The sequence below is a fragment of the Pandoraea vervacti genome, from assembly GCF_000934605.2.
Classification (GTDB): domain Bacteria; phylum Pseudomonadota; class Gammaproteobacteria; order Burkholderiales; family Burkholderiaceae; genus Pandoraea; species Pandoraea vervacti.
The window spans coordinates 403,700-461,370 of record NZ_CP010897.2 but is presented as its reverse complement, the minus strand read 5'-3'; the positions used below and the strand labels follow the sequence as shown (position 1 = coordinate 461,370).

At 65.1% G+C, this 57,671-nt stretch carries 53 protein-coding genes, 1 tRNA gene and 1 pseudogene (1 of these 55 cut by a window edge); 42 read left to right on the top strand and 13 right to left on the bottom strand.

Annotation, left to right across the window (positions count from 1 at the left end):
- Positions 1-791: 791 nt before the first annotated feature.
- The 4 genes from UC34_RS02045 (at position 792) to UC34_RS02030 (ending at position 4,671) form a co-directional block, all read left to right on the top strand.
- Positions 792-1,037, top strand: a complete 246-nt coding sequence (locus UC34_RS02045) for a hypothetical protein (protein WP_044453567.1) — start codon at positions 792-794, stop codon at positions 1,035-1,037.
- A gap of 527 nt (positions 1,038-1,564) precedes the next feature.
- Positions 1,565-2,488, top strand: a complete 924-nt coding sequence (locus tag UC34_RS02040; protein WP_044457639.1) for a DMT family transporter — start codon at positions 1,565-1,567, stop codon at positions 2,486-2,488.
- Positions 2,489-2,662: 174 nt separating this feature from the next.
- The gene (locus UC34_RS26095) at positions 2,663-3,520 is read left to right on the top strand and encodes a helix-turn-helix domain-containing protein (RefSeq protein ID WP_335645755.1); all 858 of its coding nucleotides are present in this window, start codon (positions 2,663-2,665) and stop codon (positions 3,518-3,520) included.
- Positions 3,521-4,293: 773 nt separating this feature from the next.
- Positions 4,294-4,671 carry a helix-turn-helix domain-containing protein gene (locus UC34_RS02030; RefSeq protein ID WP_044453566.1) on the top strand — a complete coding sequence of 126 codons (378 nt, stop codon included), beginning with the start codon at positions 4,294-4,296 and terminating at the stop codon, positions 4,669-4,671.
- A gap of 149 nt (positions 4,672-4,820) precedes the next feature.
- Here UC34_RS02030 and UC34_RS02025 read toward each other — a convergent pair whose 3' ends face one another.
- A complete protein-coding gene (locus UC34_RS02025; RefSeq protein ID WP_044453565.1) occupies positions 4,821-5,657 on the bottom strand; it encodes an alpha/beta fold hydrolase in 837 nt (278 codons plus the stop codon).
- Positions 5,658-5,790: 133 nt separating this feature from the next.
- Between UC34_RS02025 and UC34_RS02020 the strand changes: the two genes are divergently transcribed.
- From UC34_RS02020 to UC34_RS01975, 10 genes are all read left to right on the top strand, one after another.
- Complete coding sequence (locus tag UC34_RS02020; protein ID WP_044453564.1) at positions 5,791-6,342, top strand: YaeQ family protein; 552 nt, start codon at positions 5,791-5,793, stop codon at positions 6,340-6,342.
- A gap of 151 nt (positions 6,343-6,493) precedes the next feature.
- The gene (locus UC34_RS02015; protein WP_044453563.1) at positions 6,494-7,438 is read left to right on the top strand and encodes a 2-hydroxyacid dehydrogenase; all 945 of its coding nucleotides are present in this window, start codon (positions 6,494-6,496) and stop codon (positions 7,436-7,438) included.
- 96 nt (positions 7,439-7,534) lie between these two features.
- Positions 7,535-8,467: a hydroxymethylglutaryl-CoA lyase gene (locus tag UC34_RS02010; protein WP_044453562.1), complete on the top strand. Its 933-nt coding sequence runs from the start codon at positions 7,535-7,537 to the stop codon at positions 8,465-8,467.
- 139 nt (positions 8,468-8,606) lie between these two features.
- Positions 8,607-9,125: a YbaK/EbsC family protein gene (locus UC34_RS02005; RefSeq protein WP_044453561.1), complete on the top strand. Its 519-nt coding sequence runs from the start codon at positions 8,607-8,609 to the stop codon at positions 9,123-9,125.
- 106 nt (positions 9,126-9,231) lie between these two features.
- Positions 9,232-9,507 (top strand): DUF1289 domain-containing protein, encoded by a 276-nt coding sequence (locus UC34_RS02000; RefSeq protein WP_044453560.1) that lies wholly within the window; start codon positions 9,232-9,234, stop codon positions 9,505-9,507.
- Positions 9,508-9,560: 53 nt separating this feature from the next.
- Positions 9,561-9,992: a MaoC family dehydratase gene (locus UC34_RS01995; RefSeq protein ID WP_044453559.1), complete on the top strand. Its 432-nt coding sequence runs from the start codon at positions 9,561-9,563 to the stop codon at positions 9,990-9,992.
- A gap of 106 nt (positions 9,993-10,098) precedes the next feature.
- Positions 10,099-11,022, top strand: a complete 924-nt coding sequence (locus UC34_RS01990) for an MBL fold metallo-hydrolase (protein ID WP_044453558.1) — start codon at positions 10,099-10,101, stop codon at positions 11,020-11,022.
- Positions 11,023-11,473: 451 nt separating this feature from the next.
- Positions 11,474-12,421 (top strand): NAD(P)H-dependent flavin oxidoreductase, encoded by a 948-nt coding sequence (locus UC34_RS01985; RefSeq protein WP_044453557.1) that lies wholly within the window; start codon positions 11,474-11,476, stop codon positions 12,419-12,421.
- A 255-nt stretch (positions 12,422-12,676) separates the two neighbouring features.
- Positions 12,677-14,884, top strand: a complete 2,208-nt coding sequence (locus UC34_RS01980) for a hypothetical protein (protein WP_157122974.1) — start codon at positions 12,677-12,679, stop codon at positions 14,882-14,884.
- 375 nt (positions 14,885-15,259) lie between these two features.
- A complete protein-coding gene (locus tag UC34_RS01975) occupies positions 15,260-17,116 on the top strand; it encodes a hypothetical protein (protein WP_157122972.1) in 1,857 nt (618 codons plus the stop codon).
- Between the two features lie 92 nt (positions 17,117-17,208).
- Here UC34_RS01975 and UC34_RS01970 read toward each other — a convergent pair whose 3' ends face one another.
- From UC34_RS01970 to UC34_RS01955, 4 genes are all read right to left on the bottom strand, one after another.
- Positions 17,209-18,057, bottom strand: a complete 849-nt coding sequence (locus UC34_RS01970; RefSeq protein ID WP_044453552.1) for a 3-hydroxybutyryl-CoA dehydrogenase — start codon at positions 18,055-18,057, stop codon at positions 17,209-17,211.
- 286 nt (positions 18,058-18,343) lie between these two features.
- Positions 18,344-19,384, bottom strand: a complete 1,041-nt coding sequence (locus UC34_RS01965; protein ID WP_052810861.1) for a porin — start codon at positions 19,382-19,384, stop codon at positions 18,344-18,346.
- Positions 19,385-19,900: 516 nt separating this feature from the next.
- Positions 19,901-20,080: a hypothetical protein gene (locus UC34_RS01960; RefSeq protein WP_044453550.1), complete on the bottom strand. Its 180-nt coding sequence runs from the start codon at positions 20,078-20,080 to the stop codon at positions 19,901-19,903.
- 370 nt (positions 20,081-20,450) lie between these two features.
- Positions 20,451-20,966, bottom strand: coding sequence for a hypothetical protein (locus UC34_RS01955; RefSeq protein WP_150624505.1), 516 nt, complete (start codon positions 20,964-20,966; stop codon positions 20,451-20,453).
- Positions 20,967-21,560: 594 nt separating this feature from the next.
- Here UC34_RS01955 and UC34_RS01950 point away from each other — a divergent pair.
- The 7 genes from UC34_RS01950 (at position 21,561) to UC34_RS01920 (ending at position 27,564) form a co-directional block, all read left to right on the top strand.
- Positions 21,561-21,989 (top strand): hypothetical protein, encoded by a 429-nt coding sequence (locus UC34_RS01950; protein ID WP_044453546.1) that lies wholly within the window; start codon positions 21,561-21,563, stop codon positions 21,987-21,989.
- Positions 21,990-22,173: 184 nt separating this feature from the next.
- Complete coding sequence (locus UC34_RS01945) at positions 22,174-22,578, top strand: hypothetical protein (protein WP_044453544.1); 405 nt, start codon at positions 22,174-22,176, stop codon at positions 22,576-22,578.
- Between the two features lie 109 nt (positions 22,579-22,687).
- Positions 22,688-23,185: a hypothetical protein gene (locus UC34_RS01940; protein WP_044453542.1), complete on the top strand. Its 498-nt coding sequence runs from the start codon at positions 22,688-22,690 to the stop codon at positions 23,183-23,185.
- A gap of 254 nt (positions 23,186-23,439) precedes the next feature.
- Positions 23,440-24,015, top strand: coding sequence for a hypothetical protein (locus UC34_RS01935; RefSeq protein ID WP_044453539.1), 576 nt, complete (start codon positions 23,440-23,442; stop codon positions 24,013-24,015).
- 89 nt (positions 24,016-24,104) lie between these two features.
- On the top strand, positions 24,105-25,589 hold the full coding sequence (locus tag UC34_RS01930; protein WP_044453537.1) for a TolC family protein: 1,485 nt from the start codon (positions 24,105-24,107) through the stop codon (positions 25,587-25,589).
- Complete coding sequence (locus UC34_RS01925) at positions 25,586-26,932, top strand: multicopper oxidase family protein (protein ID WP_044453535.1); 1,347 nt, start codon at positions 25,586-25,588, stop codon at positions 26,930-26,932. The genes UC34_RS01930 and UC34_RS01925 overlap by 4 nt, the downstream gene beginning before the upstream one ends.
- Positions 26,929-27,564: a cupredoxin domain-containing protein gene (locus UC34_RS01920; protein ID WP_237165213.1), complete on the top strand. Its 636-nt coding sequence runs from the start codon at positions 26,929-26,931 to the stop codon at positions 27,562-27,564. The genes UC34_RS01925 and UC34_RS01920 overlap by 4 nt, the downstream gene beginning before the upstream one ends.
- 98 nt (positions 27,565-27,662) lie before the next feature.
- On the opposite strand, the gene UC34_RS01915 is transcribed toward UC34_RS01920, so the two are convergent.
- Together UC34_RS01915 and UC34_RS01910 are read right to left on the bottom strand one after the other, a co-directional pair.
- Positions 27,663-28,247 carry an IMPACT family protein gene (locus tag UC34_RS01915; protein ID WP_044453533.1) on the bottom strand — a complete coding sequence of 195 codons (585 nt, stop codon included), beginning with the start codon at positions 28,245-28,247 and terminating at the stop codon, positions 27,663-27,665.
- Positions 28,248-28,279: 32 nt separating this feature from the next.
- Positions 28,280-29,149, bottom strand: a complete 870-nt coding sequence (locus UC34_RS01910; protein WP_044453531.1) for a PhzF family phenazine biosynthesis protein — start codon at positions 29,147-29,149, stop codon at positions 28,280-28,282.
- Between the two features lie 381 nt (positions 29,150-29,530).
- Here UC34_RS01910 and UC34_RS01905 point away from each other — a divergent pair, with 381 nt between their 5' ends.
- Positions 29,531-30,250, top strand: coding sequence for a pirin family protein (locus tag UC34_RS01905; RefSeq protein WP_044457635.1), 720 nt, complete (start codon positions 29,531-29,533; stop codon positions 30,248-30,250).
- A 248-nt stretch (positions 30,251-30,498) separates the two neighbouring features.
- Here the strand turns inward: UC34_RS01905 and UC34_RS01900 are convergent, their stop codons facing one another.
- Complete coding sequence (locus UC34_RS01900; RefSeq protein ID WP_335645754.1) at positions 30,499-30,996, bottom strand: 6-pyruvoyl trahydropterin synthase family protein; 498 nt, start codon at positions 30,994-30,996, stop codon at positions 30,499-30,501.
- Positions 30,993-32,270 carry a GTP-binding protein gene (locus tag UC34_RS01895; RefSeq protein ID WP_044453530.1) on the bottom strand — a complete coding sequence of 426 codons (1,278 nt, stop codon included), beginning with the start codon at positions 32,268-32,270 and terminating at the stop codon, positions 30,993-30,995. Before UC34_RS01895 ends, UC34_RS01900 begins: the two co-directional genes overlap by 4 nt.
- Positions 32,271-32,971: 701 nt before the next feature.
- Between UC34_RS01895 and UC34_RS01890 the strand changes: the two genes are divergently transcribed.
- The 5 genes from UC34_RS01890 to alkB all read left to right on the top strand — a co-directional run bounded on the left by UC34_RS01890 (position 32,972) and on the right by alkB (position 37,273).
- Positions 32,972-33,391, top strand: a complete 420-nt coding sequence (locus UC34_RS01890) for a copper resistance protein CopC (protein ID WP_084070302.1) — start codon at positions 32,972-32,974, stop codon at positions 33,389-33,391.
- Positions 33,391-34,380, top strand: coding sequence for a copper resistance D family protein (locus UC34_RS01885; RefSeq protein ID WP_044453528.1), 990 nt, complete (start codon positions 33,391-33,393; stop codon positions 34,378-34,380). The genes UC34_RS01890 and UC34_RS01885 overlap by 1 nt, the downstream gene beginning before the upstream one ends.
- Positions 34,381-34,506: 126 nt before the next feature.
- Positions 34,507-35,769 carry a bifunctional DNA-binding transcriptional regulator/O6-methylguanine-DNA methyltransferase Ada gene (ada, locus tag UC34_RS01880; protein ID WP_237165212.1) on the top strand — a complete coding sequence of 421 codons (1,263 nt, stop codon included), beginning with the start codon at positions 34,507-34,509 and terminating at the stop codon, positions 35,767-35,769.
- 8 nt (positions 35,770-35,777) lie between these two features.
- Positions 35,778-36,581: a 2OG-Fe(II) oxygenase gene (locus tag UC34_RS01875; RefSeq protein WP_044457631.1), complete on the top strand. Its 804-nt coding sequence runs from the start codon at positions 35,778-35,780 to the stop codon at positions 36,579-36,581.
- Between the two features lie 35 nt (positions 36,582-36,616).
- The gene (alkB, locus tag UC34_RS01870; RefSeq protein ID WP_044453526.1) at positions 36,617-37,273 is read left to right on the top strand and encodes a DNA oxidative demethylase AlkB; all 657 of its coding nucleotides are present in this window, start codon (positions 36,617-36,619) and stop codon (positions 37,271-37,273) included.
- A 57-nt stretch (positions 37,274-37,330) separates the two neighbouring features.
- Here the strand turns inward: alkB and UC34_RS01865 are convergent, their stop codons facing one another.
- Both UC34_RS01865 and UC34_RS01860 read right to left on the bottom strand, forming a co-directional pair.
- Positions 37,331-37,951 (bottom strand): NAD(P)-dependent oxidoreductase, encoded by a 621-nt coding sequence (locus UC34_RS01865; RefSeq protein WP_044453523.1) that lies wholly within the window; start codon positions 37,949-37,951, stop codon positions 37,331-37,333.
- A gap of 96 nt (positions 37,952-38,047) precedes the next feature.
- The gene (locus tag UC34_RS01860) at positions 38,048-38,758 is read right to left on the bottom strand and encodes a DsbA family protein (protein ID WP_044453522.1); all 711 of its coding nucleotides are present in this window, start codon (positions 38,756-38,758) and stop codon (positions 38,048-38,050) included.
- Positions 38,759-38,890: 132 nt separating this feature from the next.
- Between UC34_RS01860 and UC34_RS01855 the strand changes: the two genes are divergently transcribed.
- Positions 38,891-39,820, top strand: coding sequence for a LysR family transcriptional regulator (locus UC34_RS01855; RefSeq protein ID WP_044453520.1), 930 nt, complete (start codon positions 38,891-38,893; stop codon positions 39,818-39,820).
- A gap of 246 nt (positions 39,821-40,066) precedes the next feature.
- On the top strand, positions 40,067-41,779 hold the full coding sequence (locus tag UC34_RS01850) for an acid phosphatase (RefSeq protein WP_044453518.1): 1,713 nt from the start codon (positions 40,067-40,069) through the stop codon (positions 41,777-41,779).
- Between the two features lie 55 nt (positions 41,780-41,834).
- Here the strand turns inward: UC34_RS01850 and UC34_RS01845 are convergent, their stop codons facing one another.
- Positions 41,835-42,290, bottom strand: a complete 456-nt coding sequence (locus UC34_RS01845; protein WP_044453516.1) for a MarR family winged helix-turn-helix transcriptional regulator — start codon at positions 42,288-42,290, stop codon at positions 41,835-41,837.
- 194 nt (positions 42,291-42,484) lie between these two features.
- Here UC34_RS01845 and UC34_RS01840 point away from each other — a divergent pair, with 194 nt between their 5' ends.
- From UC34_RS01840 to UC34_RS01815, 6 genes and pseudogenes are all read left to right on the top strand, one after another.
- Positions 42,485-44,182, top strand: a complete 1,698-nt coding sequence (locus tag UC34_RS01840; RefSeq protein ID WP_044453514.1) for an FAD-dependent monooxygenase — start codon at positions 42,485-42,487, stop codon at positions 44,180-44,182.
- Between the two features lie 32 nt (positions 44,183-44,214).
- Complete coding sequence (locus UC34_RS01835) at positions 44,215-44,403, top strand: DUF2783 domain-containing protein (RefSeq protein WP_044453512.1); 189 nt, start codon at positions 44,215-44,217, stop codon at positions 44,401-44,403.
- 214 nt (positions 44,404-44,617) lie between these two features.
- Positions 44,618-46,009, top strand: a complete 1,392-nt coding sequence (locus tag UC34_RS01830) for an MFS transporter (protein WP_084070299.1) — start codon at positions 44,618-44,620, stop codon at positions 46,007-46,009.
- Positions 46,010-46,150: 141 nt separating this feature from the next.
- Positions 46,151-46,922 (top strand): annotated as a pseudogene (locus UC34_RS01825) (NYN domain-containing protein); the annotation flags it as partial.
- Positions 46,923-47,135: 213 nt separating this feature from the next.
- A tRNA-Val gene (locus UC34_RS01820) sits at positions 47,136-47,212 on the top strand.
- A gap of 400 nt (positions 47,213-47,612) precedes the next feature.
- Positions 47,613-47,915 carry a hypothetical protein gene (locus UC34_RS01815; protein WP_044457628.1) on the top strand — a complete coding sequence of 101 codons (303 nt, stop codon included), beginning with the start codon at positions 47,613-47,615 and terminating at the stop codon, positions 47,913-47,915.
- A gap of 169 nt (positions 47,916-48,084) precedes the next feature.
- On the opposite strand, the gene UC34_RS01810 is transcribed toward UC34_RS01815, so the two are convergent.
- Positions 48,085-48,978: a LysR family transcriptional regulator gene (locus UC34_RS01810; protein WP_044457627.1), complete on the bottom strand. Its 894-nt coding sequence runs from the start codon at positions 48,976-48,978 to the stop codon at positions 48,085-48,087.
- Positions 48,979-49,164: 186 nt separating this feature from the next.
- On the opposite strand from UC34_RS01810, the gene UC34_RS01805 reads away from it, so the two are divergent.
- The 7 genes from UC34_RS01805 to UC34_RS01775 all read left to right on the top strand — a co-directional run.
- A complete protein-coding gene (locus tag UC34_RS01805; RefSeq protein WP_044453510.1) occupies positions 49,165-49,860 on the top strand; it encodes a glutathione S-transferase family protein in 696 nt (231 codons plus the stop codon).
- Between the two features lie 98 nt (positions 49,861-49,958).
- Positions 49,959-50,939 (top strand): pyridoxamine 5'-phosphate oxidase family protein, encoded by a 981-nt coding sequence (locus tag UC34_RS01800; protein WP_237165211.1) that lies wholly within the window; start codon positions 49,959-49,961, stop codon positions 50,937-50,939.
- Between the two features lie 492 nt (positions 50,940-51,431).
- Positions 51,432-52,280 (top strand): DMT family transporter, encoded by an 849-nt coding sequence (locus tag UC34_RS01795; protein ID WP_044453508.1) that lies wholly within the window; start codon positions 51,432-51,434, stop codon positions 52,278-52,280.
- Between the two features lie 146 nt (positions 52,281-52,426).
- Positions 52,427-53,323, top strand: coding sequence for a LysR family transcriptional regulator (locus UC34_RS01790; protein ID WP_044453506.1), 897 nt, complete (start codon positions 52,427-52,429; stop codon positions 53,321-53,323).
- 208 nt (positions 53,324-53,531) lie between these two features.
- Positions 53,532-54,866: an argininosuccinate synthase gene (argG, locus tag UC34_RS01785; RefSeq protein ID WP_044453504.1), complete on the top strand. Its 1,335-nt coding sequence runs from the start codon at positions 53,532-53,534 to the stop codon at positions 54,864-54,866.
- Between the two features lie 260 nt (positions 54,867-55,126).
- Positions 55,127-56,527, top strand: a complete 1,401-nt coding sequence (locus UC34_RS01780; RefSeq protein WP_044453502.1) for an HdeD family acid-resistance protein — start codon at positions 55,127-55,129, stop codon at positions 56,525-56,527.
- A gap of 194 nt (positions 56,528-56,721) precedes the next feature.
- On the top strand, positions 56,722-57,671 hold the 5' portion of the coding sequence (locus UC34_RS01775; protein WP_052810860.1) for an alpha/beta fold hydrolase. 223 nt of this gene lie beyond the right edge of the window; only the first 950 of its 1,173 coding nucleotides appear in the window; the start codon lies at positions 56,722-56,724; its stop codon lies beyond the right edge, outside the window.

Genomic DNA, 57,671 nt, shown 5'->3' with positions numbered 1-57,671 from the left:
ACGCGTGCTGCGATATCGCCGGCGTCATCGCGTGACGCCATGTGCTCGCATCCAGTTCAAGGATGCCGCCTAGCGCAGCGATGTCCGCACGGGCGTATTGGACGGAGTAGCAGTAGCAGTAGCAGTAGCAGTAGCAGTAGCAGTAGCAGTAGCAGTAGCAGTAGCAGTAGCAGTTCGGAAGTTTATGGTTGGTGTAGTTCCGTAATTCTGTTTGATCCGCAGTGGCAGTTCAGCAAGTCGCAGCCTCGGAATGTCGATGTCTGCATCGCTGTACACGCATCACCCGCAGTCCTGAAGTTGGAAGGTCTCGCATCACGGCAGTACCCGTAGCTTGCAGCACCCGTCATCGACGTTCGGTGACAATCGTTGTAGTGATCTCTCGCAATACCCGCAGTCGTAGTTTGCAGTACTCATGCTGTATTCCGGCGCCATTATCGTGGCCGGATGGAGAGTCATCCCTCCCTGTTTTTTACGAGGCATCGCTCTCACGCGTTAGTGCCGTACCGCCGCCAATGCTGGACCGAGGCGGCGGATTGCGCGCCCACAGCCTCGTATTGCCCACGCGTTGCAAAAGACAACCCGACGCCACGATCACACATTGCGTGCTTCGTCGGAATCGATATCGCCGTGTCAACGCCGCGATGTCGTTCCTTCGTGGTATCCGCGATGTTCGCCCTTTCGGCCGATCCAGCGTAGTCGGATCCGGCTCGCCCTCGTTCCTGCGGGGGCGTCTGGCATGCGCCTGTCTGCGCGTCATGCCCGAAGTTTTGAAAACGAGAAAATCGAAAGACATGAATACCGACCCAGAGCGCATCACCCTCACCATCTCGCTGCATCCGAGCGATCTCAAACAACTCGATCACGCCTGCAAGCGTGTAGGTATGCGCCGTGAAGATTTCTGCGTATTGGCCACGCATCTGGAAGGCGCCCGCGTGCTCAATGGCGAGGGATTGGCGACACTCGCGCGTCCCTTCAACTTCGCTGCCGCCTTGCCTGCCGCGTTGCGCGGTGCGCTCACACGTCTTTGCGTGCGCTGACCTTCCCGGCCAGCGTAATGGGTTGTCGGCCGATGCCAGGCCGCCTGCCCCATCCACTTCCCGAGATGTCGGCCGACCTGTGTCATGCGTAATCGCGCGTGGCATCTCCTGACGAACCTGCGTGCCCGTCGATGCCGAGGCGCTTGCGTCGAGCACGACCATCCCGTCACGCCCTTCCCGCCTGGCGCGGCATAGCTTGGCACGGCATAACCGCCCGGTCGGCCTGCCGAAGTCGTGCCTGCCGCGTATCCAGTGCGTCCGGGGACGGGGCGAGACAGATACCCACCGTACACGCTGCAAGCGAGACCTGCGGTGCATTGTCATATTGCGCACGTCAAACGCCCTCCCGAGGCATTTCAACGACTCGCGCCCGGCCGCCTCATGCCGTCGTCGCGTCTGAAATTCCGCATCTTTTGTCTGAAATTCGTTATGCAAGAGGTGCTGTTCGGACGGACAATTGGCTCCAGCATTTGCTCTGGTTCGCCTCTCAGCCGGCCGGTCGTCCGACCGGCACACTGCTCCCCATCATGGCCAATTTCATTCTGCCGCTGACCGCTGTGCTCATCTGGTCGGCCAACGTGATCGTCAACAAGCTTGCTGTCGGTCACATCTTTCCTGCCGAAATCGCCTTCCTGCGCTGGTTCGCGGCGGGGCTGATCCTCACGCCACTGGCGCTGCCGCGACTGTGGCGCGAGCGCCAGGCATTTGCACCGCATATGGCGCAATACGCCACGCTCGGCGTGCTCGGCATGGCGCTGTATCAAGGCATCGCGTACTCGGCGGCGCACTACACCAGCGCGACGAACATGGGCATCATTCTGGCGCTGCTGCCGCTCACCACGCTGGGGCTGGCCGTCATGCTTCTCGGCGATGCCCTGAGTGCCGGCGCGCTCGTCGGCGGCCTGCTGTCCATCGGTGGCGTGTTGCTCGTGGTGGGCCACGGTTCGCTGCTGCATCTCGCAGATCAGGGCATCGGGGTGGGCGACGCGATGATGGTCATCGCCATGCTCGCCTACGCCATCTACTGCGTGCTGCTGCGCAAGTGGCGCTTGCCGCTCGCGCCGCTGCCATCGCTTTACGCACAGGTCATGTTCGCGGTCATCGCGCTGCTGCCGTTCTACCTGTTTTCGGAAAAGGCCGGCGTCTCGATGGACAACCTGCCGGCACTCGCCTTTGCCGCCATTCCGGTGTCCGTGATTGCGCCGTTTATCTGGATGGTCGGCGTAGCGCGCATCGGCCCGCGACGCGCGACTGTCGTCATCAATCTTGTGCCGATCTTCACGGCGCTGATCGCCGCCTTCGGCCTGGGTGAACATCTCGCGTTCTACCACCTCGTGGGCGGCGCGTTGATTCTGGCAGGCGTGGCGCTCGGCGAAAACTGGCATCTGCCGATTCGCAAAGCGCGTGAAACGATGTCGCCTACCGTCGATGAGTTGGGAAGCGTCCGATAAATTTTGCGCTATAAAGGTCGACGACTCTTTATAGAGGCCCGCCTGTAACGCATGGGAAGGAGAGCGATATAACGTCGCAGGACGCGGGGGGATTGATTACGCTGTGTGACTCGTCAACGGAGTCTCGCCATGCAAACGAATCCACTCGCGCTGTTCGGAGACCACCTCGCCCGCTTGCGCAAAGCACGCGGCTGGTCGCAGGAGAAGCTTGCGCTCGAGAGCGGTCTGGCACGCTCGTATGTCAGCGGCATCGAGCGTGGCCGACGCAACGTCGCGCTCGTCAACATCTGTGTGCTGGCCGATACGTTGGGTGTGCCAACGTCCGAGATGCTGCGATTTGCGCAGAGCGCGTCGAGCGCCACCGACGCCACCGATGCCGCCATACCCGACGAGCGCACGCCGCTGCCGCAAATCAGTCGCTCCCTGTGCAAGCTCGAAAACCGAGATCAGCTCTGGCTTGCAGAGATCATCCGCAGCCTCAGTTCCCGGTTGAGTCATGCCGCGCCACCGGCCGCAACCGCCGCCTATGCCCAAACCCGCGCCGATGTGCTCGACGACGATGTCGTCGTCGATCAAATTCAAGTTGAGGGGCAATACGAGCAGCGAGATGAGGGAAGCGACGGGGGAAGAGACGAAGCAAAAGACGAAGGCCGCGACGGCATCGAAGACCACGAAGGGAAGGCAGCGAGTGTGACCGGCGACGGCGAGGACTCAAGTGGTGAATTCATCGCGCTGCGTGCGGATGCCGCAGACGGTGCCGACAATGCCGCCCGGACGGGTGAGCACCACGCCCGCTTCGGCGAAACCCCGCCTCGTCTTCCGGTTGACACCGGCGTCGGGCCCGCCTATGCGGCAGGTCACCGACTCGCCGCATCGCGTTCCGGAGATACCGATGCCGACGCAGCGGCGCACAACGCGCCCACCGGCGCATCGCCGATGGTGCGCCCGATCGGCGAACCGGATCGCGAGTCCGTAACCTCGGGCGGTGCGGCCCACGAACCGTCGAGACGCCTGATCGACAGCGACGACTAAGTTGGCGGCCCCATACCGCCCCATGCCGCCCCATACCGACGCATATCGCTGCATTTCGCTGCATTTCGCTGCATTTCGCCGCTAATCGACGGCCAATGGGCCGCTAATGGGCCTCTAATCGGCCACTCATCGACTGCCAATGGCCGCTGATTTCAGCCGACATCGGCAACGGGCCTGCTTAGGACATCGCGCAAAGTCCCCCGGTTCTACCGGGGGCCTCGCACCATGATTCGTCTCGTTGAAGTCACTGTTTAACCTCTTAAAAATAATCCCCCTTACGCCCGTCGCGCGTTTGCGCGATGAATCCACCTCGGCGTCAGGCGGACGCTCACAACGTCAATAACGACAGGAATGCCAGCGGTTCGACGCCTACGCCAATTCCCTACCGCTCGACACAACATCACGCTCTGCTCGTCAACATCGAGTGACATCCCAACGCGGAACCTTTCAGAATCCCCGCTCTATTCCGTCCGGTCAGACCAGTGTCACACTGCGCGGCTCTGGTTGGCGCGAGTGCGGCAAAGGGAAGCGAGCACGCCGGACGCATCGCAGCGCGTGAATTCAACACGTGCCCTATGCGTGTCCCGTACGCGAAATAGCGTCACCAGTGACGTCGGGATGACCGCGCTCGTTGTGCCTTCTCCGAAAGTCCGCGAAAAATCTGCGAGGCGCCCCCGACAGTTCGTGCCTCACAAACGAGGGACACCCGAGGCACCGCCCCCGATGCCGGATTTTTGTTCCAATCTTCTCGTCCCTAACAAGGAAACTTTTTTATGGACACCAATTTATTCCGATTCGGCAGACACCTCGCCGGTTTGCGCAAGAAATACAACTGGGCGCAGGACAAGCTTGCCCTGGAGAGTGGTCTTGCGCGTTCCTATCTGAGTGGTGTCGAGCGTGGCAAACGCAATATCTCGCTGCGCAACATCTGCATTCTGGCTGACACGTTGGGGCTACCGCCGCACGAACTGCTCGCGTTCGATTCGTCTGGCAGCATGGCGGCCGATACCGGTGTCGCGGCACCTTGCGATCCGTATCCGTCACTCAATCGCGCAATGCAAAAACTGTCGGATCGGGATCAGGCGTGGATGGCCGATCTCGTGCGTACGCTGAGCTTGCGTCTGGGCCACGGCGTGTTACGCGACGAATGACGGCGAGGCGAGTGTCCCGCGCGGCACGCTCACGCCCGGTTCGGCAGGACCGTCCGGCGTGTCCAACGCTTGGGACGCATGGGGCGCACGGGTCACATGTGATGCACGTGACGCACGTGATGCATGCGACGCGCGAAACGTGTGGGACGTCAGTCGTTTCCGAGGAAGGCATCCACCGCGCGGTGGAACGCGATCGGATTGGCCAGGTTCATGCCGTGCGATGCGTCCTGAATCAGCATGCGACGCGCCTCCGGCATGGCGTATGCCAGGGCGTTGAGCACATCCGGATAGGGGGCGGGGCTTTGTGCGCCGCCCATGAGCAGCACCGGAGCGTGCAGCGCACCCAACGCGTCGATGGGCAATGGGGTGCGCGGCTCGGCGACCTGTCCGATCAGGGTACGGGCGTTGTCGCGCACCATTTGCTTGAACCACGGCACCATGCGTCGCCATGTGTCCGGACCGCTGACCGTATCGATGAAAATCGCCAGACCGCCATCGACGTCTCCGGCCTCGATGGCGTTCAGCGCCTTCTCACGGAAGTTGCCGCGCTCGCTGTCGAGCGGGATCTGCACCGGCCCGCCGCTGATTTCCACACCGGGGTCGGCCAGAATGAGCGAGCGTACGGTATCGGGCGCGAGCAGTGCGGTGCGCAAGGCGACGTAGCCGCCGCGCGAATGGCCAAGCACGTGGACAGGTCCGACCCCCAGCGCCGTGATGAACGCCGCGAGATCCTCGGCGTGCTGCTCGCCGGAGAACACGCCGTCGTGACCGTTCCACGCTTCGGGGAAATAGTGACGCAGACTGACCGAGATCACGCGCCGGCGTTGCCCGAGCGGGGCCATGTTCGGCTTGAAGTAACGGTAGTCGCAGAGCGAGCCATGAACCAGCACTAGCGGGGCGCCGACAGCGTCGGCAGGTGCGGGAGTTTCGACGTACGCCATCGGATAGCCATTGACGTCGATCGTTTGCGGTGCAGGAACCGGCATGGGGATGCTTCAGGTCAGACGAAGGCGCCAGTATACCGAGCTTGCCAGCGGCTCGCTGCGACACGGCCCCCTGCGCACGCTGGTGTATCCTTGCGACTTTCTTCATTCCTGCGGTTGCCCGCGATTCCCCGGTATGGCACTCAAAGCCACCATTTACAAGGCCGAGGTGCAAATCACCGACCTCGATCGCCACTACTACGCGACCCACAACCTCACGATCGCCCGCCATCCCTCGGAAACCGACGAGCGCATGATGGTGCGCGTGCTGGCCTTCATGCTGTACGCCGGCGAGCGCCTCTCGTTCGGCAAGGGCATCTCCACCGCCGACGAGCCGGACCTCTGGGAGCATGACTTCGGCGGCGACATCGTGCGCTGGATCGACGTCGGCCAGCCGGACGCCCGCCGCCTCGTCAAAGCCGCGGGCCGCGCACAGCATGTCGACGTCATCGCATACGGCGGCAAGCCGGCGGCCGTCTGGTGGCAGACGACGCTCAAGGACGTGAACCGCTTGTCGAACCTCACCGTGCGAATGCTGGACGACGAATCGGCCGAGGCGCTCACCGCGCTCGCGTCGCGCACGATGCGTCTGCAATGCACCCTTCAGGACGGCGAAGTCTGGGTGGCGGACGACAACCATAACTTCGCGGTCAAGCTCGACACGCTGCGAGACGCCGCGCGCGACTGATCCGGCGAGGTGGGAGCGCGGGTTGGGTTGGGGGCAAGGTTTTCACTTTGGCTCAGGCCTCGCCCCAATACGCGACGCCCGGCAAGCTGCGTTACACTTGACGTTAACGTAAATCGAGTGAACGCGACCGCGCCGACGGCACGCGCAATTCATGGACATCCTCATCTATTCCCCCGACGGCAAGACGGCCGCTTACGAGAGCGGTCTCGCCGAGCATTTGCCGCAGGCCAACATTCGCGGCTGGCAGCCGGGCGACACCGCCCCGGCAGACTATCTGGTGTTGTGGAAGCCAAACGCCGAAGTGCTGCAACCCCGTGAGCGTCTGAAGGCGATCTTCAACCTCGGCGCGGGGGTGGACAGCGTGCTCGGCACCGGTGGCGAAGGTGCGCAACGCCTGCCCGCCGGCGTGCCGCTCGTGCGTCTGGAAGACGCCGGCATGGCCGATCAGATGGCGCAGTACGTCAGCGCCGCCGCGCTGCGTTACTTCCGCCGGCTCGACGATTTCGACGCCCAGCAGGCGCAAGCCCAATGGAAATTCCAGAAACCGAACCGTCTGTCGGACTTTCCGATTGCCGTGCTGGGTTACGGCACGCTCGGTGCGCACGTCGCCAAAGCCCTGAAGACGTTCGGCTTTCCGGTGCGCGCATGGAGCCGCAGCGAGCGTCAGGACGACAGCGGCGTCGCGCTGTTTCACGGCGACGCGGGTTTCGACGCCTGTGTCGGCGGCGCGCGCATTCTCGTCAACCTGCTGCCGCTCACGCCACAAACGGTGGACGTGCTCAATGCGAACCTGTTCGCCAAACTGGCGCAGGGCGCGTTCCTGATCAATGTCGCGCGCGGCGCGCATCTGGTCGAAGCGGACCTGCTCGCCGCGCTCGAAAGCGGTCAGATCGCGGGCGCCACGCTCGATGTGTTCCGCACCGAACCGCTGCCGGCCGATCATCCGTTCTGGCATGCGCCACGGATTACCGTCACGCCGCATATCTCGGCACTGACGCTGCGCGACGAGACGGTTGCCCAGATCGCAGGCAAGATCGCGGCCATGGCGCGTGGCGAAGCGATCACCGGCATCGTCGATCTCGCGCGCGGGTACTGAGCCGCCGCCCTGCGTCACGACTGCCATCCCGGACAAACCCAACAGACGCCCCAGACGCCCCAGACGCGTTAGACGAACTCCAGGAGACCGATTCCCATGTCCGCATCTCATCTGCCGCAACGTGTGAAAGTGGTCGAAGTCGGCCCGCGCGACGGTCTGCAAAACGAAAAGCAGCCCGTGCCCACCGACATCAAGATCGCGCTGGTCGACCGGCTTTCGGCCGCCGGCTTTGCCAATATCGAAGCGACCTCCTTCGTGTCGCCGAAGTGGGTGCCGCAGATGGCCGACGGCGCCGAAGTCATGGCCGGTATCACGCGTCGTCCGGGCACAATCTACTCGGTGCTCACGCCCAATATGCGCGGCTTCGAAGGCGCCGTTGCCGCGAAGGCGGACGAAGTGGTCATCTTCGCCGCGGCGAGCGAAGCCTTCTCGCAACGCAATATCAACTGCTCCATCGAAGAGAGCATCACGCGCTTCGAGCCGGTCGCGCGCGCCGCGAAGGACGCCGGTCTGCGTTTGCGCGGCAGCATTTCTTGCGCACTCGGCTGTCCCTACCAGGGCGAAGTGCCCGTCGCGAACGTGGTCGACGTCGTGAAGCGCCTCGCCGCGCTCGGGTGCGACGAAATCGATATTGCCGACACCATCGGCGTCGGCACGCCCTCGCGCACGCGTGAAGTCATGGAAGCTTGCGCAAAGGTGTTCCCCATCGAACGCCTCTCGGGCCATTTTCACGACACCTATGGTCAGGCGACCGCGAACATTTACGCCGCGCTCCTCTCGGGCATCTCGATTTTCCACTCGTCTGTCGCCGGGCTCGGCGGCTGCCCGTACGCCAAGGGGGCGACCGGCAACGTGGCGACGGAAGACGTGCTGTATCTGCTGCAAGGACTGGGCATCGAGACCGGCATCGATCTCGACGCGGTGGTTCACACCGGGGACTTCATCTCGCAGGCCATTGGTCGCCCGAATGCGTCGCGCGTGGGCCGGGCGATGCTTGCCAAGATGAAGGACGCTGCGACGAGCGCCTGACGGGCGCGATGCGTCCTGGGCAGCGGATGCAAGAGACGCGCCGCACGCTACGCGCCTCTGACGCCCCGAACCTCAAGGACACCCGCGTCGCGCGAATCCCTGTCGCACGACGCATTGCCACAAATTCGACGGACCCATCATGAGCGAAACGCCCCAGATCCCTGAATCCGCCAACGAGCACGAGCTTCCCGAAGGCGCGCGGCATGTCGCGCGACTGCTCGCCGGCATGGGCCACGATCAGCCTATCGTGCTGCTGCCCGCCACCGGCAAGACGTCGGCCGAAGCCGCCGCAGGGCTCGGTTGCGAAGTCGCCCAGATTGCCAAATCGATCATCTTTCGCCGCGCGGCGGACGACACGCCGGTGCTGGTCATTGCCAGCGGCGTCAACCGTGTGGACGAGAAGAAGGTCGCCGCGCAGGTCGGTGAACTCGCACGCGCCGACGCGCGCTTCGTCAAGGAAAAGACCGGGTATTCGATTGGCGGCGTGAGCCCGATCGGGCACGTGGTCTCACCGGTGACGCTGATCGACGAAGACCTGCTCAAACTCGCCAGCTTGTGGGCCGCCGCCGGGCATCCGCACGCCGTGTTCAACCTCACACCGCAGCAGTTGGTGGCCATGACGGGCGCGCCGGTCGTCGACGTCGCGCTTCGCAGCTAGACCAGCGGCAATCGTCGCCACGATGGCCGCCCCGGCGAACGAACAAGTCCCTCAAGGAAACCTGCCATGCCAAGCCCCGAACTTGTGCCGGGTCTGACCAGCGCCCATGATGTCGCCCGAGTCGTCGCCTGTGTCGTCGCCTGAGTCGCCGGTGCCGTCGCCCTGCACCAACATCTGCCGCATGAACCCGGCCACGGGCTGGTGCTCGGGCTGCTGGCGCACGCTCGACGAGATCGCGTCGTGGTCGACGATGGAGGAAGACGCCAAACGCCTCGTCTGGTCGCTGCTGCCTGCACGACGCGCCGAACACGAAGCGCCGCCCGTGATGCATCGCCGCGTGGTCGCACGAAGTCGAAACCCGTCCGACGAGGACGACACCTGAGATCGAAGGCGCGCTCGCGCGCGAGCACCACCCCCAACGCTCTGTCATCGCATATGGGAAAAATCGTTGCCGTCGGCGAGACATTCTCCGCCACCCACCATTTCTCGCCGGATTCGATTCGCGAGTTCTCCACCCTCGCTCACGACTTCAACCCCCTGCATCTCGACGCCGAGTACGCCGCTGCCGATCCGCGTTTTGGCGGACTGATCGCGTCGGGCACGCAGCAGATGTCCTACCTCGCCGCGCTGCTCGCCACGCACTACGCCAAAACGGCGCAACCGCTCGGACTAGAGTTCGACATGAAGCTGCGCCGCGCCGTGCACGCGGGCGACGACATCACGGTGCGCTGGACCGTCACCGACAGCCTGTGGAAGGAGAAGCTCGTAGGCGACATCGTTTCGCTCGATGGCGAGGCCGTCAACCAGCGCGGCGAGACCGTGATCGCAGCCACCGCCAAGATTCTCGTGTGCCCCAAACCCTCGTGAGCCGACGCGTTCCTCGTGCGATAGCGCAAACGCTTCCCCCTTTGCCGACCTTGCCTGCCTTGCTCACTTTGCGACCGCAGACCTGACCTGAAATGAGATACGCCCAATGACCTCGCTTTCCCTGCCTGCCGGGTTGCGCGTGTTCGAGCGCGGCTGGCTCTCATCGAACAACGTGCTGTTCCTTGGCGATACGCCGACGCTCATCGACAGCGGCTACGTCAGTCATTCCGCGCAGACGCTGGCGCTCGTCGCGCACGCGTTGCCAGAAGGCCGCCCGCTCGCGCGCCTGATCAACACGCATCTGCACTCGGACCATTGCGGCGGCAACGCCGCCTTGCAGGCCCGATACGGCTGCCGCACGTGGGTACCTGCGGCCGAGGCCGACGCCGTACGTCATTGGGACGAGAAGCGACTGTCGTTCGACGCCACGGGCCAGCAGTGTGCGCGCTTCACGTTCGACGACACGCTCTCGCCCGGCGATACCGTTGCGCTCGGCGACCATGAATGGCTGGTGCTGGGCGCGCCGGGACACGATCCCCACGCGCTCATGCTCTACAACGCCGCCGAAGGCATCCTGATTTCCGGCGACGCCCTGTGGGAGCGCGGCTTCGGCGTGATCTTCCCGGAACTCGACGGCGAGTCCGGGTTCGCCGAGCAGGCCGCCGTACTCGACCTCATCGAGCAGATCGACGTCTCGCTGGTCATTCCCGGCCACGGTAAGCCGTTCGACGACGTCGACGCAGCGCTCGGCGCCGCGCGCTCGCGGCTCGACTATCTGCAAAGCGACCCGGCCCGCAACGCGCGCAATGCGCTCAAGGTGCTAATTGTTTTCCGCCTCATGGCCGAAGTGACGATGACCGGCGCCTCGCTCAAGGCCACGCTCGACACCGCGCGCGCGTGGCGCAATGCGGCCGCGATGCTCGCGCCGCCATCGGAATGGCCTGCGCTTCTCGACCAGCTCGTCGCGGAACTCGCGAAAGCCGGCGCGATTCGGTACGACAGCGAGACGGACGCACTGCACTCGGTGTGAGCGAAGGAGGCTGGGGCGGATGACAGATGGCGCAGCGCTGTCGGGGCATGCCGCACATCAGAGATGCGCGGGGCAAAAAAATAACGCCGCTGGCCAGTCACGGCAAGCGGCGTTTGAGGACGTGACGTGCCGGACGAACGCTGCGGTCGCTAACGCTGCGCTCGTCCTGCGACACGGTGATGCGGGTGTCCCCTGGCACGCGATTTCATCGTAGTCAGCCCGTTCGCCGCGCCCAAGAGGACTTTCCCTGATAGGGACGAAATTGCCCGGTGCGAACTGAGGCTTTCTTCAAGTGAACGCACGTCGGGCAACGTCCGAATCCCCCTATAATCGAACGATCGTTCGCGAATATCGAGACCACCGAATACCGTCCGTCATTGCACACCGTCGCACGCCAATGCCGCGAGTGCCGTCGACCGAACGCCCTGCCTCAGGAGACTCAGGAGACTTCATGGCCCTTCCCAAGATTCTGCAAAATCTCGCGCTGCCCGTGGTGGCGTCGCCCATGTTCATCGTGAGCTACCCGGAGCTGGTGCTCGCGCAGTGCAAGGCCGGCATCGTCGGCTCGTTCCCCGCGCTCAATGCGCGCGAGCCGCAGATTCTCGAGGATTGGCTCGCGCGCATCAACGAAGAGCTAGCGTCGTACAAGGCAGCGAACCCGGAAGCCGTCGTCGGCCCGCTCGCCGTGAATCAGATCGTGCATCAGTCGAATCAGCGACTCGAACACGACGTGCGTGTGTGTGTCGAGCATCGCGTACCGATCTTCATCACGAGCCTGCGGGCACCGCCCAAGGAAGTGCTCGATGCGGTGCACAGCTACGGCGGCATCGTGCTGCACGACGTCATCAACCTGCGTCACGCCAACAAGGCGCTCGAAGCCGGTGTGGATGGCCTCATTCTCGTTGCCGCCGGCGCCGGCGGTCACGCGGGCATGCTCTCGCCGTTCGCGCTGGTCGGCGAGGTGCGCAAGATCTTCGACGGTCCCATCGTGCTCTCCGGCTCGATCGCCAACGGCGGCTCGATTCTCGCCGCGCAGGCGATGGGCGCGGATCTCGCCTATATCGGCACGCGATTCATCGCATCGACCGAAGCCAATGCCAGCGACACCTACAAGCAGGCCATCGTCGATGCGAGCGCGAACGACATCATCTACACGAATCTTTTCACCGGCGTGTCGGGCAATTACATTCGCCAGAGCATTTTGAACGCGGGTCTCGATCCCGAGAATCTGCCCACCGCCGACAAGTCCGCCATGAACTTCTCGAAGGCGAAGGCCTGGAAAGACATCTGGGGCGCAGGTCAGGGCGTGGGGCTGATGGACGATGTACGACCGGCGGCAGACATCATCGCGCGTCTGAAACAGGAGTACGACGACACGCGCAAGCGACTGGCGGGTTGATTCGCCACAGCCGACGCCGGGCCAGTCTCATGGGCGGCGCGAATGCGAGACGGGCGCCGCCAGCGCGCCCCTTCCCTCTCAGCCGACGGTCGCTTCAAGCCATGTGTTTGATGACGAACTTCCGGTGCGCGCCCACCCACGGAACCGCAAAACGATAGTCGTCCCGACCGATACGCAAGCCCGAGGTATTGGGGCGGTGGCAGTCTTCTCATCCCGGGCCACCGATACGTCAGCGACCTCGTCATGCTGTGCGTGATGGCCCTCACTTCGGAAGAGGCCGCCATGCCCTACCGCTCCCATTGCCGCGTCACCCAACCATCGCCGCAGTACGGCATACCTCCCGTCAATCTGCCCACTCGTCAGTCGACTCATCAGCCGCCTCGCATGCGCGCCGACGCAGACGCCGGCCTCGCGCGTTCGTTACGTCGCGCCCGGGTCACTCACGCCGCATGCCGAAACACGGAACGCACAGCGCCGGGCGCGGCATGTCATCCGCAACACGGCGATGTCCCACGACACGCGGGCAAGGCCTGGTCAGCCGCCTTTGCGCTGCTTCTCGTGGCGAACATGATCTCGCCTGTGGCCAGCGGCATTCCGCGCGGGGCAACGCATCGCGCACCGGCGTCGGCGCGCTCCTTGCAAGGACGCGACGAGGACCCGTCGCTCGACGACGCGCAAGCCGTTGCGAGCTCGCCGATGCGCGACGCATCCGATGGCGTTGCCGTTCGTCCCGTCGCGTTCCTGCCCGTCAAGTCCGACTACACGCTCTCCGAATTCCTGGGTGCGGTTGCCGCGTCGAGCGCCCCATTCCAGCACACCGGCGGGGCGCTGCTTCAGATGTACACGCTCGTCACCGGCGACACCGTGGATGCCGGAACGCGCAGAAGCATCGACCAGTGGACCGAAGCCCTCGACTTCGCTACCGGGCTGATTCCGGATGTCGGCTTGTCGCGCATTCCCGGCGAGGCCGCCGGTATCGCGGCCGACGGGATCGACGGGCGCGTGCCCGATGCCGGACGCCTCATGTCGGTGGTGCAATCGGGCGACGCGCGCAACTGGCAAAGTCGCGGCATCGTCCGCGCCCGCCCGGATTTCGCCCGGATGCACCAGGAAAGACGCACCCACGCGGGCCATCGGAGCGATGCGTCGCACAGCGTCGTCGCTGCACGAAGCGGGCCGAATGAGACGCCATCGTCATTGCCCGAGCCAGTCGGCGCTGCGCTGTCGTCCGCCTCCGGCGCGCCACGCTCCGGCAATGGCCGGGCGACGCTCGCGCTGCCCGAGTGGCACATCGAGGGCGAGCAGGAACATCTGCTCGGCTATGCCCAATCGCTGTCTGCGGAGCGCCTGCCCGACGATCGCCGCAGCCGACTGGTGCTGCTCGACGGTCGGCATTACCTTCGCGGAGAAGCCGGTTACTACCACGCCATGCGCGGGCGCAGCGCGGACCACTGGCTCGTGTCGGCCCCACGCGGCAGCGGTCACGTCGCCCAGGTGCCCGTGACGTACGACCCGGCCACCGGCGCATGGCACGCGCAAAGGCCGTTGCGCCTTTGTGGCGGCGGATGCGGGCCGAGCCGCGCGGCGAGCCCCGACAGCATCGCCGTCGACCGGCAAAAGATTTTCGACGCCCTTGCGCACCTGCGCGACGACCACGCGCGCGATGGCATTCGCTACGCGTTCAACGATCTGAGCTTGCTCCATCTCACACGCAGCAACCGCCCCGATCTTCACATGATGCGAGACAACTCGATCATCGATCACCGCGAAGCGCTGCGTGCCTCGATGAAGCGGATCGGGCGCGACTTGCCACTGGTCAGGCAACAGGAGGAAGCGTCCCTGATCACCACGATGCACTACTACTGGAATCGCTACAGCGAGGCCTTCTGTCAGGAGAATTCGGAGATCCTGTTTCACTACCTGCTGGCGAACAGCATTCCGACCGACCGGCTTCGCATGATCACCGTGCAGCCCAAGAACCGGCCGCCGCACGTACTGGTGCTGTACACGGAGTCGGAGCGCCTGATCGACCTGCTCGAATCGGCGACGCCGCAGCCACCGCAGAACCTGGAGCCCGACGGCATCAACGACATGCTGTTCGCGCGCGAAATCTACGAGTCGCGCGATTCGACCGTGCTGCTCGATCCGTGGAGCCGTGCACGCGCGACGTCCTTCGCGAACGCGAACCACGCGGTCGATCTGGTCGACGCACTCGACGCAGCGTTCTCCGATATCGGGCATCGGCCCGGCAACCGGTACCGCGTCTCCATCACGCGCCCCCTTGGCGCGCGGCGTGGCAGCACCGGCCGTCGGGGAAGCATGGGCAGTCAGGGCAGCAGCGGCAGCAACTCGCTCTCCAGCCAATCGACCGGCGCCACGAGCTGGAACAGTGCGACGGGTCCGATTCCTGGGCCGTCACGGCAATCGGTCGATCTGCCACATGCGCAGCCCGTCAGCGTCTGAGTGCCCTCGGTTCGTCCACGCAGCGCATTCTTCGGAGAATTCCCCGTGCCTTTGACCCACCATCCCCGCGCCATCATCACGCCTGCGTGTTACGGCTTACCCCATGCGTCGACGCGCACGCCGCATCGAAGCGGTTTTCCCACAACGTTTCGCCGCGCTCGCACGGTCCGGCCGTCGCGCGACAGCCGTGAGCGATCTGCGCTATCGAGCACGCCCTGCGGGCATGGACACGCCCCTCGGCATCACGGCGCCGCATGGCCCGCGGCACTGGCGATCCTGCTGGTCGCGAACTTCGTCACGCCATCATCGGCAGCCGTGCCGCAACGTTTTCGTTCACCCGATGACCCGGCCCTACCGTCCGCTCCGGATGATGCCGTGGCGCACGGCCCCATCTCGCCCATGCACGATGATGCCAACGCCACGGCGCCCGCATCGGGGGTCATGATCGAGCCGGTCAAACATGCGGCGCTCAAGTCGCAGTACGCCCCCGTCGACTTGCTCAGAGCGCTGGCCGCCGCGCGCACGCCGTTCTCCAGTACCGGCGAGTCGATATCCGACGCCTACACGCTCGTCACCGGCCGGGAAGTGCCCACCGCCGTTCGCAGGACGATCAAGGGCTGGACGGCCGCCATCGACCTGAGCACAAGCTTTCTCCCCGAGGTTCAATTGCTGCGTCTGCCGGCGGAAATCTCGGACGTCGCCGTCGAGCGCATCGACGGCAAGACACCCTCCACCGATCAATTGATCGGGCTGGTGCAATTTGCGTCGCCACGCGGCGTCGGCTCCCCCGCCACGTCCCGGGCCGCGCTACCGCGATCGGGCGCGCCGCGCGAGGCGCCCGCAATGTTTGCGCCGAAGCGCGAGACTCCGTGGCAGATACCGAAAGACGAGCGCGCGGGCATCGTCAGCGCGCCGGACAATCTATCGACCCGCGACCGGAGCGCGAGCCGCTTCGCCATCAAGGGCGAATTCGATCATCTCGACGGGTATGAACAGCGCTTCACCGAAGCCGAGCTACCGTCGGACAAGGCGGCACGGCTGGTCGTCGTGGGCGGAAATCGCTATCTTCGCGGTGAGGCAGGCTACTACCGGGCCACACAAGGCATCAGCGCCGATCACTGGTTCGTCGACGCCCCGCGACGCACCCGCGCGCAAGTGCCCGTCACCTACGATCGCGCGACCGGGCAATGGCAGGCGCACGAACCGTTGCGCCTGTGTGGGGGCGGCTGCGGGTCCAGCCGCCCGATGACACCGGACAGCATCGCCGGCAGCTTCGAAGACATCTTCTCCGCGACGCGCCATTTGCCCGACGAATCGGCACAGGAAGCCATTCAAAACGCGTTCGCCGATCTCAGCCAACTGCATCTCGTGCGGTCCAATCGTCCAGACTTACGCGCGATGCGGGACAACTCGATCATCGATCATCGTGCGTCCCTGCGCACCGCGATGAAAGGCATCGACCGTCGGCTCCCGCTGATCAAGCAGCAATGCGAGGCCGCAGAGGTGACTGCGCGGTACTACTACGCGCATCCGTTCACCGAAGCCTTCTGTCAGGAGAATGCCGAGATCCTGTTTTTCTTTTTGCTTCAGGACGGCATCGACGTCGACAACCTTCGCATGATTACCGTGCAACCGAAGAACCGGCCGCCGCACGTCATGGTGCTCTACTCGGAGTCGACCCGACTGGTCGACATTCTGGACGCCTCGACACCGCATCCGCGCGTGAGCCTGCATCAGGACGGCATCTCGTCCGCACAATTCGCCTGGGCCGCCTATATGACACGCGACACCACGCTGCTGCTCGACCCATGGAGCCGCAGCAAGGCGGTCTCGTTCGCACACGCCGACACACCGCAAGACGCCGTGGACATTCTCGACGTGGCGTTCTCCGACATCGGCCATCGCACAGGCAGTCCCTACACCGTGTCGATCACTCGCCCGCTGACGTCGCGCAAGGGGTTGCTGAGCAGCCAGAGCAGCTTCGGCAGTGTCGGCAGCGCGGCGAGTTCGGGCGCGATTTCGGGAAACTCGGGGACTTCCGCGACGTCGGGGACATCGTTGCTGTCAGCATCCGCGTCGGCATCGAGCGCGGCCTTCGAGCTGGGGCCCGACGCGCATCGTCCATCGGTCGCCGGTGCGCTCGGCAAGCCGCCACGCACGGCGCCGCAAACGCCCCATTCACCGGATGCACCGGACGCACCGGACAGGCCGGAATCCCCGCAAACGCGGTGAACGGTGGAGCGCACCGCGCCTGCGTCACGCGGATCGCAAGCCGGCGCGCCTTGCGCGCGCCGTTTCGACTTATCTCAGTACGTTCGGTACGCTCAGTACGTGTAGACGCCACGTCCCGTCTTGCGCCCCAGATAGCCTGCGGCCACCATCTCCTTGAGCAACGGGCAAGGGCGATACTTCGAGTCGGCAAATTCCTCGTAGTAGACATTCATTACCGACAGGCAGACGTCCAGACCGATCATGTCGGCCAGCGCCAGCGGACCGATCGGGTGGTTGCAGCCGAGCTTCATGCCTTCGTCGATCTCTTCGGGCGACGCCAGATTCTCCGCCAGCACGAAGAAGGCCTCGTTGATCATCGGCACCAGAATCCGGTTGACGACGAAGCCCGGCGCATTCTTCACCGTAATCGGGGACTTGCCGAGCGAACGCGCGAGGGCGTCGACACGCGCATGCGTCTCATCGCTCGTTTGCAGGCCGCGAATGATCTCCACGAGCGCCATGAGCGGCACCGGGTTGAAGAAGTGCATGCCGATGAACTGCGCGGGCTTCGCGACGACGGCCGCAAGCTTGGTGATCGAAATCGACGACGTATTGGAGGCAAGAATTGCCCCTTCGCCGACCACGCCTTCGAGCTGCTTGAGGATCTTCACCTTCAGATCGAAGTTCTCCGTGGCAGCTTCGATCACGATGTCGGCGCTCGCGAGCGCCGCGTAGTCGGTCGACGTCTTGATACGCGCGAGTGCAGCCTCCTTGTCGGCGGCGGTGAGCTTGTCCTTCTTGATGAGGCGATCGAGGCTGCCGGCAATCGTCGCCACGCCTTTTTGCACCGCCGCGTCGCTGATGTCGACCATCGTCACCGGCAATCCGGCCACTGCACAGGCCTGTGCAATGCCGTTACCCATCGTGCCTGCGCCAATGATGCCTACGTGTTGAATCGTCATGTCGTCTCTGCTCCGTTGATGTGGGATTGATGCCGGATCTGCCAAAGGGTTGGGGGGCCCCGTCTTGCGCGGTGCGCAAATCATAGCGCGGACCCGCCGTATCGGTGACACGCGGGACCGCTGTGCGAAACACCACGACGCCATGCGCGATCCTCGATGTCACCGAGCCGCGCGGACAATGAAAAAAGGGCAGACAACGATGTCTGCCCCCTTTCCGAACTTGGCAAGTTCGGCGACTTTGGCAAGTCGCTACGGCACGCGCGTCCGGCGCGTGCGCAATCGTGCCTCAGAACTTCATGCGAATGCCGCCGCCGAAGGTGTCGCCGCCCGAGAGCGTGCTCACCTTGTCGTTCATGTACGCGGCATAAATGTCGGTACGCTTGGACAGGTTGTAGTCGTAGCCGAGCGCCCAGGTCTTGCGGTTTACGTTGCTCGCACCCGAGCTCTTCGTGTACGCATACGAGGCGAGCACCTTGCCGTTACCCAGCGGCACCGACACGCCCAGCTGGCCGCCGTTTTCCGACACGCCGCCGCCGGTGACGTTGTTGCGGATGTACTGGTACTGACCGAAGAGCTTCACGACCTGAAGGTCGTACGTCGCACCCAGTTGCACGGCTTGCTGGCTACGGAAGCCCGTCATGCCGGCGAGGTCGTCCGGTACGGCGTCGAACTTGACTTGCTGATAAGCGAGCGTCGCGGCGAACGGACCGTTGAAGTACAGCGCCGATGCGCTCCACTTGTTCTGGCCGGCCTCACCCGCCTTATTGCCGAACGCGTAGGACACGCTGCCCGACAGGCCCTTGAAGTTCGGCGTGGTGTACATCACGGCGTTGCTCCAGCCGGAGTCGCCCACGATGCCCTGACCGGCCTGACCGATGAAGGTGTGGAACACCATCGGGCTGAACGTGTACGAGTCGACGAACGGGTTGAACAGGATCGTCGAGACGAAGTACGACGTGGTCAGTCGACCCATCGTGACCGTACCGGCCGTATCCGATTGCAGGCCGACGTAGGCGTTACGCGAGAACATCGAATCGCCCTGGAAACGGCCATACTGACCGTTCTGCGGACGGAAGAAGTCTTCGAGCACGAACACGGCCTTCAGGCCGCCGCCGAGATCTTCGCTACCTTTCATGCCCCAGTACGACGTGGACATACCGCCGCCGCCCTGCGTCCAGGCGCGATCGCCGCCCGGATTTTTGACCGCGCCCACCCAGGCGTCGACCTGACCGTACAACGTGACGTTCGATTGCGCGAAGGCCGGTGCACTCATGCACGCGCCCAAAACGATCGCCCCGCCAATTCCCTTGGCCATGCTGCGCTTCATTCACTTCTCCTTGCTTTATGTATTTTGTGTGCCTGTTCCCGCCTTGCACGGGACCTGCCGGCGCCCATTCGAGAAGCGCCTCCCTGTTAAACGGCCGTGATTCTCGCATAGCCGCCCCCCGCTCAGAAAGGTCGGAACGGCCGGAAAAATGCACCACACGAAGTGGCTGGGAAATGGTGGAGAGACAAAAATCGGAGGACCATCCGCGCCGCAGTTAATCTCGGTATAACGAGATCGATATAACCCGCATATTGCGGGGTTAGCGATCACTCACATTCGCCGTGATGTCCACGGATAATGGGCGTCGCGCAAGGCCGACCGACAGCCGACTTTGACGCTGGGCGAACGCATCTAATGTTGCACATGTGCAACATTCGGTGCAGTCGAAGTCTCACGCAGGAAAGCATTCGGGCCGCGTCGCGGTTACCGCAGTCGCGGGTGCGCGGGCGGGGAGAGGGGGAGGGAAAGGGAAATGCGGGATGAGGCGATAACGCCCGGCAGGGCCAGCGACCGTGCTCAGCGGTTGCGGCGGCCGCCCTCGCCGCGCTGACCACGCGGTTCGCCTTGCGGCGTGTACTGGCGCTCGCGCGGTTCTGCCGGTGCAGCCCAGTTCGGATAGGCCGCCTGGCCACGACCGCGATCCGCGTTGAAACGGCTGATGTCTTCGCGCAGCGACGCCTTGTTGAGGTCCAGCATTTCGCGACCCCGCCCGCCGTCAGCCCAGGCGGGGAAGGCACACACCAGCAATAACAGGAAGCAGCAACGCAGTCGGACACTCATTTCGGTTTAGCCACATCAGCCGGCCACGAAGGTGGGGCCGGTTGGCACGAGACGCGGTTTGCACGTGTGGATGACACATACGCCATACGCCTCACGAATGACTTTACCGGGTCAGCCGAATGAGCGTCGACCGAAAAGATGTTAATGCGCAGAGCGGTCTGCAACCGTTTGTAACTGCTGTGCGTCCGGCGCAAACCGCGGCGCCCGAACGGGCTCGCCAAGCGCCGCACCGCCTTGTCGGGCAAGGCCAGGCAGGGTGCCACCGCCGGCCCTGAGCAGCGCCGTCTTACTTGTCCACCTGCTTCTCGACCGACAACGAAATCTCGCGCATCCGTTCGCCGCGCGGCGTCACCAGATCCTGCGCGGTAATGGTGAAGTTGACCGGACGCGCGAATTTCCGGCTCGCGCTTTGCCATTCGGCAGGCAGTCCGGCGGGATTCGTCGTCGTCGTGCGCATGGTCGTCACGCCGCGGGTACAACGCGACACGTCGGTGGCGAACTTCTGCGCCTGACGGCGCAAGTCCATCGGCGTGATCTTCTGGTAATCCCAGATGCATTCGTAGGTCGGCGCGAGGCCTGTCGCGCGGAACACCTTGCAGTCGCCGCCCGGCACCGAATAGGTCGCCTGATAGCTCTCGCCCAGTTCGTTCTTGGCCACGAGCGGGCCCGTCACGTCTTCAAAGCCGGTTTGTGCGCTCTTGGCGAGCATGAGGATGCCCTCGCACTGGTCGGCGGCGAACGCCGTCTGTGCCGCGCAAAGGCACGCCAGCAAGGCCCATCGTTGTAGAGGTTTCGTTGACATTGTTGGAATGTTCGACTGAGGTGCGGCGGCGCAGCTGCCGTGCGTGCTTTCGCGCCTTTGCCGGTTCACGTATCGCCTGGAATGGTGCCATTAGAACGCAAAGTTCGCGCGGACGAAACCACAGTCATGAGGGAAATCGTGCGTCAATTCGAGTGCGTCCTCTTCCGATTGTTCTCGGCGGGACCACGCGCCGATCTCATCCGAAAAGCCAATTGGCGAGTGGCGTCGGCGTCCTATACTCCAATGGCAGCGAAGCTGCATGGGCACGGCCGGGAACCCTGCGGGGTTCATCCGCTTCACGGCAATGCCCTCTGGCGCCAAGTCTCCTTGGCCCATACCATGCCGCGCCGGTACACGCGGCTGGCGATGCCCCGATGGGGCCTCAACCGGCGGCTTAGTCCGCCGGTTTCCATTTGTGCGTCGCGTGCCCGCCCCAGGGTCCATGCACTGCGTGCGCTCACGGTGCGCCCGCCCCACTCATGCCGACGGACTAAGCGAAAGTGCGGATTTCGCGGGCGGCGCCTGTCTGCAACTATCGAATCACAAGACCAATATTTACCGGGCACTCACCTTCGGGAAGTCAACGGAGCGTTTGTGTACACCAACGGGTACGGCACGTCGCACCTGATCGACTTCGTTCGCGGTCATGGCGGCACGCTGGCGCATGTGCTTGGCGCGCTCGGTCGGTTTCGCCTCCGGCACGGCCATTGGCCGTCCCGCGTCTTTCTCTATCCCGAGACCCTCGCCGCGCTCGTCCAGGACCTCACGCCGCAGGGCTTCTACCGCGTTCAACAGCGCCTCGACGTCGTGGCCGATCTGGAGCGCGATCTGTTCTGCTCGGACGACTGCGGCAACGTCGCCGTGTATCGCATTCAGGCCCCTTCGAATCCCGCGAGCGTCGACGCTGCAGCCGTCTGGCTCGGCCTTGCATTGCCCATGGTCGCCGCCGGGCGGGAGACGTCCGCCGAGCCGGAGACCGATGCACAGCCGCGCCCGTCCGCCACGCCATCACCGCCGCGCTGACGTCGGCACGCCGCCGACCGGCCGGTGTCACAGCCCCATCGTTTGACTCGGCTAGTCTGGCATGGCGCTGACGACAATGCTCGCGTCGGCCCGTGTCCCCATGGAATGGAATTGCCGCACCGCCGCCCCCGTCGCTTTGCATGGGGCGCTATCCCCTCCGCACTTCATCCGCCGGAGAGATGACATGAACCGACTCGCAATCGTTCTCGATGGTCTGATGCTGCTCTACCTCGCTGCGGCGACGGTGGTCGGCGTGCAATCGAGCGCTGCCGACGGCCACGAACTGCTCGCCAGCGTGCTGGGCGTGTTGCTCGCGCTTTGCGTGCTCGCCGTGATCGCCGCGCCGTTCTATGTCTCGCTCGTGGTACTGGTCGCACAGTCCGAGCGATATCTGCGGCTGGCCGCATGGTTGCATCGCGTGATGCTCACGCTGATGGTGTTGCTGAGCGCCTTCTCGCTGCTTGCCCGCGACACGGTGGAAGTGTCGGCCCCGTTGTTCGTGCTCGTCGCGCTCGTGTGCGTCGTCAATCTCGTGGCGCTGTCCAGACGACGCACTCATTTCGAGACGTTCCATCTGTTCGAACATTGACGGGGGTGTCCGGGGTGCCGACGCTGCCCATGCGTTGTGGGCAATGCTCCCCATCGTGCGCCGCACGTCGATTTGCGAGCGGCGCTCAGGCGGTGCTAGACTGCGCGGCATGAATCGCTGGCGCAAACTCCTCGTGCTGTTGCTGTTGTGCGTAACCATGCCGTTACAGGCCATGGCTGCGCTGCGCACGCATTGCGCGCCCGGCACGCCTGCGACGTCGACGCAAGCTGTCGCTGCGAAGGCAACCGAGACCGCCACGATGGCCCGGCATCTCGCGATGATGTCCGGCGGCGTAGCGGTGGACGACAGCGCGATGCCAGGGGCACACCATCACGGTGACGACGGCGTGGTCGCCTCCGGCGACGCCCTCGCTTCATCGAACGACTTGCCCGACTCGCATGATTCGCACGACTCGCGAGGCGCGCACAGTCTTCACGCCAGTTGCTCCGCGTGTGCGGCATGCGTCGTGTGCACGGCGCTGCCGCAAAGCGTGGCACTACGCGTGCCGGACGCCCAGCCGTCCGCCGCCATTCCTTTCCTGCGAACGTCCGCCGCCAGTGCTGTCGTCGCAGTGCCCGAACGCCCTCCCAAACCGCTCGCCGTCTGACGACACTGCGCCGGCTCGACGGCGGTTGCCACAGCACCCTACTGTGCCACGCACGCGCGCGCCGAATGCACGTCGTCTTCCTTCCCCGTCGGACCGACTTATGCCGTAGTGCGCGCCTGGCCCCTGCCCGCTCGTTGGCCACGCTGCGCCCGCCCTAAGTCCGTCCGTCCCATGAATGTGTGATGCGCGACGACGTTCAGGCCCCTGGGCCGATCGCGTCGTCTGCGGCATCGACAGATCGACGAGTCCTTTCGATGATGTTTCTTCTCTTACGACGGCACGCCTGGCGCGTGCCGGTCGCGCTAACGCTGTGGGGCGCCGGATCGGTAACCGCCACCGGCGCCGAAAGCGCGGCCCCGCCGGTCGTGATTCGCGACCCGGCTTCACCGAACGCACCGACAGGTCCCATGCCGGCAAGCGTACTCGGCGACTTCACCCCGCCGGCGTTGTCGGTGGCCACCGATGACTGGCGCACGGTCAACGCCAGCGTGTCTGGCAACGCCGGCATGCCGGGCGGCCGCCACGATATGCCCCATCAAGGCAGCAGCCGCGCAAGCGCGCCGACGGGTCATGCGGCACACGGCATGTCGAGCGCACCTGCACCGATGGACCATGGGGCGATGGGTCACACCATGCCGATGGCCCCCGCCCCCGGCGCAACGCCATCTGCGCCGCCGCATCATGAAGCGATGGGTCACACGACGCCGCTGGCGCCAGCCCCCGGTTCGACGGGATCTGCGCCATTGCATGACGCGACGGGCGACGTCGTGCCGCCCACGCCGACGCCCTCCACGCATGGCGGCCACATCCCGCAAGGGGACTCGCAATGAGGCACGCGACTTCTTTCCCCTCGACATTGCGGGTCGCCACCGGCGCCCCGTCACGTGCCGCACCATTGCAACGGAAACCTTCCCGGCGAATGCCGCTCGTCCTTGGCGCACTCGCCACGCTCGCGACGCTCGCCCTCTCGGGCTGCGCCACGTTCAGCGATGACGGCGGTTTCTCTGCCGTCGCGCAAGCCACGCAAAAGCGTCTCGGCGCCTCCGCCGTCTGGGCGCGGGACGACGCCACCGCGCAGGCGCTCGCCGAGGCCCGCGACGACTTGCTCAAACGACCGCTCGACATCGACGCCGCCGTTCGTGTCACGCTGCTCAACCATCGCGGCTTGCAGGCGACCTATGCGGAACTCGGTATCGCCGAGGCGTCGCTCGTACAGGCCGGACGGTTGCCTAATCCGCGCTTCTCGTTCCAGCGCGTGCAAGGCGGAGGCGATGTCAGCATCGAACGCACATGGGGCATCGACTTCGTGCGCGTGCTGACGATGCCGCTGGCCGCGCGCATCGAAGCGCGTCGCTTCGCGCAAGTGCAGGCGCAGGTAACGCAAGCCATTGTCGAACAGGCCACGCTCACGCGCCGTGCCTGGATCGACGCCGTTGCCGCGCAGGAGCGCGTGGCGATCCTCGAGCAGACCCGTCTCGCCACGCAGGCCGCGAGCGAACTCGCCGACGGCATGACCCGCGCGGGCAACTTCAGCGCGATGCGGCGCACGCAAGCGAATCTCGTCTACGCGGACACGGCGGCACGGCTTGCGCGCGCACGCGAGCAGGCCAACTCGGCGCGCGAACATCTCGCGCGTCAGATGGGACTATGGGGGCAACAACTGCACTTCACGTTGCCCTCGCGCTTGCCCGACTTGCCGCGCGAGCGCCCCACCTGGCCGGACGCGCAAGCTCAGGCCCTGCGCGAGCGCGCCGACATTCGCGCCGCGCGCGCAGCACTCGACGCCACAGCCAGCGACCTCGGCCTCACGCGCGTCACGCGTGTCGTCAACGTGCTCGACATGGCATACCGCAACAACAGTGAGACGGGCAAACCCAGCGAACAGGGCTACGAAATTTCGCTGGAGATTCCCCTTTTCGACTGGGGCTCGGCGCGCGTTGCCGGCGCCGAAGCGCGCTATCGCCAGAGGGTCGACCGTCTGGCCGACACCGCAGTGGCCGCGCGTGCCGACGTTCGTACGCGACGCGCGCAGGCGCTTGCCGCATGGGACATCGCCGAGCATTACCGCACGACGATCCTGCCGATGCGCCAACGCATCTCGGACGAATGGTTGCTGCGATACAACGGCATGCTCGCGAGCGTGTTCGACCTGCTCACCGATGCCCGCGAGCAACGTGACACGATACTCGGCGACATCGATGCGCGAGCCGACTATTGGCTTGCCGACGCCGCGTTTCGGGAAAGCGTCGGCGGCGGAGAACCGGACGTCGCAAGCGCACTGCCGAACGCACCCCCTGACGCGGGTGGCGGGCCTCCATCGGACAGCGCCGCCCCGAGCGTCGCAGCGCCAACGCCAACATCCTCGCAACCCTCACAATCCCATCGACATGGAGGTGGCGCATGACCTCGCGCCGACGATTCCTGCGCAACGCCAGCCTTGCCGTCATGGGCGCGGCTGCCGTCGAACGCACCAGCCTCGCCGCGCTGCCGGACGCCGCCACGCGCAACGATGCCAGCACCGCCAAACCGCTCACGCCACCGAACGGGCGGCCCTATCGCCCCGTCGTCACGCTCAACGGCTGGACCCTGCCGTGGCGCATGCGCAACGGCGTCAAGGAGTTCCATCTGGTCGCAGAACCTGTCGTGCGGGAAATGGCGCCCGGCATGCAGGCGAACCTGTGGGGCTACAACGGCCAGAGCCCGGGACCGACCATCGAAGTCGTCGAAGGTGACCGTGTCCGCCTTTACGTGACGAACAAGTTGCCCGAAGCGACGAGCGTGCACTGGCACGGCCAGCGGCTGCCCAACGGGATGGACGGCGTTGCCGGCCTCAATCAGCGCGCGATCGCGCCCGGCCAGACATACGTCTACGAGTTCGAGGCTAAACGTCCGGGCACCTTCATGTATCACCCGCACGCGGACGAGATGATGCAAATGGCGATGGGCCTCATGGGGTTCTGGGTCACGCATCCGAAAGACCCGTCGTTCATGCCGGTCGATCGCGACTACGTCTTCCTCATCAACGCGTATGCCATCGACCCCGGTACGCGCACGCCGCGCGTGAACGAGATGACGGACTTCAACCTGTGGACGTGGAACAGTCGCGCCTTTCCCGGCATCGATCCGCTGCTCGCGCGTCAGGGCGACCGGGTGCGAATTCGCATCGGCAACCTGACCATGACGAATCACCCGATTCACCTGCATGGGCACGAATTCAAGGTCACGGGCACCGATGGCGGCTGGGTGCCGCCATCGGCGCAGTGGCCGGAAGTGACCACGGATGTCGCCGTCGGGCAAATGCGCGCTATCGAGTTCGACGCCACCGAACCCGGCGACTGGGCGTTTCACTGTCACAAGTCGCACCACACGATGAACCCGATGGGGCACGACGTGCCCACCATGCTCGGCGTGAACCAACGCGAGATTGCCGCGAAGATCACCCGCATCATTCCCGACTACATGGCCATGGGTGAGACCGGGGCATCGATGAACGGCATGGATATGCCGTTGCCCGAAAACACGCTGCCGATGATGACGGGCACCGGCCCTTACGGCCCTATCGAAATGGGCGGCATGTTCACCACCCTGAAAGTACGGCAGGACTTGCCGCGCGACAGTTATCGCGATCCCGGCTGGTATCGCGCGCCGCGAGGCTCCGTCGCGAGTCCATGGCAAGGCAGCACTTCAGCGTTACCCTCTACCCATCGCCAGCCGGCAAAGGCAGGCAAAACCGGAGTCAAATCATGATTCGCACGCCCCTCGGTTCACGCCACGATTCAAGCCTCGGTTCGCTTTTTGGTTCGCTTCTCGGTTCGCCCGTCAGTTCGCCCCTCGGGTCGGACACCGCCCTGCATACCGCCGGGCAAAGCCGCTTGCAACGTGCGGCGCGACGCCTGCGCTTCGTGAGCGTTCCGTTACTGAGTGCGGCCATGCTCGGGCTTACCACGCCCGCGTTCGCCGACGATTCACACGCCATGCACATGCAGCACAGCCATGGCGGCGAAGCGGCCGCCATCGGCGAGCCGGGCGACGAGGCGAAGGCCACGCGCACCGTCGACGTCGATATGCGCGACACCATGCGTTTCTCGCCTGCCACGCTGACGGTCAAGCGTGGCGACACGGTGCGCTTCGTGGTGGCGAACCACGGCAAGATTCGTCATGAGCTCACGCTGGGCACCGCCGCGTCGCTCGCCGAGCACGCCAAAATGATGCAGCAGATGCCGGGCATGACGCATACCGAAGCCAATGCCGCGACGGTCGAACCCGGTCAGAAGAAAACGCTCGTGTGGCACTTCACGCAAGCCGGCACCGTGGACTTTGCCTGTCTGGAGCCCGGCCACTTCGAAGCCGGCATGCGCGGAGTGATCAACGTGCGATAGGGTGGAGGTAAGGTCAAGCTCGGGTGAAACCTGGGTCAAATTCGGGTCGAGTTCGAGCCAAGCTCGGGTCGAGATGGCGTCGACAACGCCCGAACACCTCAGTCGTTACATCGTTCGAGGCCACCGCTCAGCGCTTGCGTTGCGGCGGCTTCGAACGCCTCCACGTCACGCGCCTTCATTCGCAAGCGCAGGGTAACGGCGTCGTCATAAGCGACATCGAGCACGTCTGCGGCGTGACGCTCCGCCAGCCGGCGCAGCGTCGCTTCATGCGCGAAAGCGCAGCGATACCGCGGCTGCGCCATCGGCTCGACGGCGGTAAGCGTGGCGAGCTTGAGCGCCTCGCTTACCGCCTGTCCGTACGCACGTGTCAGCCCGCCGGCACCGAGCTTGATACCGCCGTAGTAGCGCACCACCACCGCGAACACGTTCATCAGCCCCTTGTGCATGAGTACGTTGTACATCGGCTTCGCGGCGGTGCCGCCCGGCTCGCCGTCGTCGTCGAAACCCGACGCACCATCGCACAACAACACCCAGCAGTAATGCGTGGCGTTCGGAAAGCGCACGCGCAACGCATCCAGTTCGCGCATGGCCGATTCACGCGACGCGATGGGCATGACGATGCCGATAAACCGGCTCTTTCTGATGTCCAGCTCGGTTTCGACCGGTGCTGCCAATGCGTACATACGACTGTCGTTCCCTGACGTTTCCCTGTGCCTTACAGGCTCACTTCGCCGCGTGCGATCTCGATGACGTTACCGCCCACCCGAATCTCGCGCTTTTCGGTGACTTCGAGCGTCAGGCGGCACGGACGCTCGATCGCGTCGCCCTGCGACACGCGTGCACGCACCGGCAACGGATAGTCCTGCCCGATCAGCCATCCGCCGAGGTTGGCGCACGCCGAGCCCGTGCCCGGGTCTTCGCTGACACCGCCGCCCTGCGTGGTGAAGAAATAGCGTGCCGTCACCTGCAATTCGTTACCCGTCTGGTCGTCGATGGAGAACACGTACCCGGTCTTGCGCTCCAGGCTCGAGAGCGGCCAACGCTCCAGCTTCGCGCTGTCGGGTTGTGCACGGGCAACGGCTTCGGCGTTGCGCACCGGAATCAGCAACTGGTCGGCCCCCGTGTCGACCCACTGCGGCGATTGCGCGAGATCGTCGCGGCTCAGGCGCACGAGCGCCGCGATGTCCGCGTCCGCCTCGGACGCCTTCTCGATCTTCGGCTCCCCCGACGACGGCGCCGTCAACGTCCAGTGATCGCCCCTGGCCTCGACCGGCACCAGACCCGCTGCGAACTGCAAGGTCACGTTATCGCCCAGGTCGCGCATGGCCCGCAGCACATGCGCCGTGCCGAGCGTCGGATGGCCCGCGAAGCGCATTTCGTAGCCGGGGGTGAAGATTCGCACATGCGCATCGGCCGTCTCCGACGGCAGGATGAAAGTCGTCTCGGACAGATTGAACTGACGTGCCAGCGAACGCATCTCGTCGTCGCTCAACCCCCGCGCGTCTTCGAACACGCACAACGGATTGCCGCCGAAGGTGGATTCGGCGAAGACATTGACGATGCGGAATGCGTAACTGCGGCTCATGGCGATGCTCCAGTAGAGAGTGATCGGACAGGGTGACAGCCCCCCACCCTGTGAGTGCGGGCGACCGCCGGTCGGCGGGCCTTGCCGTCCGATTCGAAGGGCGGTCGGCTGACCTTTCAAATGAAGGCTCGTAGTCTCGCACATCAGCCCCCGGCACGCGCGCCAATGCAGGCGCTTTCGGCATTTTGTACCCCACCCCTTAAGAAACTTCTGCCCCGTTGCTGGAAAAACGGCCGAAATCGGCTCGCCCCCATTGTCAATTCATGCGAGACAATAATTCTCAATTCAGATAGATTGTAGTTCTCCGTGGGGACCCTAAAATGTCATTCATCGAGGCCAAGCAAGCCTCTTAACGAAACGATGAAGACACAGGAGCCCATCATGCTGGACATCAGAAAAGCTACCGACCGAGGCGTTGCCGACCATGGCTGGCTGAGCTCGCGCCACACGTTCTCGTTCGCCAACTACTACGATCCGAAGCAAGTCGGCTTCTCCGACCTGCTGGTGATCAACGACGACCGCGTGGCGCCGGCACAGGGCTTCGGCAAGCACCCGCACCGCGACATGGAGATCTTTTCGTATGTGCTCGAAGGAGCGCTCGAACACAAGGACACCATGGGCACGGGATCGGTGATCGAGCCGGGCGACGTGCAACTGATGAGCGCGGGACGCGGCGTGGCGCACAGCGAGTTCAATCACTCGAAGACGTCGCCGGTGCACTTCCTGCAAATCTGGATCGTGCCGAACCAGGCAGGCATCGCCCCGGAATATCAGCAACAACGTTTTACGCCGGAAGAAAAGCGCGGCCAGTTGCGCAAGATCATCTCGCCGGACGGCAGCGACAACTCGCTGCACATCCATCAGGATGCGCGCGTGTATGCCGGGCTGTTCGACGGGGATGAATCGGCCACCCTGACGCTCGCACCGAACCGCTACGCCTATGTGCATGTCGCACGCGGCAGCGTCAGTGTGAACGGGGTGGCGCTGGGCGAGGGAGATGGGGTGCGCGTGCGCGATGAAACCGCGCTCACGATCGCCAACGGCAACGATGCCGAAGTGCTGGTCTTCGATCTGCGCCCGGTGGAAACGCCCGACTTCTAAGGCGCACCGAAGCGCATAGGGTGATGGCGCCGTACGGACACACTTCCCGCCGTGCGACGCCTCTCGGACACCGCCTTCCCTCGGTGTCCACGCGGCCGGTACCTCACGGTGCCGGCCGCATCTCTTTTGCTGCGGACGTTAGCGTGGCACGGTTTGCGCAAGTGACGTTCTCTCGTGGATCGCTCGTGGATAACTGATGGATCATGCACCGATCACGCAGCACGGCACAGCACCGCACGCACCTCGCGTCATGCATCGCGCATGGAAAGCGAACAGGCGTCACCGCGCGCGTCGCGGCCGACCGTCACGCGCGACAGGCCGACCAACTGCGGCGCCAGCGCGCGCCAGATGAACACACACAGGTTTTCCAGGGTGGCGGGCCCGAGTCCGGCCACGTCGTCGAGCAAACGATGATCGAGCCGATTGCTGACCTGCGAGAGCACGCCGTCGAGCCGTGCGAGGTCGATCACCATGCCCGACTCGCCCGTCGGCACGCCGGTGATTTCCACCGTGGCGCGATAGCTGTGCCCGTGAATACGACGGCTGGCGTCCATGCTCGGCGGATCGATGTCGCGCCGGACCAGCGTGTGCGCCGCTTCGAACACGAAGCTGCGCGAGAGCGTGAACTGCGCACGTGTCTCGCCCAGCGCATGCTCACGCGTGCTGCGCGACGTCGTTCGCTCCGTCGGTAGCTTCATCGACGGCTCACCCGCCAGTTCCGATTTGTGTCGACGCTCGCCGCTCATGCGCCAACGTCGGCCGCTTCCGGCATTTCCAATGGCAGGGCATGCGCCGCGTCGCGCCACGCGGCATCGCCCTGGGCGAGTTCGGCCACGCTCAGGCGACACGCCCGAAACGCCTTTTCGATGGCGTCGCGCTCCAGCGCCCGACCGATGAACACGACTTCGTTGATACGGTCGCCCCAGGGGGCTTCCCAGTTCGATTCGATCGCCGTGCGTTGCGGATCGCCTTCCGGCGGCCAGTGCTCGGGGTCTGCCGCCGCCCACCATTGCCCCACGCCTTCGAGCGTTGCCGTGTTGCCGGCGCGCGAGTAAGCCAGCGCCCACGCCGGACGGTTTGCCGCCCATACGTAGCCCTTCGCGCGAATCAGACCCTCGAACGGCATCGACATGAATGACGCAAAGCGCGCCGGGTGCATCGGCTCGCGCTGACGTAGCACGAAGCTCGTCACCCCGAAGGTATCGGCTTCGGACGCATGATCGCCGGCAAGCGCCTGCGCCCAACCCGCCATTTGCTCCGCACGATCCGGATCGAACCGGCCGGTGCCCAGGACTTCGTTCAGAGGCACTTGTCCGCGCTCGCCGAGCACGATCCTGGCCGACGGATTCAGACCGGTGATCAGTGCCCTGACAGCGTCGAGCTGCAGCGCGTCGACGCAATCCACCTTGCTCACCACCACGACGTCGGCGAATTCGATCTGCTCGGTCAGCAATTCCGCCAGACGGCGCTCATCTTCCTCGCCCGCGACCTCGCCGCGTTCGGCGAGCGTATCGAGACCGTTGAAATCCTGAAGCACGTGAAGCGCATCGACGACCGTCACCATGGTGTCGAGGCGCGCGACATCGGCCAGCGACTGCCCGGCCTCGTCGCGGAATTCGAAGGTCGCCGCCACCGGCATCGGCTCGGCAATCCCCGTGGACTCGATGAGCAGATAGTCGAAGCGGCCGTCCTGCGCGAGTTCGCGCACGGCGATCAGCAGGTCTTCGCGCAGCGTGCAGCAGATACACCCATTGCTCATCTCGACCAGACGCTCTTCGGTGCGCGAGAGCGCCGCCCCGGCGTTGATCGCCCCGCGCTCGACGAACGAAGCATCGATGTTGACTTCGCTCATGTCGTTCACGAGCACGGCCACGCGCAAGCCTTCGCGATTGCGCAACACGTGGTTGAGCAGCGTGGTTTTGCCGGCACCGAGAAAACCAGAGAGCACGGTGACGGGCAGACGGCGGTCGTCGGTATTGGTGGTATCGACGACGGCAGATTTCGATAATGGATGCGTCATGACAGCTAAGTCCTGTGTTTCGGGGGCAGCAATTCGCCCGAAGGATGCGCGCCGACGTCGCCCGCACCGAGGCGGGTTCCGCGGTACCGGGGCCTGGGATAACCGGCACGGCGGACCGTAACGCCGTCAGTGCGCGCCGTCGGGGGGACCGGCGCGATACCACGCCACGGGCTGGCGCGTCAGCGCGCATTCGTGGCGATGCCGGCGGTTCACCGGACATCGCATGGCGAGTGCCGAACGTCACCGCCGGGATCGGGGACGCATCGAGGAAGCCGGGGGGCTTCCATCGCGCTGTCACCGCCAGCATCGTTTGCAAACGCGTAATGCAACCAAGTTGCAATAATGCACGATGATACGGTGACCACTCTGAATTTGCAACTCAGTTGCACATTCCCGACAAGTTTCCCGGCATTCCCCTCCTTTTGCGTCCGTAGCGCCCTCCTCCCAGAGCGCATTTGCTCGCCGCAGCGCGAGCGAACAGCCGCGACGGTTTGCCGCGCGCGTTGCGAGCCCGGGAACTGGCGCGCGGCTGCGCCGGTCTGCAAGGTCTGCGATACTTCACGGGCGGCGCGACTCGCGTGAACAATGGCATCGTCGGATGTCCCGCTTCACGGGTGAGCGACAGGTTTTTCGCCCTTGTTTCCCGGCGTTCGGTTGATGACGCCGCATCGATATCCCAGTTTTCCTTAGTCGAATCCGATATGCGCACTCCCAAGAAAGCCTTCCATGACGCCCACGCGTCGCGTGCCAACGGTCTGCTGCGTCGCGCGACGCAAGGCCTTGCCGTGGCGACTGCCATCGGCCTGACCTGCCTTTCGCAAGGGGCCTGGGCGCACGCACACGTGGCGTCGAGCGAGCCGGCCGCCCAAGCCACGGTCGAAGCGCCCAAGGCGGTGCGCGTGACGTTCGACTCGGTGCTCGAAGGCGCACTCTCGAAGCTCACCGTGGTCGATGCGAAAGGCAAGCCGGTCACCGGCGCCAAGCCCGAACTCGACGCGGCTCGCAAGACCCTGACCCTGACCGTCCCTGCGTTGGCCGCCGGCGACTATCAGGCGAACTGGGTCGCCGTGGCCAGCGACGGCCACCGCACCCAAGGCAGCTTCAAGTTCACCGTGAAGTGATGTCCGCCGACCTGGCGGCCGGGACGTGGCAGCCTGCAACGGCAGGCCTGCTGAATCTCGCGCTGGCGCTCGCGCTCGGCGTGTTGCTGCTTCGCAGCCCGCACGCGGTCAAGCGCGGCCTCACGCTGCGTGTCCTTCCCGCATTTGCGGCGGGACTGGCGGTGCTCGCATGGCTCGCTTACGTGCTGGCGAGCACGGAAGCCATGACCGGCGGCGACTGGGAAACCTCGTCCGCGATGGCCGCCGACGTGTGGCTGGTGCTCACGCAAACCCATTACGGGCGTGCACAGTGGGTGGCCGGCCTCGGTGCGGTCTTGCTGTGTGCGGGTGCATGGGCGTGGTACGACGCACGGCGGCGCCTGCGCACGGTCATGCCCATCGCCGACGATCCCCGTGACCGGCATCATCGTCGTGAGCATCTTCAGGAACGATACGCCCGGGGGGTCTATGCGGCCGGCGCACTGGTTCTGGCGCTGGGACGGGCGAGCACCGGCCACGCCGCCGATGCCGCCATGCCGTGGCTCGCCATCGGCGTGCATACGCTTCACGTCGCCGCAGCGGCATCGTGGACCGGCGCGCTACTGGTGGCCGGATGCGCGATTCCCGGATGGCGTCACTGGCCGGTCGGCGCGCGCGCCGCTTACGGCGAGCGGCTGTCGTCCGTCGCGACGCTGGCCATGGTCGTCGCCCTCGTCACCGGAGCGTTCAACGCCTGGCGCACGCTCGGCGAGAACGCATCGCTATGGTTTTCGGCGCAAAATGCCCCTTATCTGGCCTGGCTCGTAACGAAGCTCGTGCTCGTGGCCTGTGCCGCCGTACTGGGCGCGTGGAACCGCTGGCACTTTCTGCCGCGGCTCGCGCTCGATACCGGTGAGACGCCGCTCGACACGTCGGCATTCGCGCGTGTCGTCGCCATCGAAGCGCTGGTGCTGGTCATGGTGATGAGCCTCGCGGCGAAGCTCGGCACGACCATACCGCCGGGCGTCTGACTCATGGCGCTCGCGCATGTGAGCCACGCTCGCCACCGACGTCGAATTCGATAGCAAGAAACGGAGCGCAGTGTCACGACGCTCTCCCTAGACTGAAAGCCAGTCATCAGCCATCGGGAGACCTTCGTGATGCCATCCCAAAACATGACCGCCAAACGTGCGTCCACGCAGCGCAGCGACATCGCCGACCCGCATCGGGAGACGATGCACGCGCCTGTGCAGGGGCCGTCGCCTTCTCACGCCTGCGACGCATCGTATCCGTCTCATCTGTCGCACTCGGCCAACTCACGTTACGCCAGCGACGACGCCAAATGGGCCGCCGTCGCCGCGCGCGACAAGCAGGCGGACGGCGAATTCTTCTACTCCGTGCGCACAACCGGCGTGTACTGCCGCCCGTCGTGCGGGGCCAGACTTGCGCGACGTGAAAACGTCGCGTTCCATGCGGACATGGCGGCTGCCGAGCGCGCGGGCTTTCGCCCCTGCAAGCGTTGCAAGCCGGATGAGGGCGCGCAAGGTGCGCGTCATGCCGCGTTGGTGACGGCGGCGTGTCGCCGTATCGAGGCGGCCGACGTGCCGCCGACGCTGGAAACCCTCGCGAACGAAGCCGGCCTGAGCCCGCATTACTTCCACCGGCTGTTCCGGGCGGTGACGGGCGTGACCCCGCGCGCCTATGCGAACGCCCGCCGTGCCGAGCGCGTGCGCGATGCGTTACCGGCAGCGTCCAGCGTCACGTCCGCTTATTACGACGCCGGCTTCAACTCCAACGGACGCTTCTACGCCAAGTCGGACGCCCTGCTGGGCATGAAGCCCGCGGCGTTCCGTGCAGGCGGCAAGGCCGAATCGATCCGTTTCGCCGTTGCGCAATGTTCGCTCGGCGCGCTGCTGGTCGCGGCCACGTCGCGCGGCCTGTGCGCGATTTCGCTGGGCGACGATCCGGACACGCTCGTGCGCGAGTTGCAGGACCGCTTCCCACAGGCCGAACTCGTCGGCGCCGACACCGGGTTCGAGCGCTGGGTCGCCCAGGTGGTCGGTTTCGTCGAGTCGCCGCGAATCGGTTTGTCGCTGCCGCTGGACGTGCGCGGCACGGCGTTCCAGCAACGCGTCTGGCAAGCGTTGCGCGACGTTCCCGCCGGCGAGACGGCGAGCTACGCGCAGATCGCCGAGCGCATCGGCGCACCGCGCGCCGTGCGGGCCGTTGCGCAGGCGTGTGCCTCGAACACGTTGGCGGTGGCCATTCCTTGCCACCGGATCGTGCGCAACGACGGCGCCGTCTCGGGCTACCGCTGGGGTGTCGAGCGAAAACGCGCGCTGCTCTCGCAGGAGCGGGAAGCCCAAGAAGCTCGAGAGGCCCCGGCACCCGGCGACACCGTGACGAAGGGGAAGCGATGAACGCGCGCATGCCCGCAACGGTTGCGTCTCGCGTTGCCTCGCTGGATTGGGCTGCGCTCGAAGACGACCTCAACGGCTTCGGGGCCGCGCGGATTCCCCGATTGCTCGACGCCGCAGAGTGCGCCGCGCTTCGCGAGATGTACGACGATGGGCTAACAACGCAGAGCGGGACGGAGACGGGGACGGAAGCGGGAACGGAAGCGGGAACGGAGACCGGACGCGGCGGCGCCACGCCGGCATCCGAGCGCTTTCGCAGCCGGATCGTGATGGCGCGTTACGGCTTCGGACAGGGGGAATACCAGTACTTCGCCTACCCGCTGCCGCCGCTCGTGGCCGACCTGCGCGAAGCCCTCTACGCGCCGTTGCGCGACATCGCACACCGCTGGCACAAGGCGATGGGCGTCGCGACGCAATACCCGTCGACGCATCGTGCCTATCTCGCACAGTGTCACGACGCCGGCCAGCGCCGCCCGACCCCGCTGCTGTTGCGCTACGAAGCGGGTGATTACAATTGCCTGCATCAGGACCTCTATGGGGAACACGTCTTCCCGTTGCAGGTCGCGGTTCTGCTTTCGCAACCCGGTGAGGACTTCACGGGCGGCGAGTTCGTACTGACCGAGCAGCGCCCCCGGATGCAGTCGCGCGCCGAAGTGGTGCCGCTCACGCGCGGCGACGCCGTGGTGTTCGCGGTGCATCATCGTCCGGTGAACGGCATGCGCGGCGTGTACCGTGTCAACATGCGGCACGGCGTGAGCCGCGTGCGCAGCGGCCTTCGGCATACGCTCGGCGTGATCCTGCACGACGCGACGTGACCTGTGCTCCGGAGGTCGCCACCCACGTAACCCCTATGACGCTCGACCTCTTCGGCAATCACACCACTGACGACATCGCGAACCCGCACGCCGACACGCTGGGTCCGGGCGCGTCCGTACTGCGCGGCTTCGCGCGTTCGCGTCTGGCCGTGTTGCAAGCCGATATCGACGCGGTGATCGCGCAAGCGCCGTTACGGCACTGGCTGACGCCGGGCGGCAAGCGCATGTCCGTCGCGATGACCAATTGCGGGGAGGTGGGATGGATCAGCGACAGGATGGGCTATCGCTACGGCACGCACGATCCGCTTTCGAAGCAGCCCTGGCCGGCCATGCCGGCGTCGTTCGTGGCGCTGGCACGCGAAGCATCGGAAGCGGTCGGTTACCGCAACTTCGCGCCGGATGCCTGCCTCATCAACCGCTATACGCTCGACGCGCGACTGACGTTGCATCAGGACCGCGACGAACGCGAGCTGGGCGCGCCTATCGTGTCGGTGTCGCTGGGATTGCCCGCGACCTTCCTGTGGGGCGGTTTGCAACGCGGCGATCGCACGCGCCGTGTGCGGCTGGAGCCGGGCGACGTGGTCGTGTGGGGCGGGCCGTCTCGACTCGTCTACCACGGCATTGCGAGCGTCGAAGGCAGCTTCGACGCTCAGGCCGTGCGATACAACCTCACGTTCCGGCAGGCGCGCTGATCACGAGCGGTACGGCGAGCACGCTGCGAACCAACGCGCCTGCGCCACGCGCGGTACTCAATAGCCGACCGTGAAGCGCGCTCGCGGATGCTGGTTCTTCTCGAGTTCGTCGACCAGCGCGATCGCGAAGTCTTCCATCGAAATCCAGCTTTTGCCGTTGGCGTCCACGAGCAGGCCGTCGGCACCGATGCGGAACTTGCCGGTGCGCTCGCCCGGCTCGAACAGGGCCGACGGCGACAGGAACGTCCAGTTCAGCGGCGAGTCTTTCGGCTGCGCGCGCAGGACATCCAGGAACACGCGACCCGCGCTCGCTTCCGGCTTATAGGCGTGCGGAAACTCCGGCGTGTCGATGAGGGCCTTGCCCGGCGCGACCTCCAGACTTCCCGCCCCACCCACGACCAGCAGACGCGGCACGCCCGCGCGCTCGACGGCGTCGATCAGCTTGGCGGCATCCATCGAGACGAAGCGGCCCGCACTGATGACCGCATCGTGACCGGCGAGCAGCGGCGCGAGCGACGACGGATCGGACGCGTCGCCCTTGACGACCGCGAGCCCTTGCTCGGCTTCGACGCGCTCGGGATTGCGAGCGATGCCGGTCACGGTGTGACCACGTTGGAGCAGTTCTTCGGCAACGCGCGTACCCACGCGGCCGGTAATTCCAATCAATGCGACGTTCATCAGGACTCTCCTGAGGGTGAGGGGGAAGACTAAGGTTCGGGTTCGGAAAACGGCGGATATCGGATATCGCGGAGACCAGATGCCGGACAGCGCGACTCAGATCGCGCAGCCGTCGGGGCCGCACTGCGGCAGCGCAGCGCCGCCTGCGGCATCGGCGGACCGGGCCGCGAGCAAACGCGCGCGAAGCATGTCGCGCCAGGCATCGGGCTGGCCAAGGTATCGTCCCGGTTCGAGCCGTTCGAGTTCGCCGTCGATGTCCAGCACGAACGTCGGGAAGCCGCTGCCGCCTACACGCGCGAGCCAGTTGCGGCTGTCGCGGAAGTGCTGCATGAGCGCGGCCGCGTCTTGCGCATCGAGTGCCGTGGAAAACGCGTCGCGATCCAGCCCGAGGTCCGCAGCGAGGCTAACCAGCACGTCGCGGTCCGCAATGCGCTTGCCGTCGACGTAGTGAGCGCGTTGCACGGCGGCGAACATGTCGAGCCCGCGTGCGGCCAGCGCTTCGGCTGCCAGCACGGCGGCGGTCGGGGGCGCGGAGTCGAAGACGGCCGTGCCATCGCGCAGCAATCCGTCGAAGTAGGCGTCGCCGAACGGCTGCCCCGTCAGCTCCGCGATCCGGTGATCGTGCGGCATGACGTAGTTACGAAGTTGCGGTGTTACCGGCTGAACGTTCGGGCCGGCCATCATGCCGCCGCCGTGAAACGCCACGCCGAGCCCGGCCACGTCGCGCGCTGCGCGCACGAGGGGCGCGGCGGCGTAGCACCAGCCGCACAACGGGTCGGCAATGTAATGCAGGGTGGCTTGGGTCATGTCGGGTGTCCTTGGGTGTTGCAGCGCGCGCAGGAGGCGTTCGACGCTTGTCATGCATGCCATCGTAGTCGCGCTACTCGCGCAAAAAAAGCCCATAATGACGATCACTTTGTTGCACGGATCGAGCAAATCATGGACCGTCTGACGGCAATGCGGGTCTTCACGGAAGTGGCGGAGCGCGGCTCGCTCACGGCGGCGGCGCAGCGTCTCGACATGTCGCGCGCGATGGTCTCGCGCTATCTGGCGGAACTCGAAGCGTGGCTCGGCACGCGGTTGCTGCACCGAACCACGCGCGCGGTGAGCCTGACCGACGCGGGTAACGACGCCCTGCCGCGCTGTCGCGAAATGCTCGGTATCGCAGACGACCTCGCGTGCGCGTCGAACGCCGACAGCACGCCACGCGGCCTGTTGCGCGTCGCGTGCAGCACCTCGCTCGGCCAGGCATTCCTGGCCGCAGCGGTGACGCGCTTCATCGTGCGGCATCCGGGGGTGGCCGTCGATCTCGTGGTGGCGGACCGCACCGTCGATCTGGTCGACGAGCGTATCGATCTGGCGATTCGCGTGACGACCGACCCTTCGCCCGGGCTTATCGCGCGCAAGCTAGCGACGTGCCACTCGGTCGTGTGCGCAGCGCCTGCCTATCTGGAGCGCCACGGCACGCCCGAACGTGCCGAGGATCTCGCGCTTCACAACTGCCTGACGTACACCTACTTCGGCAAGAGCCTTTGGCAGTTCACGCACAACGGCGCGCCGCTCGGCGTACCCGTGGGCGGCAATCTGTCGGCCAACGAAGTGAATGTGGTGTTCGCGGCAACGCTGGCGGGCGCGGGTATCTCGATGCAGCCGGTCTACTCGGCACTTCCGCATCTGCGCGACGGCACGTTGCGCTCGCTGTTGCCCGACTACATACCGCGCGAGATGACCGTGTACGGGGTGTACATCTCGCGCAAGCAGATGCCCAGCGCACTGCGCGCGCTGCTGGACGATCTCGTCGTGCAATTCCGCACGGGGTTGTTCGAAGACACCGGATATCCGGGGCGTGCAGCCACGCCACCCGGCTGACCGGCATCGCAAATCCGAAATCGGGAAAGCGCCGCCCCCAGCCACGTTTCACTCTGCGTGACGTGCCGACGATGTCACCGAAATGTCACATTCCCCGCGTAAAAACGTCGCTTGCCTCGCCCGCCCGGGCAAGCTGACGACGTAGCGCAACCGCAATCCTCCTGCGGCATCTTCCCGTCAGTCCTTGCCGACCGGTCGCGGGCGCTCGCGCGCGCCCCACTGCCCGACACGTCAACCAAGGACATCATGACGCACGACACCACGCCTCAGCCGCACGATCCGGCACTCGATACCGATCTCTCGCACGACGACGATCCGACGAATCCGTCGCGCCGCCGGGTGCTTCAGGGCCTGGCCGCCATCGGCGCGGCAGGCGCCGCAGGCGCCACGCTCGGTGGGTGCGCGACCGAGGGCGGTGCGGGTGCGCCGAGCGCCGTCCCCGCCGGCGGCACGTTCGACGCGCAGCTCAAGGCGAACGTCAAAACGGTCGTGGTGATCTATCTGGAAAACCGCAGCTTCAACAACCTGTTCGCCGATTTCCCCGGTCTCGAGAAGCCGCTGTCGAAGGTCCCGGCCTCGGCCTACACGCAGCTCGACCGCGACGGCAAGACACCGATGCCGCTGCTGCCCCCGATCTTCGACGGTCTGGTGCCGCGCGCCCAGATGATCGGCGGAAAGAAGTACCACATCACCGAGAAAGACATCGCCCGCCAGCCGAACGCGCCGTTCATGCTCAAGGACGCCGAAGGGAAGTTGCTGCCCGAGTCCGTCATCACGCGCGATCTGTGGCATCTGTTCTGGCAGAACCAGATGCAGATCAACGACGGCGCGAACAATCAGTTCGCCGCATGGGCCGACTCGGGCGGTCTGGTCATGGGCTACTACGGCGAGACGGCCAAGACGCTCGACCTGTACAAGATCGCGCAGCAGTACACGATGTGCGACAACTTCTTCATGGCGGCTTTCGGTGGCTCGTTCCTGAACCATCAATTCCTCGTGACGGCGCGCCCGCCGGTGTATCCGAACGCGGCGCAAAGCCCGGCAAAAGACAAGATCGCGGTGCTGGCCGACGGCCCGCAAGGCGTGCGCCTGGCCATCGCGCCGGACTCGCCCGCCTCGGCCGCCGACGGCAAGCCGAAGTTCGTGCGCGACGGGGCGATCACGCCTGACAACTACGCCGTGAACACCATGATGCCGGCTTACCAGCCGTCGCCGGTCAAGCCCGCGGCGTCGGGCGACAAGCGTCTCGCGGACCCTTCACACCCGACGACGCTGCCCCCGCAGAACTACGCCACCATCGGCGATCTGCTCTCGAACAAGGGCGTGTCATGGGCCTGGTATGCGGGCGCCTGGCAGTCGGCGCTCGACCACAAGGGCGGGGCGGACAAGCCGAACTTCCAGTATCACCATCAGCCCTTCAACTATTTCGCGCAATTCGCGCCCGGCACGTCGGCACGCGAGACCCATTTGCGCGATGGCGGAGAAGGGGACAGCCCGATCTCGAACAAATTCATCGCCGACGCGATCGCCGGCAAGTTGCCGGCCGTCACGTTCTACAAGCCGCAGGGCAACCTGAACCAGCACGCCGGCTATTCGGATGTGGAGTCCGGCGACCAGCACGTGGCGAACGTGCTCGCCCATCTGATGAAGTCACCGCAGTGGAACAACATGGTCGTGGTCATCACGTATGACGAGAACGGCGGCTGGTGGGATCACGTCGCGCCGCCGAAGGGCGATCGCTGGGGCCCCGGTTCGCGCATTCCCGCGATCGTGGTCTCGCCGTTTGCCAAGCGCGGCACCGTCGATCACACGTTCTACGACACCACGTCGATTCTGCGCTTCGTCACGCGCCTGCATGACCTGCCGACGCTCGAAGGCATCGCCTATCGCAACGCTGCCTTCGCAGCACGCGGTGCGAACCCGCCGGGCGACTTGACGAAGGCGCTGACGTTTGCGTAATCAGGTTTGGTTTGTCTTCATGCGCCATGCCGGGACATGGCGCTCACTTCTTGCGTCACGCCTGCTCGTCCAATTCGTCCGAGCGTAGCAGCAGCTTGTCCAGCAGGCGTTCGTACACGCGCATCTCGTCGTCGGTCAACGCTTCGAACAATTGCTCGTAGTGCGAGCGCGCGGCGTCGATCACTACGCGCCAGACCCGCTCGCCTTCGGGCGTCAAGGTCACCTTCACGGCACGGCCGTCATGCTCGTCCGGGGCGCGGCGCACCAGCCCGCGCGCGACCAGTCCGTCCGCCCCGCGGCTCGCCTGACTCTTGTCCAGATTCGCGCGACGCGCCAACTCCGAATTCGACAACGCCCCCGCCGTTCCCACCGCCGCCAGCACGCGCGATTCCGCAAGACTCAACTGGGCGCCGTGCGCGTACGACTGCGAAACGCGCCTGTCGTGCTGCTTCATCAGGCGGTGCATCTTGTACGTCAGGAACTGGTCGAGCGATTTGTGGGATGGCCGCATTTCAGTGTTTTCCCCTAGACGAAATGGGTCGATATTTGGTTGCGGACGCAACATTAGCACACTAGAATTGTTGCGTTAGCAACTAAATGCTCGATGACGTTTCACGTCGATCGCGCGTGGTGCAGGCGCGGTCTCCCCGCTGACACGAGACCCGCTGTGCGCGCGCCGAGCCGCTTTTCGGGTGCCGCATCGCCATGCACAAACCAGAGACCACCCCACGCGCGTCGCTCTATCACGCGTACCGTGTTTATCCGTACTTTTCTCCGCAGTGCGCGCATCGAAGCGAACACCGCGACATCCCCGTCACGGTCGTCGGCGGCGGTCCGATCGGCATGGTCACGGCGCTCGCGCTCGCACGCCATGGTGTGCGCTGCGTCGTGTTGCAAGCCGAGCAGCAAGTCTCGGAGGGCAGCCGCGCCATCGTCTTCACGCGCCGCTCGCAGGAAATTCTGCAAGCCGTGGGCGTGTCGGACGCCGTTGTCGCCAACGGTCTGCCGTGGACCTGCGGCAATTCGTACTATCGCGGTCAGCGCGTGTTTCGCATGGAGTCGCCGGTCGACGAAGACGACCGCTTCGCGCCGCTCATCAACCTGCAACAGAACGTGCTCGAGAGCTATCTGGTGGACGCCATCGAGCGCGAACCGCTCGTCGAGATTCGCTGGGGCAACAAGCTCGTGGGCGTGACGCAGGACGACGAAGGCGTAGCGCTGCAAATCGACACGCCCGAAGGCGAGTACTCGCAACGCACCGGCTGGCTCGTGGCGGCCGACGGCGCGCGCTCGACGGTGCGCACCGCGCTCGGCCTTCGCTTCGAAGGGGCGAGCTACGAGGGACGCTTCGTCATCGCGGATATCCGCATCGATCTCGATCTGCCGACCGAACGACTCGCCTACTTTGCACCCGACTGGAACCCCGGCAATACCGTGCTCATGCACCGCGAGCCGGGCGGCATCTGGCGCGTGGACTATCAATTGCCGGTCGAGGAAACGTCGGAACATGCGCTGCAACCGGACACGATCCGCGAGCGCATCGACGCGCAGCTCGACATGATGGGGCTGGGCGGCAAGCCCTGGGAACTCGACTGGTGCTCCGTCTATTCGGCGCGCGCGCTCACCTTGCCCGACTACGTGCACGGTCGCATTCTCTTCGCGGGCGACGCCGCGCACCTGCTGCCGATCTTCGGCGTGCGCGGCGCGAACACCGGCTTTCAGGATGCGATCGATCTGTCGTGGAAACTCGCGGCGGTCGTCAAAGGCGCGGCGCCGGCGCCGCTGCTCGCCTCCTACACGCACGACCGCGTAGGCGCAGCACGCGAGATCATCGCCGAAGCGGGCAAGAGCACGCGCTTCATGACGCCGCCGTCGCACGGTTTTCGCGTGCTGCGCGACGCCGTGCTCGATCTCTCGCTCGATCACGAATTCGTGCGTCCGCTGTTCCACTGGCGCACGTCGCGCGCGCACGACTACCGCGACTCCCCGCTCAACTGCCCGGGCGACGAAAACACGTCGATGACCGCAGGTCCGGGCGTCGGGGCGCCGACACCGAACGTGAAGCTCGGCGAGAACGACTACCTCTACGACCACCTCGGCGCGGCCTTTCATTTGCTGACGTTTGGCGACGCCCCGGTGAGCGACGCGCTGCGCGAGGAAATCGTCGCGTGGCGTGAGCGCGGCGTACCGGTCAGGGTTGTCGCATTCGCGGCGTGCGCAGACACCGTAGCCGGGGCGGACGTCACCCTGCCCGACCCGACGGGCCACGCCGCCGCGAAGTATCACGCACAGGACGGCACCGCCTATCTCGTGCGTCCCGACCATCACATTTGCGCGCGCTGGCAGCGGCTCGATGCCGGGCGTCTTGCCGAAGCCCTCTCGCACGCGACGGCACGCGCCTGAATGCTGACGCCTCGGCCCCCAAGGAACTCATCATGACCGCCCACCAAACCGCCATCGCCGGCCTCGAAGACATTTACGACACGCTCGCGCTCGCCATCGACGCAGCCCCCGAAGACAAACGCGAGTTGCTGCTCGCCAAAATCGTGCTGCTGCTCGCGAACGACGTCGGCGATCCGAAGCGCGTGATCGAACGCATTCAACAAGCGGCCGATAGTGCGTAATGACACGCGAGGACACGCAAGGACACGCAATGAGCCGCAATAGCACGCGGTGACGGGCGCCAGCGAACTGCGTTCGCCGTAAGCGGCTTCGGCGAGCCATCAGCCAAGCCGCCCTTACCGTTCCTTTTTTGGCGCGTGCCCTCGACGGCGCGCCCGCATACCTAACACCGCCACACATTCAACAAGGCGGGGAGCGTCGGAGAAGACACCCATCATGAGCCGTATCACGCCCGCCACCGGTCTTGCCGGCGGCATTCCCTCGCCCGTGCCCGGCGACAGCGGCGCCACCGTCCATCGCATTGCCAGCGAAGCGATGGAACGCGCCGTCGTGCGCAAGGTCTCGCGCCGCTTGCTCGGCTTCCTGTTCGTGCTGTTCCTGTTCTCGTTCCTCGACCGCATCAACGTCGGCTTCGCCGCGCTCACGATGAGTCAGGATCTCGGGCTCACGAGCACGATGTTCGGCATGGCGTCGACCGTCTTCTATCTGACGTACGTGCTTTGCGGCGTGCCGAGCAATCTCATGCTCGTGAAGTTCGGCGCACGTCGCTGGATCGGCGCGATTCTGATCGCATGGGGCCTCGCGTCGAGCGCGACGATGTTCGCCCACGACGCCACGAGCCTCTATCTGATTCGCGCCATCGTCGGCATTACCGAAGCCGGGTTCCTGCCGGGCATGCTGCTCTACATGGGCGACTGGTTCCCCTCGGCGGCGCGGGCACGCGCGAACGCGTGGTTCATGATCGCCATGCCGGTGACGTCCGCGCTCGGCGCGGCAGCATCGGGGTATCTGCTGCGACTCGATGGCGTAGGCGGCCTTGCGGGATGGCAGTGGCTGTTCGTACTCGAAGGACTGCCGACGGTGCTGCTCGGCGCCGTCACGTGGTGGTATCTCGACGACAAGCCGGCGGATGCGCGCTGGCTGAACGCTGCCGAGAAGCAGACCCTCGCCGCGATGATCGAGCGCGACCGCGCTGCGGCGCTCGCCAGACTCGCGGGCACGGCATCCGGCAAACCCGTTGGCATGTGGCGTGCGATTCTCACACCGAGCGTCGCCCGGTTTGCGCTCGGCTACTTCTGCCTCGTCAATACGCTCTCGCTCGCCTCGCTCTGGATTCCGCAGATCGTGAAGAGCTTCGGCACGACCAGCAGCAACGTCACGATCGGCCTGCTCGCGGCCATTCCGTCGGTGTGCACGATTGCGGGCATGATCTGGTGGGGACGCCGCTCCGACCGGCTGCAAGAGCGTCGCTGGCATCTGGTGTTGCCCATGCTGTTCTCCGCCGCCGGCTGGGGCGTGACGTGCTTCGCACCGGACCCGTCGCTGCGTCTTGCCGGGGTGGCGATGGCCTCTACCGGCGCGTACACCGCGATGGCGATCTTCTGGACAGTGCCGGACCGCACGCTGGCGCCGCATACGCGCGCCCTCGGGCTGGCGGTCATCAACGCCGTCGGCAACCTCGGCTCGGCGCTCAGTCCGATTGTCGTCGGCGTGCTCAAGGACTGGACGCACTCGTTCACCTCGGGGCTGATGTTCGCCGCCGCGAGTCTGCTCGTGGGTATCGGCGTGCTGTGGTTCGCGCCGCTGGGGCAACGCCGCGCCGGCTGAGCACAGGCGCACATCGGAACCGTGCATGGCATGGCGGTCACGGTTCCGGGCCATAATGCGGTCTTTTCCCGAACGTCTTCGCATGACGTTGCATCGCTTCGCATCGATATGCGGCAGTGCTCACGTTAAAGGAACCCCGCCATGCCAGTTGCAACGCCAGTGGCCGCCCAGGGCCCCACGCTCGTCGTACTGATCGACGCCGATAACGCCGCCCCCGCCATCGTGGAGGGATTGCTCACCGAAGTCGCCAAGTACGGGGTGGCGAGCGTGAAGCGCATCTACGGCGACTGGACGAAACCGAACCTCGACGGCTGGAAGAAGTGTCTGCTCGAGTATTCGATTCAGCCGATCCAGCAATTTCGCTACACCGTCGGCAAAAATGCCACCGACAGCGCCATGATCATCGACGCGATGGATCTGCTCTACACCGGGCGATTCGACGGCTTCTGCCTCGTGTCCAGCGATAGCGACTTCACACGACTGGCGTCGCGCATCCGTGAGCAGGGATTGATCGTGTACGGTTTCGGCGAGCGCAAAACCCCGCAGCCCTTCGTCACGGCGTGCGACAAGTTCATCTACACGGAATTGCTGCGCCAGGACGACGAGCCCGACGACGATGAAGCGCCCACGCCGCGCAAGCGCCGCAGCGCGTCAGAACTCAAGCGCGACACCCGCCTCGTGCGACTGCTACGCAACGCCGTGACCGGCGTATCGGACGAAGACGGCTGGGCAAGTCTCGGGGCGATCGGCAGCCACATTGCGAAGCAGGCGCCCGACTTCGACGCGCGCAACTACGGCTTCGGCAAGCTGAGCGACCTGGTCGCGACCGTCGGGCTGTTCGACGTGGAGCAGCGCTCGGGGAGCGGCGGCAACAAGGGCATCTGGGTGCGATTGAAACCGAAGCGCGGCGCGTCCGGTAGCGCAGAAGGCGGTGCAGCAGGAAGTGCAGTAGGAAGTGCCGCAGGAAGCTCAGAAAGCGCAGCAGAAAGCGCAGCAAAAAGCGCAAGCGCACCGTCGTCGTCGAAGACGAAGCGCGGCAAATGAGCGTGCTGCGCGCTTTTTTGCGAAAAATTTTCGACAACCGCTTGCCAGCCTCGAAAATTCACCCTATACTCGCGGTCTTTCTAGGCTCGTAGCTCAGTTGGTTAGAGCACCACCTTGACATGGTGGGGGTCGTTGGTTCGAATCCAATCGAGCCTACCAACGAACAAAAAAACAAAAAGGCGTCCGCGTTTTCGCGTGACGCCTTTTTGTTTTGCCTTTTGTTTTTCGTCCTCCGCATTTTCGGCTTCCGCTGCATCTTCCGCTTTGCCCGGAAACCCTTTTCCTTCGCTTTCCCCTCGCATGCCCCCTGCCGAATGCCACCTCGACGTGCGCAGAGTCCCGGCGTCCACACGCGTTACAAAACGACACATCCCGAACACACTCGTAGCACCTGACATGCGGGGCCATCGCTAGACTTGCATCAACGGTTCGACGAAGGTCTTGTGCCCACAGCAGCTTCAGGGCCTCTCGCGACACCGATCCGACTCACTGGCTTTTTGCCGACGCGCACGCTATGCGCTGCATTCCGCAACGACGGCGAGCGCTCATGGAGGACACCATGAAACGTATTCTGATCATCGCTGCCCTCGGCGCCGCCGCTGCGGCGGCATCGACCGCCGCATCGGCTCACGTGGATGTCGGCCTCTATCTGGGCGTGCCCGCGCCGGTGGTTGTCGCGCCGCAGCCGGTCTACGTCGCGCCGGAACCCGTGTATGTGGCGCCGCGCCCGGTATATCGCGCACCGCAACCCGTGGTGTACTACGGCCGTGACCGCTGGGACGACTGGCGCGAGCGTCGCTGGGAAGAACGACGCCACGACCGCGGCTGGCACCGTGGGTGGTACAAGGGCGACCGCGATTGACCTGACGGCGTCCGGACAACGAACGAAGCGGCCCGCCGGTTGGCGTCGGCGGGCTTTTTAAGCGGGAAGCGGCTCCGTCGCTTTCCGCGTTCTTTTGTCCGAAATCCGTCGCGTTAAATCCGCGCGACAAAGCGAACACGACAGAATTAGCGCAAAAAGTCGGCGCGCCTTACGTCATCGCCACATCACGCAGTTCTCGCTTCATCCACTCGACGAACGCCCGCGTGCGCGAAGGCAACAGCCTGGCATGCGGATACACGATGTTCACCGGCCGCGCTGGTCCCTCAAAGTCTTTGAGCACACGCACGAGCCGTCCGTCGGCCAATGCGCCCGCCACCTGATACGACAGAAAACAGCCGTAGCCAACGCCACCGATACACGCCTCGACTGCCGTCATCCCGTGACTGATTTCGAGATTGCCGTCCACGTCGACGACGTATTCCTTTCCGCCCTCCCAGAAGCGCCAGTGCCCGTAGCCACCCCCGTGCGAGATGATGCAATTCTTGCCGATCAGCTCGCGCGGATGCGTCACCGCTCCCTGCTCGGCGATACATGCGGGACTTGCGACCACGACACGACGGATCGCGCCAATGCCTTGCGCCACGAGCGTCGAATCGTCCAGCGGTGAGATGCGGATGCCGACATCGATGCCCTCCTCCCAGAGGTTCACGACGCGGTCGTTGAGCATGAGCCTGCATTTGACGGCCGGATACGCCCGCAAGAACCGATAAAGCGCGGGTGCAACGTGCAGTTGTCCGAACAGCACCGGCGCGGTGACGACCAGCGTGCCGGTCGGCGCTTCGTGACGTGCGGCGAGCCGTGCCTCCGCCTCATGCAACTCGCTCAGAATCTGACGACAGGTGTCGAGATACGTGCGCCCTTCCTCCGTGAGGGCAATGCGGCGCGTGGTGCGATTGAGCAGGCGCACGTCGAGCGACGTTTCCAGCGCCGCGAGCGTGCGCACCACCGCCGGAAGCGACGAGTCGAGCGATCGGGCCGCCGCGCTCAGGCTGCCCTGATCGACGATGGCGACGAATGTCTGCATTGCGCGGAGTTTGTCCATGCGGCGCATGATTACTCCGATTTTCGGAGTAGTCAAATCAGCTCAACGCCATTTATCCGGAAATCGGCAGGATGGACAATTGCCGCATTGAATGACCGCGCCACGTTCCGGCGCACACCGGTCGCTTCTGTTCCGCTCCCGTTCCGCTCTTGTTCCTTTGCTCGACTCGTTCTCCGGAGATGCCTGATGCCCCAATCCACTGCTGCCACTGCTCCCCACGCTGACCTCCCTACCCGCCCTGCGCGCCCGATCAAGCTGTATCGCCTTGCGCTCTCGGGTCACTGTCACCGCGTCGAGCTGATGCTCAATCTGCTGGATTTGCCCTACGAGAACGTCGACATCGATCTGGGGAGGGGCGAGCACAAGCAACCGGCGTATCTCGCCATCAATCCGTTTGGACAGGTCCCGGCCATCGACGACGATGGTGTGGTGCTTGCCGACTCGAACGCGATCCTGGTGTATCTCGCGACGCGCTACGACGCACAGCACAGCTGGCTGCCGCGCGACGCCGTCGCCGCCGCTCACGTACAGCGCTGGCTGTCGGTGGCGGCGGGCGATCTGGCGTTCGGCGCGGCGGCCGCGCGCGTCGCCGTGCTGTTCGGTCGCGATGTCGACACGACCGCAATGATCGAGCGCGGCGTGCTGCTGCTCTCGCGTCTGGAAGCGCATTTCACGGCACCGAACGCCGCGCCGTTCGTCACGGCCGCCACGCCAACGATTGCCGATATTGCGCTGTACACCTATCTGGCACACGCGCCCGAAGGGAACGTGTCGCTTGCGCCGTACCCGGCCGTGCGGGCGTGGCTCGCGCGCATCGAAGCGCTGCCGCGCTTCATCCCGATGGCGTCCACGCCCTGCGGCCTGAACGCTGTTGCGGCATGAGCCGTGTCCGCGTGGCCGGATGATCCGATGGGTTCCCGTCACTTGCTGCACTCGCGCCGATCGCGCCGCCACAAACACCGTCTGACTCGAAGGAGACCATGATGAACGCCCCGACACCATCGCCACCCGACATGGCGTCCCCGTTTCATGCCGGTGAAATGTACGTGCAGACGCTCGCCGGTTCGCGAGAGGCGATAGCGGAAGTCGGGAGCCGCGTCATTCGTCTCGCCATGCCGGATCAGCATCGTCAGTTCTTCGCCCAGTTGCCGTTTCTCGTGATGGGCGCGCTGGATGCCCACGACCAACCCTGGGCCACGCTGCTCAGTGGTGCGCCGGGCTTCGCCCACTCGCCCGACCCGACACTGCTGCGCGTGAACGCGTTTGCCCCGACCACCGATCCGCTGCACGGCGCCGTGAGGCCGGGCGCGCCGATCGGTTTGCTCGGCATCGAGCCGTCCACACGTCGTCGCAATCGCGTGAATGGCCCGGTCGCGGAGACGGATGCGCAGGGTTTTACGATGCGCGTCGCGCAGAGCTTCGGCAACTGCCCGCAGTACATCCGCAAGCGGGAGATCGGGCCGCACACCCACGACGCGCCGCCGGTGGCCGAGCCGTCGCAATCCTCGCTCGACGACGACGCGCAATGGCAAATCGCGAGCGCCGATACGTTCTTCGTTGCCACGCACTACGCCGGAGACGGCGCCACCGAGCGCAGCGCAGGCACGGATGTCTCGCATCGCGGCGGCAAGGCGGGCTTCGTGCGGGTCGAGGACGCCAATACGCTCGTATGGCCGGACTTTCGCGGCAATGCCTTCTACAACACCCTTGGCAATCTGCAGATGAACCCGCGTGCGGGGCTCGTATTCGTCGACTTCGCCTCGGGCGACTTCCTGCATCTCGCGGGCGACGCCGAAGTGCTCTGGCAGGATGCGACCCAAAGCGGCTTCGAAGGCGCCTTGCGACTCGTGCGTCTTCACATACGTGAAGTGCGGCGGGTTCGCGGCGCATTGCCGCACGCATGGCGCGAAGGCGAGGCATCGCCCAGCGTCGATCGTACAGGCGCCTGGCCGACTGCCTGAGGCCGGGCGGCGCCCTTGCCTGCATCAAACGCTGCGTGTACAGTGTGTCAACGCCTGTCGAGTGACGGGCGTCTCCTTCTCTTCCTCGATCCATGACTGCTGATTCGTTCGCCCGTCTCGCTGTATCGCCGCCGCCATGCGGCGCAGGCGCTCGGCCGCGGGCGCGCTTTGCAGCCGTCGCCCCTCCTCCTCCTGCTCGCGGCGTGGCACCGCCCGCCGTGGTCGTCGCCGACGTTAGCAACGCTGTGGTGGCTTTCGTAGCCTGACCTCAAGGGCTGACGCACGGCACGCCGGGTGTTCGTCGCCCGGCACCTACCCACACGACTTTTTCATTCGAATTTCAGTTTCGTTCTGCCTGTCTGCGCGTTGCGCGGCGTTGGCCGACGCGGTGTCGCGCTGCGGCTGATCGCGTGAGCGTGCGACGCCATGGCCGTTGCCCGCAACGACAAGCCATGATCCGGCGGGCCGGACGAACTGCACAGGGGAAGATCGATGCACTCAGAGAGTCTCGCGTGGCGCCGGCACGGCGCAACGCTCATGTTCGTTCTGCTATGGAGTGGCGGCGCACTGGCCGCCAAATGGGGGCTGGCGCATGCGTCGGCGTTTGCATTCCTGGTGATCCGACTCGGCGTGGCGTTCGCCGCGCTTGCGCTCATCGCAATGACGAGGCGTCAGTGGTGGCCAGCGCCCGGCACGCGATGGCAGGTCGCAGGCACTGGCGTATTGCTCGTCGGCGGGTATCAGACGGCGTATCTGCTCGCCCTCGCGAACGGCATCACGCCCGGCGCGCTGGCCACCGTGTTGGGTGTGCAGCCGATTCTGACGCTCGTGGCGCTGGAGCGGGCACATAGCGCGCAACGTCTGCTGGGGCTGGCGCTCGCCCTCGCGGGACTTGCGCTCGTCGTAGCGCAAAGTCTGCTCTCGGCACGCCTGTCGGTGGCAGGCTCGGCGTGGGCGCTCACCGCGCTCGCCTGCATGACGCTCGGCACGATTGCGCAGAAAGGCTCGCGACAGACGCCGCTCGACGTCCTGCCCCTGCAGTACGCCGTCGGGCTAGCGATGGCGCTGCTGATTGCGCCGACGCAGCAGTTGCAATTCGATGGCACGCTCGGGTTCTGGCTTCCGATGCTCTATATGGGCCTCGTGATCTCCGTGGGCGCAACGCTGCTGCTCTATCGCATGATCGCCTCCGGCAATCTCGTGACGGTCACCAGCCTGTTCTATCTGGTGCCGGTGGTGACGGCGTTGCTCGACTGGGGCATCTTCGGGCATCGTCCGACAGCGCTTGCCGTGGCGGGAACGGGTGCGATCCTGTTAGGCCTTCGGTTGGCGTTGCGGTAGGCCGCAGGCTCGGGAGGGCGGCAGGGCGACCGGCGGCGGCGTAAAACGGCACGCCATCTCGGCTAAGATTGTCGGCCTCCGGGTGACAATGACGGCATGTATCCGTTTGTTGTCACCCGCCAACTTTTGAAAACGGGATCTTGTCGATGGACCTGCTCGACGACATGCGCATTTTCGTCACGGCCGTGGACGCCATGAGTTTTACCGGTGCGGCGGCGAAACTCGGACTGTCCAAGCAGTTCGTCAGCCGCCGTATCTCGTCGCTGGAGCAGTCGCTGGGCGTACGCCTGTTATTGCGGACCACGCGGCGGCTATCGGTGACCGACCTCGGGCGTGTCTATTACGAGCGCGCCAGGCGCATTCTCGAAGACGTCGAAGCCGCGAACCTGGCGGTGAGCAGCCAGGGCGAGCGCCCGCGCGGCAATCTGCGCGTGTCCGCGCCGATGTCTTTCGGCACGATGTTCCTCAGCGCCGTGATCCCGTCGTTTCTCACCACGTATCCGGACGTGAGCATCGAACTGGAGCTCAACGACCGCACCGTCGACATCATCGGCGAAGGCTACGACGTGGCGGTACGCATTGGCGCGCTGGCCGATTCGTCGCTGATCGCGCGCACAATCGCGCCCATGCGAATGGTCACCTGCGCCAGCCCCCGCTATCTGGAAACGCACGGTGTGCCGCACACGCCAGAGGACCTGCGCGATCACACGCTGCTGCCTTACGGCCATAGCCAGCGCGTGAGCTGGCATTACGCGCGCGACGGGCAACCGCTGGAGATTCCGGTTGCCGGACGGCTTCGCGTGAACAACGGCGAATTGGCGCGCGACGCCGCCGTGGCGGGACTCGGGGTGACCTGGCTACCGGTGTTCATCCTTGCGCCCGCCTTGCTGGGCGGGCGTCTGGTAACGGTGCTCGACGATTTCGAGCCCGCGCCGTCGTCGATATATGTCGTCTACCCGCAGCATCGTCAGGCATCGCTCGTGATTCGGGCCTTCTCGGATTTTCTGGCGTCGGCATGCAGTGTGGCAGGCACCCAGTGGTGACTCGCCATAGGATGACATCGCAGGAACGTTGTCCCGACCTATGGGAATGCGGGCGAGTCCGGGGGTTTTCGGGGAAATTCAGGCCGAATTTGCGGCACACGGGCACGAAACCTGTGCGCCGATCGTTGGGCGATCGCCCGTCAGACTTGACCATCCATAGCCCGGACGAGGATACTTGACAGGTTAAAAACCCAGCTTTTGCACGCCGATGACCACGATTCTGCAACACATCCCCACGGGACAACGGGTCGGTATCGCCTTTTCGGGCGGTCTCGACACCAGCGCTGCGCTGCTTTGGATGCGCCAGAAGGGCGCGATTCCTTACGCATACACGGCCAATCTGGGTCAGCCGGACGAACCCGACTACGAAGACATTCCGCGCCGCGCCATGGGCTATGGCGCCGAGAACGCCCGCCTGATCGACTGCCGCGCACAACTCGTGGCCGAAGGTATCGCCGCCCTGCAGTCGGGCGCGTTCCACATCTCGACCGCCGGCGTCACGTACTTCAACACCACCCCGATCGGCCGCGCCGTCACCGGCACGATGCTCGTTGCCGCCATGAAGGAAGATGGCGTCAATATCTGGGGCGATGGCAGCACGTACAAGGGCAATGACATCGAGCGCTTCTACCGCTACGGTCTGCTCACCAACCCGGGCCTGCAAATCTACAAGCCGTGGCTGGACCAGACGTTCATCGACGAGCTCGGTGGCCGCAAGGAAATGTCGGAATTCCTGATCGCCAACGGCTTCGATTACAAGATGTCGGTCGAGAAGGCTTATTCGACGGACTCGAACATGCTTGGCGCCACGCACGAAGCCAAGGATCTGGAACACCTGAATTCGGGTATCAAGATCGTTCAGCCGATCATGGGCGTGCCGTTCTGGCGCGACGATTGCGCCATCAAGGCCGAGGAAGTCACCGTCCGTTTCGAAGAAGGTCAGCCGGTGGCCCTCAACGGCAAGACGTTCGCCAACGCCGTCGAGTTGTTCGAAGAAGCCAACCGCATCGGCGGTCGCCACGGTCTGGGCATGAGCGATCAGATCGAGAACCGCATTATCGAAGCCAAGAGCCGCGGCATCTACGAAGCCCCGGGCCTGGCGCTGCTGTTCATCGCTTACGAGCGTCTCGTGACCGGCATCCACAACGAAGACACCATCGAGCAGTACCGTGAGAACGGCCGCCGCCTCGGTCGTCTGTTGTATCAGGGTCGCTGGTTCGACCCGCAGGCCATCATGCTGCGCGAGACGGCACAACGCTGGGTGGCACGCGCGGTGACCGGCGAAGTGACCATCGAGTTGCGTCGCGGCAACGATTATTCGCTGCTGAACACGACGTCGCCGAACCTGACGTACAAGCCGGAACGTCTCACGATGGAAAAGGGCGACTCGGTCTTCACGCCGCTCGACCGTATCGGTCAGCTCACGATGCGCACGCTCGACATCGTCGACACGCGCGAGAAGCTGATGACGTATGCCAAGGCCGGTCTGCTGAGCGCGACGAGCGACGACGCTCTGCCGCAGCTCGAAGGCAAGAAGGACTAAGTCGGTGATCCGAGGCGCGGCACCTCCGACGAGGTGCGAAGCGCCCGTGTTGTCTGCCGCAACAGGCGGCGCGCCCCGAAAGGAGCGCGCCGCCTTTGTTTTTGGCCTGTCACGGATGACGCGATAAGATATCGCCACAAAGACGCCGCAAGTAGCGGCGAAAAATTAGGCCGCATTCCAAATTAGTCCAAACCCTCCCGCTTTCGGGGTGTGTGTTATTCCCGGTCGCCGGGGAACGCGCATGCGATGGAGACTCTGCGTTGGTACGTCTGATTCTGTTGTTGCTCGGCGTGAACTACTTGCGTCGCCGGGCCCGCGCGCTGATCTGGATCGGCGTCATTTTCTTCGCGTTCGGTCTGGCGCTGATCGTCGACGCACTCGACGGCGTGGTGCACTTCCCCCTCAAGGTCTTCGCGTGGCTGCTGTTGCTCGAAGGACTCGCCACGCTGGCCATCGCCACGATCGGCGTGGGCGGACAGCGGCTCGTGCGCGGACTCAAGGGCGGCACCTTCGCGGTCGCGGCATTGCTCGTGCTCCTGTTCGATCAGCACAACGGCAACTTCTGGCTCTCGATGCTGTTCGGTACGCTGTTCCTTGCTGACGGCCTCCTGCAATGCGTGGCGGCCTACGTGGTGCGTTATCCGCGCTGGATATGGGCCATGGTCGGGGGCCTGCTGGAGATCGGCGTCGCCGTCTTCTTCTATCAACCGTATCCCACGCACTACAAGGGCACCTTGCCTTATGCCATCGGTCTGGGGCTCGTCTTCACCGGGTGGAACGTGCTGGTGCTCGCCATGCGCGCACGTCGCATGCGTGGCGACTTCCGTGTCGAACAGATTCTGGGCAGCCCGGAAGACAAGCGCCGCTTGTGGCGCGAACGCCCCCGCGCCCCGCGCTGGGATGGCCCGCCCACCGACTCCGAGCCCGCACTGACGGTGCATGTGTGGACGCCGTCGGGCTCCGCCAAGGCCCCGGCACGCCGACATCCGGTCATCGATCGCTACATCGCTGCCGTCGACAAGAATGGCGTGATCTCGACCGGCCACGCGGCGCTGGAAAGTCACGAAGGCGTGTATGTGAGTCTTTACCCCGCAAAGGAAATCGACCGTTCACCGGATCAGTTCGGCCAGCTTCTGCGTGCCACACGCGAGAACGATGTACCCGGCACGTTCCAGCCCGATTACGCCACCGAGTCGAAGGCGTGGTGCCCGTCCACGGTCAAGGTGCGCATTCGCAACTACTCCCCTCAACAATTGGCCGCTTTCTGGCAGACGTACCAGCAGGACACCACGTATAACCTCACGCACCGCAACTGCTCGAGCAGTGTGGCCCAGGCACTCGAAGCCGCTATCGAGGGGCGGGTCGGGCAATTACCGAACGGCGTGGACGCCGGCTGGTGGACGTTCGTGCGTTTGTGGCTGACGCCGGAGTTGTGGGTCGCGGCGCAACTTCGCAAGCGTGCCAAGACCATGGCGTGGACGCCCGGGCTGGTGCTCGATTACGCGCGGGCCGTGAGCATGCTGGTCGATCCGCGGCCCTTCGGATGGATCACGATGTCGTCGCTGGCGTTGCGCCGCATGCGCCGCTCGCGTCGCGCGTGGCGCGAGGCCGAACAGGCGGCCGCCGCACAGGCGCAGGGTAATCAGACATCGCACGGTTGACGCCCGTCTGGGTAAGATCGGGCAAGATAGTGGCAACGCTTGAGGACGCATCGATTCGGCACGATTGAGTCACTCACAGGGCGACGGCATAACGTCACCCGTATTGGCCCCGCAACCGCAGCAGGCATCCGGGCAACGTGCAAGCGCTGCCTGCCCGAGCTTCAAGAGCATCACCAATACGAGGACAGTCCAGCATGTTCAACCGCCTCTGGCGCTACGTGAGCGCCGCCCTGTTCGCCAGTCTGGTCATCGGCCGCGCCGCTCACGCGATCACCGCGGAAGCCGCGCCCATCACCATTCCTCACGGCGCCATCGTCGAGCGCCACCCGCTCAAGGCGGACTACGGACTGGCCGAAGCCGGCGAGCAATTCCATATTCGGTACAGCTCCATCGACGGTGTCGGCGGCATCGAAGCCCGCGAAGATACGGGCGCCGTCTTCCTGCCCAAAGGGCCAACGCCACCCGGCGGTTGGCCCGTGGTGGTGTGGGCCCATGGCACGGTCGGCATCGCGAGCGCATGCGCGCCGTCGCTCAACGTGCGCAGCCCACGTGACATTCAGTATCTCGACACCTGGCTCTCGCTGGGATTTGCCGTCGTGGCGCCCGATTACGCCGGGCTCGGGTCGCCGGGGCTGCACCACTATCTGAACGCCCGCGCCGAAGCGTATAGCGTACTCGACAGTCTGCTGGCCGCGCGTAGCGCTTTTCCGTTGCGGAATCGCGTGGTGCTCATAGGTCAATCACAAGGCGCCCACGCGGCCTTTGCCGCCGCGGGCTATCAGCCCGAATACGCGCCGGGCGTCAAAGTCGTAGCCACCGTGCTGACCGGAACCCCGTACTTCAACGCGCAGACGTCGGCCGGCACGCTGTTCGCGAGCCAGCCCGATCCCGGGGCGCCGGACCCGAAGATTCCGTATGTCATGTACATGTTCCTGTCGGCCGCGGAGCGCGATCCGTCGTTGAACCCGGCGAAGTACTTCTCTCCGCAGGCGCTGCCGGTGCTCAACGAAGCCCGCGCGCTATGCATCGATACGCTGACCGATCACGCCACGGCCGCCGGACTCAATGCGGGCAACAGCGTCCGCCCGGACATTCAGAAGCTGCTCGACAGCCAAACGCCATCACTGCGCTACCCCACTCTGCA

Coding starts and splice junctions, on each gene's coding strand:
- UC34_RS01965 (WP_052810861.1), bottom strand. CDS start 19,384: ATGAAGCGCAGCATGGCCAAGGGAATTGGCGGGGCGATCGTTTTGGGC.
- UC34_RS02020 (WP_044453564.1), top strand. CDS start 5,791: ATGGCACTCAAAGCCACCATTTACAAGGCCGAGGTGCAAATCACCGAC.
- UC34_RS02010 (WP_044453562.1), top strand. CDS start 7,535: ATGTCCGCATCTCATCTGCCGCAACGTGTGAAAGTGGTCGAAGTCGGC.
- UC34_RS01920 (WP_237165213.1), top strand. CDS start 26,929: ATGATTCGCACGCCCCTCGGTTCACGCCACGATTCAAGCCTCGGTTCG.
- UC34_RS01995 (WP_044453559.1), top strand. CDS start 9,561: ATGGGAAAAATCGTTGCCGTCGGCGAGACATTCTCCGCCACCCACCAT.
- UC34_RS01990 (WP_044453558.1), top strand. CDS start 10,099: ATGACCTCGCTTTCCCTGCCTGCCGGGTTGCGCGTGTTCGAGCGCGGC.
- UC34_RS02030 (WP_044453566.1), top strand. CDS start 4,294: ATGGACACCAATTTATTCCGATTCGGCAGACACCTCGCCGGTTTGCGC.
- UC34_RS01940 (WP_044453542.1), top strand. CDS start 22,688: ATGAATCGCTGGCGCAAACTCCTCGTGCTGTTGCTGTTGTGCGTAACC.
- UC34_RS01810 (WP_044457627.1), bottom strand. CDS start 48,978: ATGGACAAACTCCGCGCAATGCAGACATTCGTCGCCATCGTCGATCAG.
- UC34_RS01945 (WP_044453544.1), top strand. CDS start 22,174: ATGAACCGACTCGCAATCGTTCTCGATGGTCTGATGCTGCTCTACCTC.
- UC34_RS01905 (WP_044457635.1), top strand. CDS start 29,531: ATGCTGGACATCAGAAAAGCTACCGACCGAGGCGTTGCCGACCATGGC.
- UC34_RS02040 (WP_044457639.1), top strand. CDS start 1,565: ATGGCCAATTTCATTCTGCCGCTGACCGCTGTGCTCATCTGGTCGGCC.
- UC34_RS01925 (WP_044453535.1), top strand. CDS start 25,586: ATGACCTCGCGCCGACGATTCCTGCGCAACGCCAGCCTTGCCGTCATG.
- UC34_RS01835 (WP_044453512.1), top strand. CDS start 44,215: ATGACCGCCCACCAAACCGCCATCGCCGGCCTCGAAGACATTTACGAC.
- UC34_RS01790 (WP_044453506.1), top strand. CDS start 52,427: ATGGACCTGCTCGACGACATGCGCATTTTCGTCACGGCCGTGGACGCC.
- UC34_RS01855 (WP_044453520.1), top strand. CDS start 38,891: ATGGACCGTCTGACGGCAATGCGGGTCTTCACGGAAGTGGCGGAGCGC.
- UC34_RS02000 (WP_044453560.1), top strand. CDS start 9,232: ATGATGTCGCCCGAGTCGTCGCCTGTGTCGTCGCCTGAGTCGCCGGTG.
- UC34_RS01980 (WP_157122974.1), top strand. CDS start 12,677: ATGGCCCTCACTTCGGAAGAGGCCGCCATGCCCTACCGCTCCCATTGC.
- UC34_RS01865 (WP_044453523.1), bottom strand. CDS start 37,951: ATGAACGTCGCATTGATTGGAATTACCGGCCGCGTGGGTACGCGCGTT.
- UC34_RS01970 (WP_044453552.1), bottom strand. CDS start 18,057: ATGACGATTCAACACGTAGGCATCATTGGCGCAGGCACGATGGGTAAC.
- UC34_RS01900 (WP_335645754.1), bottom strand. CDS start 30,996: ATGAGCGGCGAGCGTCGACACAAATCGGAACTGGCGGGTGAGCCGTCG.
- UC34_RS01895 (WP_044453530.1), bottom strand. CDS start 32,270: ATGACGCATCCATTATCGAAATCTGCCGTCGTCGATACCACCAATACC.
- UC34_RS01930 (WP_044453537.1), top strand. CDS start 24,105: ATGCCGCTCGTCCTTGGCGCACTCGCCACGCTCGCGACGCTCGCCCTC.
- UC34_RS02025 (WP_044453565.1), bottom strand. CDS start 5,657: ATGCCGGTTCCTGCACCGCAAACGATCGACGTCAATGGCTATCCGATG.
- UC34_RS01915 (WP_044453533.1), bottom strand. CDS start 28,247: ATGTACGCATTGGCAGCACCGGTCGAAACCGAGCTGGACATCAGAAAG.
- UC34_RS01935 (WP_044453539.1), top strand. CDS start 23,440: ATGATGTTTCTTCTCTTACGACGGCACGCCTGGCGCGTGCCGGTCGCG.
- UC34_RS01875 (WP_044457631.1), top strand. CDS start 35,778: ATGCCCGCAACGGTTGCGTCTCGCGTTGCCTCGCTGGATTGGGCTGCG.
- alkB (WP_044453526.1), top strand. CDS start 36,617: ATGACGCTCGACCTCTTCGGCAATCACACCACTGACGACATCGCGAAC.
- UC34_RS01815 (WP_044457628.1), top strand. CDS start 47,613: ATGAAACGTATTCTGATCATCGCTGCCCTCGGCGCCGCCGCTGCGGCG.
- UC34_RS01885 (WP_044453528.1), top strand. CDS start 33,391: ATGTCCGCCGACCTGGCGGCCGGGACGTGGCAGCCTGCAACGGCAGGC.
- UC34_RS01800 (WP_237165211.1), top strand. CDS start 49,959: ATGATGAACGCCCCGACACCATCGCCACCCGACATGGCGTCCCCGTTT.
- UC34_RS02005 (WP_044453561.1), top strand. CDS start 8,607: ATGAGCGAAACGCCCCAGATCCCTGAATCCGCCAACGAGCACGAGCTT.
- UC34_RS01795 (WP_044453508.1), top strand. CDS start 51,432: ATGCACTCAGAGAGTCTCGCGTGGCGCCGGCACGGCGCAACGCTCATG.
- UC34_RS01860 (WP_044453522.1), bottom strand. CDS start 38,758: ATGACCCAAGCCACCCTGCATTACATTGCCGACCCGTTGTGCGGCTGG.
- argG (WP_044453504.1), top strand. CDS start 53,532: ATGACCACGATTCTGCAACACATCCCCACGGGACAACGGGTCGGTATC.
- UC34_RS01910 (WP_044453531.1), bottom strand. CDS start 29,149: ATGAGCCGCAGTTACGCATTCCGCATCGTCAATGTCTTCGCCGAATCC.
- UC34_RS02015 (WP_044453563.1), top strand. CDS start 6,494: ATGGACATCCTCATCTATTCCCCCGACGGCAAGACGGCCGCTTACGAG.
- UC34_RS01890 (WP_084070302.1), top strand. CDS start 32,972: ATGCGCACTCCCAAGAAAGCCTTCCATGACGCCCACGCGTCGCGTGCC.
- UC34_RS01845 (WP_044453516.1), bottom strand. CDS start 42,290: ATGCGGCCATCCCACAAATCGCTCGACCAGTTCCTGACGTACAAGATG.
- UC34_RS01850 (WP_044453518.1), top strand. CDS start 40,067: ATGACGCACGACACCACGCCTCAGCCGCACGATCCGGCACTCGATACC.
- UC34_RS01960 (WP_044453550.1), bottom strand. CDS start 20,080: ATGCTGGACCTCAACAAGGCGTCGCTGCGCGAAGACATCAGCCGTTTC.
- UC34_RS01955 (WP_150624505.1), bottom strand. CDS start 20,966: ATGTCAACGAAACCTCTACAACGATGGGCCTTGCTGGCGTGCCTTTGC.
- UC34_RS01985 (WP_044453557.1), top strand. CDS start 11,474: ATGGCCCTTCCCAAGATTCTGCAAAATCTCGCGCTGCCCGTGGTGGCG.
- UC34_RS02045 (WP_044453567.1), top strand. CDS start 792: ATGAATACCGACCCAGAGCGCATCACCCTCACCATCTCGCTGCATCCG.
- UC34_RS01830 (WP_084070299.1), top strand. CDS start 44,618: ATGAGCCGTATCACGCCCGCCACCGGTCTTGCCGGCGGCATTCCCTCG.
- UC34_RS01840 (WP_044453514.1), top strand. CDS start 42,485: ATGCACAAACCAGAGACCACCCCACGCGCGTCGCTCTATCACGCGTAC.
- UC34_RS01805 (WP_044453510.1), top strand. CDS start 49,165: ATGCCCCAATCCACTGCTGCCACTGCTCCCCACGCTGACCTCCCTACC.